The 55,498-nt window shown below is 60.2% G+C and carries 59 protein-coding genes and 1 other RNA gene (2 of these 60 cut by a window edge); 27 read left to right on the top strand and 33 right to left on the bottom strand.

Features of this window, described 5'->3' with window-relative positions; translation table 11 throughout:
- Positions 1–554, top strand: partial view of a hypothetical protein gene (locus PSCI_RS07105; RefSeq protein ID WP_144403207.1) — the 3' portion only. It extends 25 nt beyond the left edge of the window; the window shows 554 of its 579 coding nt (coding positions 26–579); the start codon falls outside the window, past its left edge; the stop codon is at positions 552–554.
- 24 nt (positions 555–578) lie between these two features.
- On the opposite strand, the gene PSCI_RS07110 is transcribed toward PSCI_RS07105, so the two are convergent.
- The 6 genes from PSCI_RS07110 to PSCI_RS07135 form a co-directional block, all read right to left on the bottom strand.
- On the bottom strand, positions 579–3,014 hold the full coding sequence (locus tag PSCI_RS07110; RefSeq protein ID WP_045484656.1) for a TonB-dependent siderophore receptor: 2,436 nt from the start codon (positions 3,012–3,014) through the stop codon (positions 579–581).
- A gap of 113 nt (positions 3,015–3,127) precedes the next feature.
- A complete protein-coding gene (locus PSCI_RS07115; RefSeq protein WP_045484659.1) occupies positions 3,128–4,117 on the bottom strand; it encodes a FecR domain-containing protein in 990 nt (329 codons plus the stop codon).
- Positions 4,118–4,123: 6 nt separating this feature from the next.
- Positions 4,124–4,633, bottom strand: a complete 510-nt coding sequence (locus PSCI_RS07120; protein WP_045484662.1) for a sigma-70 family RNA polymerase sigma factor — start codon at positions 4,631–4,633, stop codon at positions 4,124–4,126.
- Positions 4,634–4,755: 122 nt separating this feature from the next.
- Positions 4,756–7,110, bottom strand: a complete 2,355-nt coding sequence (locus PSCI_RS07125; RefSeq protein ID WP_231906383.1) for a TonB-dependent siderophore receptor — start codon at positions 7,108–7,110, stop codon at positions 4,756–4,758.
- Positions 7,111–7,320: 210 nt separating this feature from the next.
- Positions 7,321–8,289 (bottom strand): FecR domain-containing protein, encoded by a 969-nt coding sequence (locus tag PSCI_RS07130; protein WP_045484665.1) that lies wholly within the window; start codon positions 8,287–8,289, stop codon positions 7,321–7,323.
- The gene (locus tag PSCI_RS07135; RefSeq protein WP_045484668.1) at positions 8,286–8,804 is read right to left on the bottom strand and encodes a sigma-70 family RNA polymerase sigma factor; all 519 of its coding nucleotides are present in this window, start codon (positions 8,802–8,804) and stop codon (positions 8,286–8,288) included. Before PSCI_RS07135 ends, PSCI_RS07130 begins: the two co-directional genes overlap by 4 nt.
- A 184-nt stretch (positions 8,805–8,988) precedes the next feature.
- Here PSCI_RS07135 and PSCI_RS07140 point away from each other — a divergent pair, with 184 nt between their 5' ends.
- The gene (locus PSCI_RS07140; protein ID WP_045493965.1) at positions 8,989–9,489 is read left to right on the top strand and encodes a hypothetical protein; all 501 of its coding nucleotides are present in this window, start codon (positions 8,989–8,991) and stop codon (positions 9,487–9,489) included.
- 14 nt (positions 9,490–9,503) lie between these two features.
- Here the strand turns inward: PSCI_RS07140 and PSCI_RS07145 are convergent, their stop codons facing one another.
- From PSCI_RS07145 to PSCI_RS07150, 3 genes are all read right to left on the bottom strand, one after another.
- Positions 9,504–10,463, bottom strand: a complete 960-nt coding sequence (locus PSCI_RS07145; RefSeq protein WP_045484671.1) for a quinone oxidoreductase family protein — start codon at positions 10,461–10,463, stop codon at positions 9,504–9,506.
- Between the two features lie 25 nt (positions 10,464–10,488).
- Complete coding sequence (locus PSCI_RS28455; protein WP_084709882.1) at positions 10,489–10,662, bottom strand: DUF1427 family protein; 174 nt, start codon at positions 10,660–10,662, stop codon at positions 10,489–10,491.
- A gap of 217 nt (positions 10,663–10,879) precedes the next feature.
- Positions 10,880–11,650, bottom strand: coding sequence for an AraC family transcriptional regulator (locus PSCI_RS07150; protein WP_045484673.1), 771 nt, complete (start codon positions 11,648–11,650; stop codon positions 10,880–10,882).
- Between the two features lie 203 nt (positions 11,651–11,853).
- Between PSCI_RS07150 and ycaC the strand changes: the two genes are divergently transcribed.
- Positions 11,854–12,480, top strand: coding sequence for an isochorismate family cysteine hydrolase YcaC (ycaC, locus tag PSCI_RS07155; protein WP_045484675.1), 627 nt, complete (start codon positions 11,854–11,856; stop codon positions 12,478–12,480).
- 139 nt (positions 12,481–12,619) lie between these two features.
- Positions 12,620–13,201 carry a TIGR00730 family Rossman fold protein gene (locus PSCI_RS07160; RefSeq protein WP_045484677.1) on the top strand — a complete coding sequence of 194 codons (582 nt, stop codon included), beginning with the start codon at positions 12,620–12,622 and terminating at the stop codon, positions 13,199–13,201.
- Between the two features lie 7 nt (positions 13,202–13,208).
- Here PSCI_RS07160 and PSCI_RS07165 read toward each other — a convergent pair whose 3' ends face one another.
- Both PSCI_RS07165 and PSCI_RS07170 read right to left on the bottom strand, forming a co-directional pair.
- Positions 13,209–13,877 (bottom strand): haloacid dehalogenase type II, encoded by a 669-nt coding sequence (locus PSCI_RS07165; protein WP_045484680.1) that lies wholly within the window; start codon positions 13,875–13,877, stop codon positions 13,209–13,211.
- A 28-nt stretch (positions 13,878–13,905) separates the two neighbouring features.
- Positions 13,906–14,343, bottom strand: a complete 438-nt coding sequence (locus PSCI_RS07170) for a hypothetical protein (protein ID WP_045484683.1) — start codon at positions 14,341–14,343, stop codon at positions 13,906–13,908.
- 346 nt (positions 14,344–14,689) lie between these two features.
- Here PSCI_RS07170 and PSCI_RS07175 point away from each other — a divergent pair, with 346 nt between their 5' ends.
- Together PSCI_RS07175 and PSCI_RS07180 are read left to right on the top strand one after the other, a co-directional pair.
- Positions 14,690–15,004, top strand: a complete 315-nt coding sequence (locus tag PSCI_RS07175; protein WP_045484686.1) for a type II toxin-antitoxin system RelE/ParE family toxin — start codon at positions 14,690–14,692, stop codon at positions 15,002–15,004.
- 2 nt (positions 15,005–15,006) lie between these two features.
- Positions 15,007–15,294 (top strand): helix-turn-helix domain-containing protein, encoded by a 288-nt coding sequence (locus tag PSCI_RS07180; RefSeq protein ID WP_045484689.1) that lies wholly within the window; start codon positions 15,007–15,009, stop codon positions 15,292–15,294.
- A 224-nt stretch (positions 15,295–15,518) separates the two neighbouring features.
- Here the strand turns inward: PSCI_RS07180 and PSCI_RS07185 are convergent, their stop codons facing one another.
- From PSCI_RS07185 to PSCI_RS07200, 4 genes are all read right to left on the bottom strand, one after another.
- Positions 15,519–16,019, bottom strand: coding sequence for a GNAT family N-acetyltransferase (locus tag PSCI_RS07185; protein WP_045484692.1), 501 nt, complete (start codon positions 16,017–16,019; stop codon positions 15,519–15,521).
- Positions 16,020–16,269: 250 nt separating this feature from the next.
- Positions 16,270–17,814 carry a phosphoenolpyruvate carboxykinase gene (locus tag PSCI_RS07190; RefSeq protein ID WP_045484695.1) on the bottom strand — a complete coding sequence of 515 codons (1,545 nt, stop codon included), beginning with the start codon at positions 17,812–17,814 and terminating at the stop codon, positions 16,270–16,272.
- 181 nt (positions 17,815–17,995) lie between these two features.
- A complete protein-coding gene (hslO, locus tag PSCI_RS07195; RefSeq protein WP_045484698.1) occupies positions 17,996–18,901 on the bottom strand; it encodes an Hsp33 family molecular chaperone HslO in 906 nt (301 codons plus the stop codon).
- A 73-nt stretch (positions 18,902–18,974) separates the two neighbouring features.
- On the bottom strand, positions 18,975–19,379 hold the full coding sequence (locus PSCI_RS07200) for an RNA-binding S4 domain-containing protein (RefSeq protein WP_045484701.1): 405 nt from the start codon (positions 19,377–19,379) through the stop codon (positions 18,975–18,977).
- A gap of 183 nt (positions 19,380–19,562) precedes the next feature.
- On the opposite strand from PSCI_RS07200, the gene rimA reads away from it, so the two are divergent.
- The 3 genes from rimA to rimK are packed head-to-tail and all read left to right on the top strand — an operon-like array spanning position 19,563 to position 21,741.
- Positions 19,563–20,345, top strand: a complete 783-nt coding sequence (gene rimA / locus PSCI_RS07205; protein WP_045484704.1) for a S6 modification regulatory phosphodiesterase RimA — start codon at positions 19,563–19,565, stop codon at positions 20,343–20,345.
- Between the two features lie 17 nt (positions 20,346–20,362).
- Positions 20,363–20,839 carry a retropepsin-like aspartic endopeptidase RimB gene (gene rimB, locus PSCI_RS07210; protein ID WP_045484707.1) on the top strand — a complete coding sequence of 159 codons (477 nt, stop codon included), beginning with the start codon at positions 20,363–20,365 and terminating at the stop codon, positions 20,837–20,839.
- Positions 20,836–21,741 carry a 30S ribosomal protein S6--L-glutamate ligase gene (gene rimK, locus PSCI_RS07215; RefSeq protein ID WP_045484710.1) on the top strand — a complete coding sequence of 302 codons (906 nt, stop codon included), beginning with the start codon at positions 20,836–20,838 and terminating at the stop codon, positions 21,739–21,741. Before rimB ends, rimK begins: the two co-directional genes overlap by 4 nt.
- A gap of 112 nt (positions 21,742–21,853) precedes the next feature.
- Here rimK and PSCI_RS07220 read toward each other — a convergent pair whose 3' ends face one another.
- Together PSCI_RS07220 and ompR are read right to left on the bottom strand one after the other, a co-directional pair.
- Positions 21,854–23,164 (bottom strand): ATP-binding protein, encoded by a 1,311-nt coding sequence (locus PSCI_RS07220; protein WP_045484713.1) that lies wholly within the window; start codon positions 23,162–23,164, stop codon positions 21,854–21,856.
- A gap of 144 nt (positions 23,165–23,308) precedes the next feature.
- A complete protein-coding gene (ompR, locus tag PSCI_RS07225; protein WP_045484716.1) occupies positions 23,309–24,049 on the bottom strand; it encodes an osmolarity response regulator transcription factor OmpR in 741 nt (246 codons plus the stop codon).
- Between the two features lie 267 nt (positions 24,050–24,316).
- Between ompR and PSCI_RS07230 the strand changes: the two genes are divergently transcribed.
- From PSCI_RS07230 to gshA, 3 genes are all read left to right on the top strand, one after another.
- Positions 24,317–26,638, top strand: a complete 2,322-nt coding sequence (locus PSCI_RS07230) for a Tex family protein (RefSeq protein WP_045484718.1) — start codon at positions 24,317–24,319, stop codon at positions 26,636–26,638.
- Positions 26,638–27,021: a PaaI family thioesterase gene (locus tag PSCI_RS07235; protein WP_045484720.1), complete on the top strand. Its 384-nt coding sequence runs from the start codon at positions 26,638–26,640 to the stop codon at positions 27,019–27,021. Before PSCI_RS07230 ends, PSCI_RS07235 begins: the two co-directional genes overlap by 1 nt.
- Positions 27,022–27,334: 313 nt before the next feature.
- Complete coding sequence (gene gshA / locus PSCI_RS07240) at positions 27,335–28,924, top strand: glutamate--cysteine ligase (protein WP_045484722.1); 1,590 nt, start codon at positions 27,335–27,337, stop codon at positions 28,922–28,924.
- A 118-nt stretch (positions 28,925–29,042) separates the two neighbouring features.
- Here gshA and argA read toward each other — a convergent pair whose 3' ends face one another.
- Entirely contained in the window at positions 29,043–30,344 is a 1,302-nt protein-coding gene (argA, locus tag PSCI_RS07245) for an amino-acid N-acetyltransferase (RefSeq protein WP_045484725.1), read from the bottom strand.
- Positions 30,345–30,470: 126 nt separating this feature from the next.
- Positions 30,471–31,619 (bottom strand): acetylornithine deacetylase, encoded by a 1,149-nt coding sequence (gene argE, locus PSCI_RS07250; RefSeq protein WP_045484728.1) that lies wholly within the window; start codon positions 31,617–31,619, stop codon positions 30,471–30,473.
- Positions 31,620–31,764: 145 nt separating this feature from the next.
- Here argE and PSCI_RS07255 point away from each other — a divergent pair, with 145 nt between their 5' ends.
- Complete coding sequence (locus tag PSCI_RS07255) at positions 31,765–33,132, top strand: CYTH domain-containing protein (protein ID WP_045484731.1); 1,368 nt, start codon at positions 31,765–31,767, stop codon at positions 33,130–33,132.
- A 12-nt stretch (positions 33,133–33,144) separates the two neighbouring features.
- Here PSCI_RS07255 and PSCI_RS07260 read toward each other — a convergent pair whose 3' ends face one another.
- On the bottom strand, positions 33,145–33,615 hold the full coding sequence (locus PSCI_RS07260; protein ID WP_045484734.1) for an Lrp/AsnC family transcriptional regulator: 471 nt from the start codon (positions 33,613–33,615) through the stop codon (positions 33,145–33,147).
- Positions 33,616–33,741: 126 nt separating this feature from the next.
- On the opposite strand from PSCI_RS07260, the gene PSCI_RS07265 reads away from it, so the two are divergent.
- From PSCI_RS07265 to PSCI_RS07285, 5 genes are all read left to right on the top strand, one after another.
- The gene (locus PSCI_RS07265; RefSeq protein ID WP_045484737.1) at positions 33,742–34,089 is read left to right on the top strand and encodes a hypothetical protein; all 348 of its coding nucleotides are present in this window, start codon (positions 33,742–33,744) and stop codon (positions 34,087–34,089) included.
- Between the two features lie 100 nt (positions 34,090–34,189).
- On the top strand, positions 34,190–35,974 hold the full coding sequence (locus PSCI_RS07270) for a GspE/PulE family protein (RefSeq protein ID WP_045484740.1): 1,785 nt from the start codon (positions 34,190–34,192) through the stop codon (positions 35,972–35,974).
- 80 nt (positions 35,975–36,054) lie between these two features.
- Positions 36,055–36,975 (top strand): SPFH domain-containing protein, encoded by a 921-nt coding sequence (locus tag PSCI_RS07275; protein ID WP_045484743.1) that lies wholly within the window; start codon positions 36,055–36,057, stop codon positions 36,973–36,975.
- Positions 36,976–36,985: 10 nt separating this feature from the next.
- Positions 36,986–37,429: an NfeD family protein gene (locus PSCI_RS07280; protein ID WP_045484745.1), complete on the top strand. Its 444-nt coding sequence runs from the start codon at positions 36,986–36,988 to the stop codon at positions 37,427–37,429.
- 122 nt (positions 37,430–37,551) lie between these two features.
- Positions 37,552–37,872 (top strand): DUF2388 domain-containing protein, encoded by a 321-nt coding sequence (locus tag PSCI_RS07285; protein ID WP_045493968.1) that lies wholly within the window; start codon positions 37,552–37,554, stop codon positions 37,870–37,872.
- Positions 37,873–37,937: 65 nt separating this feature from the next.
- Here PSCI_RS07285 and gcvH read toward each other — a convergent pair whose 3' ends face one another.
- The 8 genes from gcvH to PSCI_RS07325 all read right to left on the bottom strand — a co-directional run bounded on the left by gcvH (position 37,938) and on the right by PSCI_RS07325 (position 46,902).
- The gene (gene gcvH, locus PSCI_RS07290) at positions 37,938–38,324 is read right to left on the bottom strand and encodes a glycine cleavage system protein GcvH (RefSeq protein ID WP_045484748.1); all 387 of its coding nucleotides are present in this window, start codon (positions 38,322–38,324) and stop codon (positions 37,938–37,940) included.
- A gap of 45 nt (positions 38,325–38,369) precedes the next feature.
- On the bottom strand, positions 38,370–39,452 hold the full coding sequence (gcvT, locus tag PSCI_RS07295; protein ID WP_045484751.1) for a glycine cleavage system aminomethyltransferase GcvT: 1,083 nt from the start codon (positions 39,450–39,452) through the stop codon (positions 38,370–38,372).
- 210 nt (positions 39,453–39,662) lie between these two features.
- Positions 39,663–41,279, bottom strand: a complete 1,617-nt coding sequence (locus PSCI_RS07300; protein ID WP_045484754.1) for an ABC transporter permease — start codon at positions 41,277–41,279, stop codon at positions 39,663–39,665.
- A gap of 95 nt (positions 41,280–41,374) precedes the next feature.
- Positions 41,375–42,376 carry an extracellular solute-binding protein gene (locus tag PSCI_RS07305; protein WP_045493971.1) on the bottom strand — a complete coding sequence of 334 codons (1,002 nt, stop codon included), beginning with the start codon at positions 42,374–42,376 and terminating at the stop codon, positions 41,375–41,377.
- A 118-nt stretch (positions 42,377–42,494) separates the two neighbouring features.
- Positions 42,495–43,715 (bottom strand): 2-octaprenyl-3-methyl-6-methoxy-1,4-benzoquinol hydroxylase, encoded by a 1,221-nt coding sequence (locus tag PSCI_RS07310; protein WP_045484757.1) that lies wholly within the window; start codon positions 43,713–43,715, stop codon positions 42,495–42,497.
- Between the two features lie 37 nt (positions 43,716–43,752).
- Complete coding sequence (ubiH, locus tag PSCI_RS07315) at positions 43,753–44,940, bottom strand: 2-octaprenyl-6-methoxyphenyl hydroxylase (RefSeq protein ID WP_045484760.1); 1,188 nt, start codon at positions 44,938–44,940, stop codon at positions 43,753–43,755.
- Positions 44,937–46,271, bottom strand: coding sequence for a Xaa-Pro aminopeptidase (gene pepP / locus PSCI_RS07320; RefSeq protein WP_045484762.1), 1,335 nt, complete (start codon positions 46,269–46,271; stop codon positions 44,937–44,939). The genes ubiH and pepP overlap by 4 nt, the downstream gene beginning before the upstream one ends.
- A gap of 70 nt (positions 46,272–46,341) precedes the next feature.
- Positions 46,342–46,902 (bottom strand): YecA/YgfB family protein, encoded by a 561-nt coding sequence (locus tag PSCI_RS07325; RefSeq protein WP_045484765.1) that lies wholly within the window; start codon positions 46,900–46,902, stop codon positions 46,342–46,344.
- Positions 46,903–47,075: 173 nt separating this feature from the next.
- On the opposite strand from PSCI_RS07325, the gene PSCI_RS07330 reads away from it, so the two are divergent.
- From PSCI_RS07330 to PSCI_RS07340, 4 genes are all read left to right on the top strand, one after another.
- On the top strand, positions 47,076–47,285 hold the full coding sequence (locus tag PSCI_RS07330) for a TIGR02449 family protein (RefSeq protein WP_045484768.1): 210 nt from the start codon (positions 47,076–47,078) through the stop codon (positions 47,283–47,285).
- On the top strand, positions 47,282–47,611 hold the full coding sequence (locus PSCI_RS07335; protein ID WP_045484771.1) for a cell division protein ZapA: 330 nt from the start codon (positions 47,282–47,284) through the stop codon (positions 47,609–47,611). The genes PSCI_RS07330 and PSCI_RS07335 overlap by 4 nt, the downstream gene beginning before the upstream one ends.
- Positions 47,612–47,641: 30 nt before the next feature.
- Positions 47,642–47,819, top strand: a non-coding RNA gene (ssrS, locus tag PSCI_RS28460) — 6S RNA.
- 76 nt (positions 47,820–47,895) lie between these two features.
- Entirely contained in the window at positions 47,896–48,498 is a 603-nt protein-coding gene (locus tag PSCI_RS07340) for a 5-formyltetrahydrofolate cyclo-ligase (protein ID WP_045484774.1), read from the top strand.
- A gap of 9 nt (positions 48,499–48,507) precedes the next feature.
- On the opposite strand, the gene PSCI_RS29515 is transcribed toward PSCI_RS07340, so the two are convergent.
- A complete protein-coding gene (locus tag PSCI_RS29515; protein ID WP_144403210.1) occupies positions 48,508–48,663 on the bottom strand; it encodes a hypothetical protein in 156 nt (51 codons plus the stop codon).
- 182 nt (positions 48,664–48,845) lie between these two features.
- Here PSCI_RS29515 and PSCI_RS07345 point away from each other — a divergent pair, with 182 nt between their 5' ends.
- The gene (locus PSCI_RS07345; protein WP_045484777.1) at positions 48,846–49,295 is read left to right on the top strand and encodes an EVE domain-containing protein; all 450 of its coding nucleotides are present in this window, start codon (positions 48,846–48,848) and stop codon (positions 49,293–49,295) included.
- Here PSCI_RS07345 and PSCI_RS07350 read toward each other — a convergent pair whose 3' ends face one another.
- Complete coding sequence (locus tag PSCI_RS07350; protein WP_045484780.1) at positions 49,296–49,706, bottom strand: flagellar basal body-associated protein FliL; 411 nt, start codon at positions 49,704–49,706, stop codon at positions 49,296–49,298. It abuts the gene before it with no gap.
- Between the two features lie 469 nt (positions 49,707–50,175).
- Between PSCI_RS07350 and PSCI_RS28465 the strand changes: the two genes are divergently transcribed.
- The 3 genes from PSCI_RS28465 (at position 50,176) to PSCI_RS07365 (ending at position 51,989) form a co-directional block, all read left to right on the top strand.
- The gene (locus PSCI_RS28465) at positions 50,176–50,907 is read left to right on the top strand and encodes an S-type pyocin domain-containing protein (protein WP_231906572.1); all 732 of its coding nucleotides are present in this window, start codon (positions 50,176–50,178) and stop codon (positions 50,905–50,907) included.
- Complete coding sequence (locus PSCI_RS07360; RefSeq protein WP_045484786.1) at positions 50,897–51,175, top strand: bacteriocin immunity protein; 279 nt, start codon at positions 50,897–50,899, stop codon at positions 51,173–51,175. The genes PSCI_RS28465 and PSCI_RS07360 overlap by 11 nt, the downstream gene beginning before the upstream one ends.
- Before the next feature lie 76 nt (positions 51,176–51,251).
- Complete coding sequence (locus PSCI_RS07365; RefSeq protein WP_045484789.1) at positions 51,252–51,989, top strand: hypothetical protein; 738 nt, start codon at positions 51,252–51,254, stop codon at positions 51,987–51,989.
- A gap of 68 nt (positions 51,990–52,057) precedes the next feature.
- Here the strand turns inward: PSCI_RS07365 and PSCI_RS07370 are convergent, their stop codons facing one another.
- A complete protein-coding gene (locus PSCI_RS07370; RefSeq protein WP_052483361.1) occupies positions 52,058–52,708 on the bottom strand; it encodes an energy transducer TonB in 651 nt (216 codons plus the stop codon).
- Entirely contained in the window at positions 52,709–53,356 is a 648-nt protein-coding gene (locus PSCI_RS07375; protein ID WP_231906385.1) for a TonB family protein, read from the bottom strand.
- A 322-nt stretch (positions 53,357–53,678) separates the two neighbouring features.
- Between PSCI_RS07375 and glpT the strand changes: the two genes are divergently transcribed.
- Entirely contained in the window at positions 53,679–55,028 is a 1,350-nt protein-coding gene (gene glpT / locus PSCI_RS07380) for a glycerol-3-phosphate transporter (protein WP_045484794.1), read from the top strand.
- Between the two features lie 11 nt (positions 55,029–55,039).
- Here glpT and PSCI_RS07385 read toward each other — a convergent pair whose 3' ends face one another.
- Positions 55,040–55,498, bottom strand: partial view of a gamma-glutamylcyclotransferase gene (locus PSCI_RS07385; protein WP_045484797.1) — the 3' portion only. It continues 207 nt past the right edge of the window; 459 of the gene's 666 nt are visible here — the last part of the coding sequence; its start codon lies off the right edge, out of view; the stop codon is at positions 55,040–55,042.

Genomic DNA, 55,498 nt, shown 5'->3' on the forward strand with positions numbered 1-55,498 from the left:
TCAAAGTCACTGCCGCCATGATGCTCACCGCCGTGCTCGGCGGCTGCTCCAGCTATCACTACAAGAATTACCAGGGTGACTGGGCGCCAGAGCAGATGACGCCTTACGACCTGTCCAATAACGCACCGGATGCCCCGGTAGTGTACTTCGCCACGGTTCGCTACCGCGACCTGGGCATCCCCTTCCACCGCCTGCTGCTGGCCACCCACGTCGACGATCAGCTGCTCGAAGGCGCCGGCCGCGCCTCGATTCTCGACGTCTCCGGCAAACAGGCACTCAAACTCACACCGGGCAAGCACTCGCTGCGCTGGTGCTGGACATCCATGAATGCCCTGGGCACCGGCGGCGCCCAGTGCAACCTGGAAGCCCGGGACGTGGAGTTCAAAGCCGGCAAACGCTACATCGTCGACTTCCAGAACAGCACCCGCATTGTCGGCGCTCCCGGACGCGAATCGATGCGCATCCATATCAAGAGCACAATCCGCGACCTGGACAGTGACGAAGTGGTTTACCCGGTGTTTGGCAGCGGGCAGGAGTTGATTCCGCGCACCTGAGGGCCAGGTGCGCGAGGCCGGGGTTTAGTAGGTGTATTTCAGGGAGGTCATGAAATTGCGGGGTTCGCCATAGACCGCACAGCAACTCGGCCCACCCGAGAAGTACTCTTTATCCAGGACGTTATTCAAATTGATGGAAGCGGTGAGGTTTTGGCTGATTTCGTAACGGGCCATCAGATTGACCAAGGCATAACTGCCTTGGGTCAGATACTGAAGGTCCGCGCCGGATTTGCTTTGCCAATTGACTCCACCGCCAACAGTCAATTTATCCAGCGGGCCGCTCAGGCGATATGTCGAGAAAGTTTTCACACTGTGGCGAGGAACCTGAGTGACGATGCGCTCACCCTCGCTGTCTTCGATAACGCTATAGGTATAGCCACTGCTGAGCTGCCAGCCGGGGGCAAGCTCACCGGAAAGCTCCATTTCCACGCCCGTGCTGGTCGTGCCCTGAGCTGCGGTGTAATTGCTGAACGTGCCATCGTTGATAAGGATCGCAAGGTTATCTTGCTCGGTCTTGAACACCGACAGACTGGCGACAAGGCGATCATCGTTGAAGCTGGCCTTGGCACCCAGCTCATAGCTGCTGCCCTCTTCAGGTGACAAGGGCAGCTTGTTGACGTCGCGGACATATACAGGTTGAGGATTGAAGATTTTCGTGTAGCTGGCGTACAACGACCAAGTGTCGTTCAGGTCTTGAACCACACCCACGTAGGGAATGTATACGCCGCTGTCGCGAGCATTTGTTTTGGTGGTCACCCCCGCCAACGAGGTGGTGTCTCTGTTACGTTTCCAGTCGGTCAACCGGTTACCAACAATTAGATGGGTCGAATCGGTCAGATTGAAGCGAGCACTCAGATAAGCGCCGTACTGATACTCATGAGTTTCAACATCAGCCGTCTTCGGAAAGTCAGGTTTGCTCAGGCTACCGTCCCAGTCGAGCAGGTTGGCAATGGCACCGTTATACCCCGTATAAGGATACATCCATGAGCCATACACTGGTGACGTTGACTGCAGGTCTGACAGGGTGGTCCCGACAATGATCTCGTGCTCCCGGTCGAACAGCTTCAACGGGCCTGTCGCGTAGAGGTCCAGACTATGTTCATGTGGGGCATCCCTGAACCGGGCCGGTGCAATGTAGGCTCCAGCACCAGTTGCCTGGTTAACAGAACCGGCCATGTACGGCACGATCGCGTTGCTGCGGTACTGGCTGTAACGATATTCAGCCTTGGCATTCCAGCCCGACTCAAACTGGTGCTCGAGCGAGCCAAAGATGCTGCTCAACTCATTGTCGTAGAACGTCCAGTCCGGGGCATTGTTGGCCGAGCGCTTGAAGTCGATGCGCTGCCCATTGCTATAACGCGTCAGATAGCCACTGCGCATTGGCGCATTTGCATCGGTCGTTTCGAAATTGAAACCCAGTGTCAGCAGGGTCTTATCACTCAAATCAAGTTCGGTGATGCCATACAACACCGACTCTTCTTTTTCGAAACGGTCCACCCAGGCATGCTGGTTCTTGTAGTCACCGACCAAACGGCCTCGAATGCTTCCTGAATCGTTCAAGGAACCGGAGATATCAAACCCGGTGCCATAGCGATCCCAGCTACCGGCCTCTGCAGTGAGACTGATCTGCGGTTCAAATGTCGGGCGCTTGCGAATCAGGTTAACCGTTGCCGAAGGCGTACCCATTCCGCTGATCAAGCCGGTAGCGCCCCGGACGACTTCGATTCGATCATAAGCAACGCTGCTCAGACGCTGGTTGGCGAGTAATGAAGAGGTGCGAACGCCATCGACAGCAAAGTTGTTAAGAATGAAACCGCGCGAGTAAATCAAGTCGTTATCAATATCGACGCCAGCGCGACTCACGGTAATACCCGGCGTTGCCTCTAGAGCATCGACCATATTTTCAATTTTCTGGTCATCGAGGCGCTGACGCGTTAGCACTGTGACCGATTGCGGTGTTTCCTTCGGTGTCAGATTGAGCCGGGTCGAGCTACTGGCTGAGTAGGTGTTGTACAACCCTGTCCCCTCAGTCGTCGACCCCGGCGCCTTGCCGGAAATGGTCACCGACGACAACTCCATGGCCCCGGCAGGTTCCATCGCCACCACCAACAGATAACTGCCATCGCTTTGCTGCGCCGCAGAATATCCGCTGCCCGCCAGAATGCGTCTGAAGCCTTCCTCGATGCTGAACTCGCCTTGCAGCCCGGCACTGGTCTTGCCGGCCGTCAGGCTGGCATTGGTCGACAAGGCAATGCCGGCCTGGCGACCGAACTGGCTCAGCGCTTGATCAAGAGGGCCGGCGGCAATCGAGAAGTGCTGGATGCTGGCCATCGTCTGCGCCTGTGCGCGGGTGGCGGTCAGGCCGTCAGTGAGCACGGCACCGCCAAGCAGTGCGAGGCTCAGGGTCGATGCGCAGGCGACCTGGCGGCGGCATTTTCGGGGCGTTGCGGGGTATTTCATGACGGTTTTCCGATCTTGGCTGGCAGGGCTCCGCGCTTGCGATGCACGGGTTCTGCTCATAGGCCAAGCGAGGCGGATAAATCTGCGATTTTTTTTGGATTTTTTCTCAGTGCTTAGCGAGCCGTGATGGTCACCCACCACGGGGTACGCTGTTCAACCCGCACCGGCAGGCTCTGCTCCAGCATCGAGAGGATTCTGGCCGGGTCGGCCAGCGGATAGGAGCCAGTCAGGCGCAGGTCGGCCACTGCCGGGTCGCAGCGCAGTACGCCCAGCCGATAGCGCGCCAGCTCTTCGACAAAGTCCCCCAGACGCATGCGCTCAGCCACGATAAAACCGTCGACCCAGGCATTCTCGGCCTGACTGGCGGGTTGCAGCGGCTGGATCCGGGCGTGATCGATGCGCGTCTGAAAACCTGCCGGCACTACCTGTGTATCGCCGCCACTGGCAAGCTGCGCCGCCACCCTGCCGTTGCTGACCGCCAGCAAGGTACCCTGAGTGTCGTTGTCGCGGCGCACCGTGAAGCGTGTGCCCAAGGGTTGCAGCCGCGCCTCGCCGGTGTAGACCAGCAACGGTCGCCCGGCCGGGTCGCTGCCGGTCAGGATATCGACCTCGCCCTGGCGCAGGATCAACTGGCGCTCCTGCGCACTGAAGCGCACATCCAGCAACGTGCGGGTGTTGAGCCAGACCTGCGTGCCGTCCGCCAGGGTGTGATGACGGCGCTCGCCAATGCCGGTGTGGTAATCGGCCAGAGTGCTTTGCAGCCAGAAGCTGTCGCTGACCTGCCAGGCCGCACCACCCAGCAATCCGGCGCCAAACAGCAGCTTGAGAAGCTGGCGGCGATCCGCCTCAACCAACCGGGTTTTGCTCAAGGTGTTGCGGGCCAGCGGATTGCTCAGCACTGTGCTGCGCTGTTGTAACTGCCGGGAAATACCGGCCAGCCGCTGCCAGGCACGCTCATGCTCGGGATCGGCCTGACGCCAGCGTTGCAGGTTCTCGGCCTGCGCGGCACTCATGTCGCCCGATTGCGCCTGGGTGAACCAGTCGATGGCCTGATCGCGCACCGCATCGGCAATCGGCGCCTGCGGGTCTTGGGCAGTCGGCACGCGCGGTTACTCGAAGCGGCTGGCATAGCAAAGCGCGAAGGCTTTGCTCATGCTGCGCTGCACCCGGTCGACGCTGATGCCCAACTGGTTGCCGATCTGTTTGTAGGTCAGCCCGTCGAGTTGCGACAACAGAAAGATCTCGCGCATCTCGGGCGTCAGCCCCTGCAGCAGCTCATCGACCTCGACCAGCGTTTCGATCAGCAGGTAGCGCTCTTGCGGGGAAATCTCCAGCGCCTGCGGCTGCTCGGCCAGCACCTCAAGATACGCCCGCTCCACCGCCTGACGCCGCCAGCGATTGATCAACAGGCTGTTGGCGATGGTCGCCAGGTACGCCAGCGGCTGTTGCAGATCATTGACCGGCCGCCGCGCGCGCATGATGCGCACGAAGGTGTCCTGTGCCAGGTCATCGGCATCCGCACGTTCGGCAAGGCGCTTGCGCAGCCAGTTTTTCAGCCAGCCAGAATGCTGCAGATAAAGGCGCTCGACGTCCTGTTCGAAGCTTGTGCGGTGATCCATGAGGGTAGGCGCCAACGTGTGATTGATAACTATTATCAAATTTAACGTGAGGCGTGCAGGTGATGCAATCGGCAGATGCCAGAGCGCACCTGAGGGTCAGGTGCGCCTGGCTGCCGTATCAATCAAAAGCTGTATTTGAACGACGTCATGAAGTTGCGTGGTGCCCCCCAGGTTCCGTTAAGTCCGTTGTCAGCAAGGACGTACTCCTTATCAAACAGGTTATTGATATTGATCGACGCTGTCAGGTTACGGCTGATGTCGTAACGGCCCATGAGGTTGAATACGGCGTAGCTGCTTTGGCTGAATACATGCAGATCAGTACCCGTTTTGCTTTCCCAGTTGAAGCCGCCGCCGACGGTGAACTTCTCCAGGTTGCCCGGCAAGCGGTAGGTCGTGAAGGTCTTGAGGCTGTGTCGCGGGGCACGCGTCAAAACCCGCTGATCTTCTGCGTCCATTGTCGTGCTGTAGACATAGCCGCTGCTGAGGTTCCAGCCCTCTGCTAACTGACCGTTGAATTCGACTTCGACACCCTGCGTATCAATACCGTTGAGCGGGGTGTAGGTTCTTGAATCAGAGTCCCATTCACCAATATTGTCCTGCTCGGTTTTAAACACCGAGAGGCTGGCATTCATGCGCCCTTCATTGAAGCTGGCCTTGATACCGGTCTCATAGCTGGTGCCCTCTTCGGGCATCAAGGGTTGCTGGTTGATATCGACGACGTAATACAACTGCGGATTGAAGATCTTTGTATAGCTCGCGTACAGCGACCAGGTTTCATCCAGCGCATGGGTGACACCCACGTAAGGAATAAACACTCCACTTTCACGCCCGGTGGTTTTGCTTTTCGAACCGTTGTCGGTATTGCTGGTATCCCGGTTACGTTTCCAGTCGGTGACGCGGCCACCCACCAACAGGCGCGTATCATCTGTAAGGCGAAAGCGAGAACTCAGGTAAGCGCTGTATTGATACTCGCTGGTTTCAACCTTGCCGTTCTTTCGAAAGCCCGGTATTGCGGTGGTCCTGGAGAAGTCCCAGAAGTTAGGGATGCTGTAAGTGGGCGTGGTCTGCAGATAGTTGGGCGTTTCGATATCGGTATCGGCCAGCGTCAGCCCGGTAATCAATTCATGCTCGCGGCCCAGCAAAGAAAACGGGCCGGTCAAATAGACATCGAGGGTGTCCTGATTGACCGTAGACGCATAGTGGTTTGACTGGATCGAAGCACCGGCTCCGGTGACCTGGTTGACCCGCCCCTGAAAGGCGGCAACCAGCCCATCATATTGATACTGGGTATGCGACAACTCGCTCTTGATACTCCACCCTGAATCAAATCGATGCTCCAGGGATGCGAAGACGTTGTTCGACTGGTGGTCATAGTAAGACCAGGCAGGTGAGTCGTTGTCTGAGGCGTTAGAGGGCACCTTATTGCCCACACTGTCCAGCAGCGGAAACATCCGGGTTTGCGAGTCGGTATGTTTCTTCAGGTGGTTAAAACCCACTGACAGCAACGTGTTTTCGCCAAGATCAATTTCCGCAATACCGTAAACTGCGGTGTTTTCCTGCTCGTAGTTGTCCGTCCAGGCGTGCTGGGTTTTGTAGTCGGCCGCCAGCCGGCCACGTACATTGCCATTGTCGGTCAACGGGCCTGAAACATCGAAGCCGGTACCGTAGCGGTCCCAGCTACCCGCCTCACCACGAATCGAAGCCTGGGCCTCATAGGTTGGGCGCTTGCGCACCATGTTGATAGTGGCCGAAGGATAACCCATGCCGCTCATCATGCCCGTCGCACCGCGCACGACCTCGATCCGGTCATAAGCAATCGTGCTTTGCAGGTAGTTATTCAGCGATGAAATGGTTGGAACACCATCGACCTGAAAGTTGTTGATACTCGAACCACGTGCCCAGATCTGCGGAGTATCTGCGCCCATGGAAAGGGTCTTGATGATCACCCCGGTGGTTGCATCCAGCACATCGACCAAGCTGTCGAGCTTCTGATCTTCCATGCGCTGCTGGGTAATGACCGTAATCGACTGCGGCGTCTCCTGCGGGGTCAGGTTCAAACGCGTCGAGCTGCTGGTCGAGCCGGTGGTGTACGACCCCGTCCCTTCGGTAATCGACCCCGGTGCCTTGCCTGAAATGGTCACCGACGACAGCTCCAGCGCCTGCTCGTTGCTGAGCGCCGGCACCAGCGTGACATTGCCGCCGCTGGTCACCAGTACATCCAGCCCGCTACCCGCCACGGCCTTTTGCAGCGCTTGGGTGGCGGTCATTTCGCCGTGAATGGCCGGCGCCTGTTTGCCGCTGACCAGGCTCGGGTCCAGCGACAGCACCAGGCCGCCCTGGCTGGCAATGCTGTTCAGGGTATCGGCCAGGTTGCCGGCCGGGATGTTGAACGGCTGGGCAGCCTGGGCCATGGCCGGGGCGCTGATGGCGGCTACAGCGAGGGCAAGCGGGAGGGCGTGGAACCAAGGGTTGTGCACAACATGCTCCTGATGATCGTGTTAAGGGTCGTTTCAGGAAATAGGTGGGACGAGATCGAAAAACCGGACACGAATGAGAAAGATTTTCAAAACTTCCCTGTTAGACTCTCCGCCATTCGCCAGCAGTGCCTCCCACCGGGCTGGCGTCGCACTCAAGTCACAGGCACGACACTGGCCACTGTGGGAGGCTGCTCTGCAGGCGACAGGTCCTCAACGCGGGCCGATCACGGTTACCCAGGGTGTGTAGTGCTCGACCTTGATCGGCAGTGTCTCTCCCAAAGCCTGCAGGGTGCGCTGCGGATCATCCAGCGGGAACACGCCTTGCACGCGCAGATCCTGTACCTCGGGCGCCACCCGCAGGATGCCGTGGGTATAGGGGCGCAAGGCATCGATCACTTCGCCCAGTGGCTCGTTGAGTACATTCAGGCGCCCTTCCAGCCAGGCGGCGCGGCGCAGTGCTTCGCGGCCCAGCGGCTCGATGCTCGAAGTACGTAACAGCGCGCCCTGACCTTGCAACACATCCTGCTCGCGGCCATCGTTCAGGCGGGCGCGCACGGCATGCTCCAGCACCACCAGGCGGGTGGCGTCCTGCTCTTGGGCAACCATGAAGCGCGTGCCCAGGGCACGGGCTTCGCCCTGTTCGGTGCGTACCCGCAAGGGCCGCTGTGGGTCGGCGGCGACCTGAATGATCAGTTCGCCACGGCGCAGGATGATCAAGCGTTGGCTGGCGTTGAAGTCCAGGTCGACCGCGCTGTCGGCATTCAGGCCCAGGCGGCTGCCGTCCGCCAGGGTCAGGCTGCGGCGCTCGGCGGTGCCGGTGCGCAGGTCAGCGAACAGTGCCAGGCCGGGGCCGCTGCGCGCCGCCAACCAGAGCCCGCCCCCCAGCAAGCCAATGGCTGCCAGGCCGCGCAACACATCGCGGCGCGTCGTGGAGGGCGTGAGCAACAGGCGCCGGGCCTCTTCGGCCTGGCCTGGTTTGTGGCGCTCCAGCGAGCGAACCACATTGAACGAGCCGCCAATGCGCTCTTGCAAACGTTGCCAGGCCTGGGCATTCGCCGGGTCGCGGCGTAGCCAGTCATCGAATTCAGCGCGCAGATTTGCCGAGTGCTGGCCGGCGCTGAGGCGCACCATCCAGTCGACGGCCTGTTCACCAACCGGGTCAATCGCAGGCCGGCTCACGAGCTGCTATCAGCCATATAGCACTGGCACAACGCCTGTTTCATGTAACGACTGACCGTGCGCTCGCTGAGATTGAGCTTGGCAGCAATATCGACATAGCTCATGCCGTCGAGCTGGCTGTAGAGGAATACGGTCTTGACCAGCATCGGCAAACCGTCGAGCACCCGGTCGATGGTCACCAGCGCTTCAATCAGCAGATGCTGGTCTTCCGGCGATGGCGCGACCTGCTCGGGCAGCAGGGCCAGGCGTTCGAGATAGGCGATTTCCAGTTGCCTGCGCCGGTGCCGGTCAAGAATCAAACGACGGGCGATGGTCGACAGATAGGCGCGCGGCTGCTCGATGCTGTCCGGGTCGACCCTGGCTGCAAGCATCTGGCAAAAGGCTTCGGCAGCGGTGTCCTCGGCGTCGGCATGGTTGCCGTTTGAGCGTCCCAGCCGCCACTGGATGTGCTGCAGCAACCAGCGATGGTGGTCGCTGAAGAAGAAACCCAGCTTGTGAATGGAGGACGTAGACACCCTGAATGATCCCGCTTTTGAAAATCGTTCTCATCTTAAGGGGCAAAGGTAAAACTCTGCAATGCTTGTAAAGCGGCTGGTCACATCAGTCGAACCGCGCCGTCAGGCAGGAGTCTACCGAGCCAATCCAGCCTTGCAGGTCAGCAGCGTGCCCAGAATCATTACCCACGAAACGCCCGAGGAGGTGGTCAAGGAACAGAACACCCGGCTGTTCGGCTCGCCCAAGGAGCGCCTGGAGTTCTACCGCCGGGAGATCCAGTACGAGACCACCAACCTCTCCAACCGCACCAACGCCTACCTCACTGCGCAGTCGTTTATGGTGATCGCCTACGCCTCGTCAATGGCTAACCTCAATCCTGACTGGGGGGTGATTTTCACTGTAGTGATTCCGCCGATGCTGGCCCTGCTCGGCCTGCTCAACACCCTCAGCGCTTGGCCAGGCATTCGTGCGGCCTGCGAGATCATCCAGCACTGGCACCACAAGCAGGCGCAATTGCTGCAAAGCGAGCCGGTCATCGGTCTGACCTATGACGACTCGCCGCTGTTCAGCGACTGGGAGTCCAGCGAAACCGGGCCGAAAAAGTCCCTGCTGTTCTCCCTGCGCGCGCCGTGGCTGTTCAGTATCTTCTGGATCTTCTTCGGCTTTTTCGCCCTGTTTCTGCAGATTCTGACGCTGGACAGTTAAGCTGGAGATGGCGCTCAGGGGATCAGGATGATCTTGTCACTGCGCCCGGCATTGACCTCGCCATAGCGCGCAAGGCCTTCGCTCAAGGGTGATTCCACCAGGTCACCTGGCAGTTCCAGCAGCCCTTCATCGAAGAAGCGACCAAACTGGTCGAGCATCGCGGCGCAGGCTTTGCAGTCGTAAAGCAGCGAGTTGATCCCGACCACCGAACCGCCTTTGCGGTACAGCGCCAGTGACGGTAGCTGAACCTGGCCGTCTACCGGCGCAGCAATAATCGCGATGCGTCCCCAGGTCGCCAACGCCGCCACCGATGGCGCCAGCCAGAAGCCGGTGGTGTCGAAGATCACGTCGGCACCGCCACTGAAAAACGCCTGCACTTGCCCGGCCAGCGCATCCGGTTCGCCCAGCACAACGCTGTCGATCCCCTTGGCGGCCAGAGCCTGCTGTTGCTCAGGACGGCGCACCGCGCCCAGCACCTGAGCGCCCAGCACCCGGCCCAGTGCCAGTGCTGCACTGCCGACCGCCCCGTTGCCGCCGATCACCAGCAGCCGGGTATTGGCGCCGACACCGCTGCGCTGCAAGGCATCCCAGGCGGTGGTGTAAGGCACGCCCAGGCTGGCGGCCTGAACAAAGCTCAGCGCCTTGGGTTTGAGCGCCACACCATTGGCCGGCAAGGTCAGCCATTGCGCATGGGAGCCGTCACGGAAGAACCCCGGTTCTTTGCCGGTGCCCCAGACTTGCTGGCCAATCAGACCTTGCGGGCCTTCAACCACTACACCGGCAAAATCCCGGCCCGGCACTCGCGGTAGTACGGTGTACGGGAAGCGGCCCAAGACGTTCTTTACGTCACTGGGATTGAGCCCGGCGGCCTTCACCTGGATCAGCACCTCGCCCTCGGCGGCAACCGGTTGCGGCAGTTCGACATACTCTAAAGCTGCCAGGTCGCCAGTGCGGGAAAATTGCAGTGCGTTCATCAGTAACTCCACTCAGATAGAAGATTCAGGACAGCCAGGCCGTGACCAATTGTTTGCCCATGGGCCAGGCTTTTTCACCGAGCTGCATGCCCAGCAGACCGACCAGTGCCACGGTGGGCGGCGCCGGCGAACGAAAATCCAGCGCGCCGTACAGCACACCGACCGCAATGCCGATGACCAGGGAAATGACAAAGCTCATGGAAGGACTCCGGACCAATCAGGGAATGGCCAGAGTCTAGGGACAGACGCAAAAGGCTACCGGCCAAGGACTTCTGAATTTCGGCCAGCTTGGTAGTCTGGTGTCTATGAGAGGCGGCGATTGAAGGCGTCTGGCATAACAATCAAGAGCCGTTACCAACCGCCCGACTTCCGGGGTAATCAGGGTCGGGACAGTTGTCCCGTAGCCATGAGGTCTGCTACGACCCCATCCCATACTGCGAAGGCGCCACCCCCAGTTCCCGACGGAACATGTCGCTGAAGCTGCTTGGTGAGTAGCCCAGGCGGTGGGCGATGCTGCTGACAGCCTGACCCTGGATCAGGCTGGCTACGGCGGTGGCCAGTTGTACCTGGCGACGCCATTCGGCAAAGCCCATACCCAGAGCAGCCCGGAACAGGCGGGCCAGGGTGCGCACGCTGGCACCGGCGCTCTCTGCGTGTTGCTCGAAAGGAATGTCCAGCGAGGGCTCGTCAATCACCGCCTGACAGAGGTTCATAAGGCGGCGGTCGGCGCCGTCCGGCATGGGGATGCGGATCAGCGAACGGCGGGCGCGGGCCAGTTCGAGCAACGCCAGATTGACCAAAGCATCGTAGTAGTCAGGTTCAGCTTCACGGTCCAGCGCGACCAGACTGATGATCAGCTCGCGCAGCAGGCTGCCCACTTCGAACACCTGCACGGTCTTTTCAAGAGTCAGGGCAATGGCCGGGCGCAGGTAGATATTGCGCATTTCCAGATCCGAGACCACACGAATGCCATGCTCGACACCCGGCGGCAACCAGACCGCGCGTTGAGGTGGGACCAGCAGCGCCTCCCGAGGCGTCTCGACCCACATCACGCCTGACGAGGCATACAGCACCTGGCCCCATACATGCTGGTGCGGCTCGATATACAGCCCGCGCGGGTAGGTGCGCGCCAGCGGCTGAACAGGAATCGCGGTGTCGGTCAGGTCAGGCGGTGCGGCAAGGGCCATGGAAGTTATCGCAGCCAGTGAACAATGACGCATGGTAACCAAAATTCTGACCGTACTCGCCATCTGACCCTTCGATTGTCTCCTTCAGGGTGACAGTAAAACGCTTTTCAGCCGATTTATCCCGTCCAGGTAAATCCTTAATCTGTGTCCAAGTTGAACGCAACGCCACTTACCTCAAACTTCTCAGATAAAGGATCTACCCCATGGCCAACTTCACCTACAACCGCCTGAACAAAGACGACGCCGCTGTACTGCTGATCGACCATCAGACCGGCCTCATTTCGCTGGTGCAGGACTTCTCGCCCAACGAGTTCAAGAACAACGTGCTGGCGCTGGGTGACCTGGCCAAATTCTTCGAGCTGCCAACCATCCTCACCACCAGCTTCGAGCAAGGCCCCAACGGCCCGCTGGTGCCGGAGCTCAAAGAGCAGTTCCCGGATGCGCCGTACATTGCCCGCCCTGGCCAGATCAACGCCTGGGACAACGAAGATTTCGTCAAGGCGATCAAGGCCACCGGCCGCAAGCAACTGATCATCGCCGGTGTCGTCACCGACGTGTGCGTGACCTTCCCGGTGCTGTCGGCCCTGGAAGAAGGTTTTGAAGTGTTCGTGGTGACCGATGCTTCCGGCACCTTCAATGAAACCGTGCAACAGGCCGCGTGGAACCGCATGAGCCAGGCTGGCGCCCAACTGATGAACTGGTTCTCGGTGGCGTGTGAGCTGCACCGCGACTGGCGCAACGATATCGAAGGCTTGGGCAACCTGCTGAGCCAGCGCATTCCCAACTACCGCAACCTGATGAACAGCTACTCGGCGCTGACCTCCCGTTAACAGCATCAATTCCTCAGCCCCTGCCGACGCCAGTCCGCAGGGGCTTTACCGTTTAACTGCATTGGGAAGGCAACCTTTATCAACCGCTATCCTTGTGACACCCTGTTCATCAGCCATGGCTACAGAAAGGAATGCCCTGATGCGTCTGTGTGTTTTTTGCGGTTCGAGTGCCGGCAGCGACCCGGTGTATATGGATCAGGCGACCCGTCTGGGTGAAGCGCTGGCCCGTGCGGGTATTGGCCTGGTGTATGGCGGGGCGTCGGTGGGCCTGATGGGCGCAGTGGCTGATGCCGCATTGGCCAATGGCGGTGAAGTGATCGGTGTGATCCCCCAGGCGCTGAAGCAGAAAGAGATCGCCCACCCTGGCCTGCAGGACTTGCGTGTGGTCAATTCCATGCACGAACGCAAAGCGCTGATGGCCGAATTGTCAGACGGCTTCATCGCCATGCCGGGCGGCGTCGGCACCCTCGAAGAGCTGTTTGAGGTGTGGACCTGGGCGCAGCTTGGCTACCACGAAAAACCTTGCGCGCTGTTCAACGTGCACGGCTTCTATGATGGCCTGTCAGCCTTCCTGACGCATGTGGTGAACCAGGCCTTTCTCAAGGATGAACACCGCCAGATGGTGATCGTCAAAGACGACGTCGCCGGGCTGCTTGAGGCCATCGAGAACTACCAGCCGCCCAAAGTGGTGAAGTGGATCAAGAAGGATGAGCAGACTTAACAGCCAGTTAAAGCCCCAGCAACCCCGGCAGCTCACTGATATCGCTGATCTGTCGGTAGCCATAGATGCTGTTGGCCGGCTGTTCGTGCCCGCGCGCGACAAATACCTTATGGGTGATGTTCATGTCGTGGGCAGGAAACAGGTCGTAGCGAAAGCTCGATGACACATGCAGCACGTCCTGCGGGCCACAGCCCAGGTTATCCAGCATGAACTCGAACGCTGCCAACCGCGGCTTGTAAGCCTGCGCCTGCTCGGCGGTGAAGACCTTGTGAAACGGCGCACCGAGTTTGCCGACGTTGGACATGATCTGACTGTCGCTGGCGTTAGAGAAGATCACCAACGGAATTTCGCTCGCGATTTTCGCCAGCCCGGCAGGCACATCAGGATGCGGCCCCCACTCGGGTATCGCATCGTAAAGTGCCTGGCCTTCACCCCGGTAGTCGATACCCCAGCGCTTGCAGGTACGGGCCAGGGCTTGCTTGATGATCTGATCATAAGGCACCCACTCACCTTTGACCTGATCGAGGCGGTAGGCCGCGAAGTCCTTGATGAAGGCGTCCATACGCTCGACAGGCACCCGGTCAGCGAACATCTGCCGGGTCATGGGGCTCATCTGAAAGTGCGTCAGCGTGCCGTAGCAGTCGAAGGTGACGAATCTTGGGCGTAGAACGCTCATGGTCAGAACTCCTTGCAAGGCCTGGCGGCTATTTCCCGGACTGCTCCAGGTAGTCAGTAAGAAAGTGCTGGGCATTGCCCTGGCTGGACAGTCCCTCGTCATAGCCCACCGAAGCGGTCTGCGCTTCGCCCGGCAGATACAGCTCGCCATAGTTGCCCTGAACGATCAGCGCGACATACTTCTTGCCATCAACTTGCGTGGAATAGCGGGTGTCCTTGCTGGTCTTCTCGACGGTCATCTGCTGGATGCGCTTGTCCCAGTCGTGATCCACACCCTCGATCTGCACCAGCGCCTGGTTGGCCGAACGCTCGGCATAGCGCAGCGTCCACACCTTCACCCCTTGCGTGCCCGAGTAAGCCACCACCCGGTCAGCAACCTGCGGCCGCGCCGTATCGTTATCAGCCATCGCACCCGTGGTGATGCACAAGCCCAGCATCAGCGCTGCCCAGTTCCTTGTTACCAACATCGTTTTCGTCCTTCTATTGCGGGAAAATATGCTTAGCCGGATGAGACAGCGTTGCTGGAGAAAAGCTCCGTATGAGGTCTTTAGACACCTGTGAGTTGCGACTCGCATCAAGCAAACTGCGGCCCGACCTTCGAGCCCCTGAAAGACTACATCTTGCTAAGTTTTTTCTTATCTAAACATAGGCATTTCCTACGTTTATAGCTGCCTCTTCATCTGTCACAGCTTTCAGCCGCCCTCTAATATCCATTTCTCTGGAAAAGAGCCTTCAGGGCTATTGAGCAGCACACACCTATTCTCCTGCGGCAGCTCGCACTTCAAAAGGTACGCCAGAGGCGTATACTCGTATATGATTTTTATCGAGACACCTGTATTTACAAAGCGCGCTAAAGAACTGCTTGAAGACGCAGAGTACGGTGATCTACTGAAGGACCTCCTAAAAAACCCCTCAAAGGGCGTGTTGATTGAGGGAACCGGGGGTATCCGAAAGATTCGCGTCGCCTCAAGAGGTCGCGGCACACGTGGCGGTGCAAGGGCTATCTACTATCACTTCGTTTCAGCGTCCAGGATCGCCATGCTTATGATCTATGCGAAGAATGAAAAACACGATCTGAGCTCGGACGAACGAAAAGCATTGAAAACCATCATCGACGGATGGAGTTAACCATGAGCAAATTTTTCGATGAATTAATGGAAAGCGTCCAGCAAATGGATGGGATCATTCGTGGAGAAAAAGCAGCGTCGCGCGAGTTCACGGTGGACGCACTGCAGGTCAAAGAGATACGCCGCTCAACCGGCCTGTCTCAAGCGAAATTCGCTGCAATGATCGATGTGCAGATAGGCACGTTGCGTAACTGGGAACAGGGCCGTCGTGAGCCCGCAGGACCTGCACGTGCACTACTGAAAGCTATTCACAACGATCCCCAGAACGTTCTCAAGGCCCTTGCTGGCTGAGCATGGGCTTCAGGATTTTCGCTCTGCACAATCAGTTCTCAAGAATTAATGCCGATCAGTTAAGCGATTTCGGACCTGGCCAGGTCCCGGTGGGAGCCGACCTTGGTCTGGGCGGCACGCCAACGAAAGGGCCAGTAAAACCGCTACATCTGTTGTGGATGTAATGCCGCTTTCACGAGCGAGCTCGTTCCCACAGAACCCGCGCTGCCCTTGGCTGATCGGCATCAGTTCTCAAGAATCAGCTTATAGAATTTGCTATCCACCGCCATCAACGGAAAGCTCGCCGGCAAGCTGTCCTTGGCCACCTCAATGAAACCGTGCTTTTCATAGAAACGGTGGGCCGCGAGGAATTTGTCGGTGGTCCCCAGCAAGACCTCTTTCACGCCTTTACTCCTGGCGCCGTCGAGCAACTCGGCCAACAGCTTCGCAGCCACGCCCAATTCACGACCGCGATAAGCTGCGGCCACGAACATCTTGCGCAAGGCGGCCTGGCCTTGGCCGATGTCTTTGAGGCCAATGGTGCCAACCACCGTACCAGCCTGCTTCGCGACCCAGAAATCACCGGTGCCGCGCTGGTAGAAATCCACAATAGCAGCAAGGTCTGGCTGATCTGCTGCAGTGATGGCGATGCCGAACTCCTGCTGCTGGATCGGCACGATGACATCGATCACGCCTTGTTGGTCCTGGGGTTGAAAACGCTGGATCTGGATGCTGGAGGTCGTCAAAGGTCTGTCCTGCTGCTCGCCGAGTGAGTGAAAAGCATTGTTTCAGAGCTTTTACTGTCGCCGCAAATGAACAAAGACACCCTTTGAAATGGGCTGAAATTCAGACCGGAAAAAAGTTTGTTTAATTACGACATGTAGTTTTCAGCGTGCGACACAGCAGGCGCTCAGAGGCGTCAGACCCTCGCTGCAGAGAAGCTTGTCTCATAAAAAAACCGCCCCGAAGGGCGGTTTCTTGTTAAGCCAGCTGAAATTACAGCTGTGGACCGGCCGCCTTGATGGCGTCGCTCACCTCGAACTTCTTGAAGTTCTCGATGAACAGGCCAGCCAGGCCTTTGGCCGCCTGGTCGTAGGCCGCTTTGTCTTCCCAGGTGTTACGTGGGTTGAGCAGAACGGTTTCGACACCTGGAACGACTTTAGGTACGTCCAGGTTGATGATGTCCAGGTGCTCGGTCTCGGCACCGATCAGCGCGCCGCTCTGAATCGCTGCAATCACGCCACGAGTGGTCGGGATGTTGAAGCGCTTGCCGACACCGTAGCCACCGCCGGTCCAGCCGGTGTTGACCAGATAGACCTTGGAGTTGAAGCCACGGATACGCTTGATCAGCAGCTCAGCGTAAACGCCAGCCGGACGCGGGAAGAACGGTGCGCCGAAGCAGGTGGAGAAGGTCGACTTGATGCCGGCGCCCGAACCCATTTCAGTCGAGCCAACCAGTGCGGTGTAGCCGGACAGGAAGTGATAGGCAGCCTGCTCTTCGCTGAGGATCGACACGGGCGGCAGTACGCCGGTCAGGTCGCAGGTCAGGAAGATCACCGCGTTGGGCTCGCCGCCCAGGTTCTTCGGTGCGCGTTTTTCGATCAGCTCGCGCGGGTAGGCCGCACGGCTGTTCTGGGTCAGGCTGTCGTCGGCGTAGTCGGCTTTCTTGGTGGTCGGGTCCAGCACCACGTTTTCCAGGACGGCGCCGTGCTGGATGGCTTTCCAGATGACGGGCTCGTTCTTCTCGGACAGGTCGATGCACTTGGCATAGCAACCGCCTTCGATGTTGAACACTACGCCCTCGCCCCAACCGTGCTCGTCGTCACCGATCAGGTAACGGCTTTCGTCCGCCGACAGGGTGGTTTTGCCAGTGCCGGACAGGCCGAAGAACAGGGTCACGTCGCCCTCTTCGCCCATGTTGGCCGCACAGTGCATTGGCAGCACGTCAGCTTCAGGCAGCAGGAAGTTCTGCACCGAGAACATGGCTTTTTTCATTTCACCGGCGTAACGCATGCCAGCGATCAGAACCTTCTTGGCCGCGAAGTTGATGATCACGGTGCCGTCGGAGTTGGTGCCGTCACGCTCTGGCTCACAGACGAACCAAGGGGCGTTGAAGATCTGCCACTCGTCCTTGGCGCCTTCGTTGTACTGCTCAGGGTTGATGAACAGGCAACGGCCGAACAGGTTGTGCCACGCGGTCTCGGTGGTCATCTTGACCGGCAGATAGTGAGCGGGGTCAGAACCGACATGGACATGAGAAACAAAACGCTCGCGCTCGCCCAGATAGGCGCCAACGCGGTCCCACAGCGCGTCGAACTTGTCGGCCGGGAACTTGCGGTTGATCGGGCCCCAGGCAATAGCATCCTGAGTACCTGGCTCTTCAACGATGAAACGGTCCACCGGAGAGCGACCAGTACGGTGGCCGGTTCTCACTACCAGTGCGCCAGTGTCGGCGAGTTCGCCTTCGCCACGGGCAAGGGCTTCCTTGACCAGGTCGTCGATGCTCAGGTCGGTGTACACAGCGTTCTTGGTTTGCGTCATGAGGGTCCCCATCGGCGGAATGCCGAGTGTTCCAAACGGTTTTTGTAGTAAAAAAACAAGCACTACTACAGCCAAAAGTGGGCCGGATTATGCCAGAAATGCCCGGAAATGATAGAACCCTCCGGTCAGAACGTTATGAACGTGCTTGATCGTGTTCTGGAGGGTTCTATCGCCAGCAAAGTCAGTGGCGAGTAGTGGACGGCGAGTCGACGCCACCACCAGCAAACAGCTGAGTGACATCCGTGGAGTCGAACAGATAGCGTTCGTTACAGAACTGGCAGTCGATCTCGATGGCTCCGCCGTGCTCCTTGACCAGCTGCTGGGCGTCTTGCTCGCCCAGGCTGATCAGGGCGCTGCCGGAGCGCTCGCGTGAGCAACTGCAGCGGAAAGTGATCGGCTGCGTGTCAAACAGTCGCACCTGCTCCTGGTGATAGAGGCGGTGCAGCAGGGTCTCGTTATCAACCCCCAGCAGCTCTTCATCGCTCAGGGTATTGGCCAGGGTGACAACATGCTCCCAACTGGCAGCGCGCTCATCGGCATCGGTGATGCGCGCAACCGGCAGTTGTTGCAGCAAAAAGCCACGGGCGTTCTGGCCGTCGGCCTTGAGCCAGAAGCGTGTGCCAAGCTGCTCGGACATCACAAAGTAGCTCGACAGGCTTGCCGACAGATCGACACCGTCCAGCGCCACGATGCCCTGGTAGCGCTTGCCGTGCCGTGGATCGATGGTCATGGCCAGCGAGCCTTCAGGCATCAGTTGCTGCAAGCCGGTGGTCGCGTCAGTAATCAGCGCTTCGTCATAGCGGGCAATGCCGCGCAGTTCACGTTCGCTGGAGCATTCGACCATCAACAGCGGCACTGCGCCGCTGGAGCGCGCCTGCAGGGTCAGCAGGCCGTCGAACTTCAAGGTGCCGACCAGCAGCGCCGCCGCAGCCATCAGTTCGCCCAACAGACGCGCGACAGGCGCCGGGTACGGATGCCGGGCCAGCACTTCAGCGTAACTGCTGTGCAGGGCGACCAGCTCGCCGCGAACATCGCTCTCGTCAAAGATGAAGCGCTGGGTGAAGTCTTTTACAGGAGATTCAGACATAAAAGGGATAGGTTCTGATAAGAGTGAATGGCCAACAGTTTACCAGCAGAACCGGCATGCAACTGAAACCGGCTCAACCGCCCGAGCTGTCATGAAAGCGATCCAGTTGCCGACGTTGCTTCTTGTTCGGCCGCCCGTCAGTCATCACGCTCAGATTGCCGGCCTTGCGCTGGGCAGCCGCCGCCTCGCGATTGGCGATGCTTTGCGCGGTTTCGCGGTACAGGGCCTGGGCCTCGGGCGCGCCGCGCCGGACCACCGACAGCGCCTCGACCACCACAGTCCGCTCGTCAAAACCGGTACGGATCTGGAATTCATCGCCTACACGCGGTTCTTTGCCGGGCTTGCAACGTTCGCCCCGGCAGTGCACCTTGCCACTCTCGATCGCTGCCTTGGCCAGGGCACGGGTCTTGTAGAAGCGTGCCGCCCATAGCCATTTGTCGAGACGAACCTTGTCGTCGTCTTCTGCCTTTTGCGCCATCTGAATTTCTCATCTGCATGGCAATCTGAAGCATAACCAGGCCTGATACCTGAGCGCTCGCCACGATTGCCGGCGTTATTGGATCTGGGTCAGCAACGAACATGAAGTAACCGAACCCGGCTTGTCAAAACCACTCATCAAGAATCTGATAGAGCCGCTCACCCTTTGCCACTGGAGGATGTCATGACAAAGTTTCCGGATTCATTGACAGCCCCAAGACGCGGTTGTCAGGGGTGCACTGGCAGTCCAGCTCTGGGCTTCGACTTTGAGTATGCCTACCAACCGATCGTCGACCTGCGTGATCACTCAGTGTTTGCCCATGAAGCGTTGATACGCGGCCCCAATGGCGAGAGCGCACAAAGCGTGCTCGCTCAGGTCAACGACCAGAATCGCTACCGCTTCGACCAGAGTTGCCGTACCGCCGCTATCGCCGGCGCCGCCAGCATTGGAATGACCGAGCGCCTGTCGATCAACTTTCTGCCCAACGCGGTCTATCGTCCGGAGCTGTGCATCCGCAGCACTCTGGAGGCGGCGCGGCAGCACAATTTTCCGCTGGACAGGCTGATCTTCGAAACAGTCGAAGTCGAACATGTGGACAACGTGAAGCATTTGCAGAATATTCTGCGCGAGTATCAGGCGTTCGGCTTCATGACCGCCATCGACGACTTTGGCGCAGGCTATGCTGGGCTCAAGCTGCTGGCGGATTTTCAACCCGACCTGATCAAGCTCGACATGGACCTGATTCGTGACATTCATCTCGACCGGCCCCGTCAGGCCATTGCCCGTGCGGTGCTCAGCATGTGCACAGAGCTCAATATCATGGTGATTGCCGAAGGCATCGAGCATGTGGAGGAAAGAGACTTTCTCGCCGATTGCGGCGTTTTTCTGATGCAGGGTTACTTGTTTGCCAAACCTGCGTTCAAAGCCATGGCCCAGATTCGTCCCGAGGCCTGGCAGAAGTCCTGAGTAGTACGGAAATCGCCTTGAAGACATTCGATCATCTGACAGTAATCGGCCTGCGCGAGTGGGTGGCGCTGCCCGATCTGGGGGTAGCCGGCCTGCGGGCAAAAATCGACACCGGGGCCAGCACTTCAAGCCTGCACGCCACCGAGATCGAGCCTTTTGAACGCGACGGCCAGAAGTGGGTGCGCTTCAACGCGCACCTGGGCACGGTGGTGCAGTTGCGTCACCGACGCTGTGAAGCACCGTTGGTGGCCATGAAGACCATCAAGAGCTCCAACGGCCATGCACAGGTCCGTTACGTGATACGGACCACCCTGGCTTTGGGTGATCGCGTCTGGCCGGTGGAATTCACCCTGGCCTGTCGCAAGTCGATGCGTTATCGGCTGCTTTTGGGTTCCAACGCTCTGATCGACGGCCAACTGGTGGTCAATCCGGGCATTACATACGTACAAGACAAGCCGGTGTTCCCGGCCTCTACTCCCTCAGGTGCTGCATGAAGATCGCTGTGCTTTCGCGTAACCCGCGTCTGTATTCCACCCGCCGCCTGGTTGAAGCCGGTATCGAGCGCGGCCATGAAATGGTGGTGATCGACACCCTGCGCGCCTACATGAATATCGCCAGCCACAAGCCGCAGATTCACTATCGCGGCAAGCCGCTGGAAGGCTTCGATGCGGTGATTCCACGCATTGGCGCCTCGGTGACGTTCTATGGTTGTGCAGTGCTGCGCCAATTCGAAATGATGGGTGTGTTCCCGCTCAACGAATCAGTGGCAATCGCCCGTTCCCGAGACAAGCTGCGCTCTTTGCAGTTGTTGTCGCGGCGCGGCATTGGCCTGCCGGTCACCGGCTTTGCCCACTCACCAGACGACATTCCCGACCTGATCCGGATGGTCAACGGTGCACCGCTGGTGATCAAGGTACTGGAAGGCACCCAGGGGATCGGCGTGGTGCTGTGTGAAACCGTGTCGGCCGCCGAGTCGGTGATCGAGGCGTTCATGGGCCTCAAGCAGGACATCATGGTCCAGGAATACATCAAGGAAGCCGGTGGCGCGGATATCCGCTGCTTCGTGGTCGGCGACAAGGTCATCGCCTCGATGATGCGCCAGGCCAAGGCCGGCGAATTCCGCTCCAACCTGCACCGGGGCGGCACCGCCAGCCTGATCAAGATCACCCCTGAAGAGCGCATGACCGCCCTGCGCGCCGCCAAGGTCATGGGCCTGTCAGTGGCCGGCGTCGATATCTTGCGTTCCAATCACGGCCCGCTGGTGATGGAGGTGAACTCCTCACCGGGCCTGGAAGGCATCGAGACCACTACCGGCAAGGACGTCGCCGGGATGATCATCGAACACCTGGAGAAAAACAGCGGCCCCAACCTGACCCGCACCAAGGGCAAGGGCTGAGACAGGACCGACACGGGGCCAGCGTAGGACCGGCGTAGGACCGGCTTCAGCCGGGAAGCTTTTATTCCCCACGGCTATGGGTGAAGGAAAAGCTTCGGGGCTGAAGCCCCTCCTACACCGCGTCTCTTGGCAGCATCAGGCCCAGCGGCAGGCGGACACGAGCTTCCAGGCCGCCGCCGGAGCGGTTGCGCAGTTCTACGTTGCCGCCGTGCATCGCCGCGATACGTTTGACGATGGCCAGCCCCAGGCCAGTGCCCTTGCCGCTGCGAGCGCGGTCGCCGCGGATGAACGGGTTGAAGATGATTTCCAGCTCCGACGGGTCAATACCCGCACCCCGGTCCAGAACGCTGAGCACGACATAAGGGGCACCGTTATCGCCCGAGACGTAGGCTGCCACTTCGATGCCGGTGCCGGCATGGTGCATGGCGTTGCCGATCAGGTTGGTCAGCAGACGCTTCATCGACAGCCGACGCAAGGCGAACGGCGGGATCGGCTCTAGACATACCCGAATATGCTCATCGTCGCTGTTGAACGGCTCGACCACTTCACGCACCAGGTGGCCAAGATCGACCTCCTCAACCTCTTCGTCGCGCCCGTCACGAATGAACGCCAGAAACTGGTCGAGAATTGCGTCCATGTCTTCGATGTCGCGGACCATGCCGTCCAGAAACTCGTTCTTTTCGCTCATTTCCAGCGCCAGGCGCAGGCGGGTCAACGGTGTCCGCAAGTCATGGGAAACGCCGGCCAGCATCAGCTCGCGCTCCTGACCGGCCTGCTCAACGTCTTCAGCCATCTGGTTGAAGGCGCGATACACCTCGGTCATTTCGCTCGGCGTATCGCTGATCGGCAGCCTTACGCTGCGCCCCTTGCCAAGCTGGCGGGCGGCAAACACCAGACGTTTGAGCGGCTGGTTGAGCTGGCTGACGAAGATCCAGGCCGAGGCGGTGGAGAGCAAGCCGATGGCCAGGAACCAGCCCAGCACGCTCCAGATTTTCTGGCCGCGCAGCGGGTGTGGATAAAGCGGCACCTTGAGCCAGCCATCCCCCAGGCTCGGCGCGCGCACCCACAGCGCCGGCGGCGCGTGGACACGCAGGCGCACCTCGGTGTCTTCGCCCAGTTCAGCCTGCATCTGGCGCTGATAGATTTCGCTGTAGGGCCAGTGTTGCTCACCCTCGGGCACCCCGCCGCCGACCACCCGGATCAAACCGGCCGCCTCGGCAATGGCCTCCCGATCGTCTTCGTTGGCTGCCCAATAGGCGCGCAGGGTCAGCGCCACGCCGTGGCTGTACTGACGGTCGACCAGCACATCCTCGTTCATCAGCAGGTAGACCAGGGTCAGCGCCTTGGAAAACAGCACGACGATCAGCACCAGCCAAAGGGTGCGCGAGAAGAAGCTTTGCGGAAACCACAGCGGAGTCTTCATAGGTGCAGCGTTCACACTTTGCAGGGCGAGACAGGCTCGCGGTTTCTGTCAATCGAAACGACCGTTGCGCAAAGCCAAAAACGCCGATAACCCTTTACAGGGCTATCGACGCATCAACGGTATCGCGAAACGGGCAGTGAGCTATCAGCGAGCGCCGCTGCCGTCCGGTACAAATACATACCCCACACCCCAGACAGTCTGGATGTAGCGAGGCTTGGACGGGTCCGGCTCGATCAGGCGGCGCAGACGGGAAATCTGCACGTCGATGGAACGCTCAAGGGCATCCCACTCGCGGCCACGGGCCAGGTTCATCAGCTTGTCACGGGTCAGCGGCTCGCGGGCATGCATGACCAGCGCCTTGAGTACCGCAAACTCACCGGTGGTGAGCATGTGCACTTCATCGCCGCGCTTGAGCTCGCGGGTTGCCAGCGACAGTTCGTAGTCACCGAAGGTGACCGACTCTTCTTCACTGCCAGGCGCACCAGGAACGGCAGGCGCCTGGCGACGCAGGACAGCCTTGACCCGTGCCATCAGTTCGTCAGGGTTGAACGGTTTGGCCAGGTAGTCGTCGGCACCCAGCTCCAGGCCCTTGATGCGGCTCAGCTCATCACCCTTGGCGGTCAGCATGATGATCGGCACCTGATTATTCGCCGCGCGCAGCCGGCGGCAGGCGGAAAGGCCGTCTTCACCAGGCAGCATCAGGTCGAGCACCACAAGGTTGAACACCTCACGGGACAACAGGCGGTCCATTTGCTCGACATTGGCTACGGCGCGGGCGCGATAGCCCTTGCTGGTGAAAAAACGCTCCAGCAGGCTGCTCAACCCTGGGTCATCATCGACGATCAGGATTTTTTCGCCTTCGGCATTAAGTGCAGTGCTGCTCATCGGATGCTCCTATATTCACGGGGCGCATTATGGCGTAGCCGGGATGATGCGCATCGTGCGCATTGTTAGCAGATTTTACCGGATGCAGGATAAATGCTGGTGCCTGAACGCCAACAGATGATGCTGTGCATCGTCCAAATCCCCTAACGGGGCCTGGCTGGTTATAATGCGCCGCCCTTTTTCGGGCACTCTTTTAGTCAGGCAATGTCAGACAACGTTCGTTCGCAAACGATGGCAGTTCGCTAGTTATTTTGCTCAGGTGGTCTTATGGACAGCATCAACAGCCGCATCGCCGAGGAACTCGGTGTCCGCCCACTACAGGTCGAAGCGGCCGTAGCACTACTGGATGAAGGCTCGACTGTGCCGTTCATCGCCCGCTACCGCAAGGAAGTGACCGGTAGCCTCGATGACACGCAACTGCGTCATCTGGAAGAGCGTCTGCGCTATTTGCGCGAGCTCGACGAGCGCCGGGTCAGCATCCTTGCCAGCATTGAAGAACAAGGCAAGCTGACCCCGGAGCTGGCCCGCGAAATCAAGCTGGCCGACACCAAGACCCGTCTTGAAGACTTGTACCTGCCGTACAAACAGAAACGCCGCACCAAGGGCCAGATCGCCCTGGAAGCCGGCCTGGGCGAACTGGCCGACGGCCTGTTCAACGACCCCGGTCTGAATCCGGAAAGCGAAGCGGCGCGTTTCGTCGACGCCGAGAAAGGCGTGGCCGATGTCAAAGCGGCGCTCGAGGGCGCCAAATACATCCTCATGGAGCGTTTTGCCGAAGACGCCACCTTGCTCGACAAGCTGCGCGGGTTCCTCAAGCAAGAGGCGGTGTTCAGCGCCCGCGTGGTGCCCGGCAAGGAAGAAGAGGGCGCGAAATTTCGCGACTACTTCGAACACGACGAGCCGCTCAAAAACATGCCTTCGCACCGTGCCCTGGCGATTTTCCGTGGCCGCAATGAAGGCATCCTCAGCGGCACCCTGAAGGTCGGCGAAGAGTTACCCGGCAGCCTGCACCCCTGCGAGCTGATGATCGGCGAGCGCTTCGGCCTGAGCAATCAGAACCGGCCAGCCGATAAATGGCTGGGCGAGGTCGTGCGCTGGACCTGGAAGGTCAAGCTGTACAACCACCTGGAAACCGACCTGCTGGGCGAGTTGCGTGACAGCGCCGAAACCGAGGCGATCAACGTATTTGCCCACAACCTGCATGACTTGCTGCTCGCCGCGCCGGCCGGCCCGCGTGCCACGCTGGGCCTCGACCCGGGCCTGCGTACCGGTTGCAAGGTCGCCGTGGTCGACGCCACCGGCAAGCTGCTCGACCACGCCACGGTCTACCCCCATGTACCGAAGAACCAATGGGATCAGACCCTCGCCGTACTGGGTGCGTTGTGCACCAAGCACTCGGTGGACCTGATCGCTATCGGCAACGGCACCGCCAGCCGCGAGACCGACAAGCTGGCCATTGAGCTGATCAAAAAGTATCCAGCCCTGAAAATGACCAAAATCATGGTCTCCGAGGCCGGCGCTTCGGTGTACTCGGCGTCCGAACTGGCAGCGCGCGAGTTCCCGGACCTCGACGTGTCGATCCGTGGTGCCGTATCGATTGCCCGCCGCTTGCAGGATCCGCTGGCCGAACTGGTGAAGATCGATCCGAAATCCATCGGCGTTGGCCAGTACCAGCACGACGTCTCGCAGCTCAAGCTGGCTCGCGGCCTGGACGCGGTGGTCGAAGACTGCGTGAACGCCGTGGGCGTGGATGTGAACACCGCTTCGGTGGCACTGCTGTCGCGCATTTCCGGCCTGAACGCCACCCTGGCGCAGAACATCGTCAGCCACCGTGATGCCAATGGCGCGTTCAAGACCCGCAATGAACTCAAGAAAGTCAGCCGCCTCGGTGAGAAGACCTTCGAACAGGCCGCAGGCTTCTTGCGTGTGATGAACGGCGACAACCCGCTGGATGCTTCAGCGGTGCACCCCGAGGCTTACCCGTTGGTACAGCGCATTGCCGCGCAGACCGACCGCGACATCCGCTCGCTGATCGGCGACACCGCCTTCCTCAAGCGCCTGGACCCGAAGAAATTCACCGACGAAACCTTCGGCCTGCCGACCGTCACCGACATTCTCAGTGAGCTGGACAAACCCGGTCGTGACCCGCGTCCCGAGTTCAAGACCGCCGAGTTCCAGGAAGGCGTCGAAGACCTCAAGGACCTCAAGCTGGGCATGATCCTCGAAGGCGTCGTGACCAATGTCACCAACTTCGGTGCTTTTGTCGACATCGGCGTGCATCAGGACGGCCTGGTGCACATTTCTGCCTTGTCGGAGAAGTTCATCAAGGACCCGCGTGAAGCCGTCAAGGCCGGCGACGTGGTCAAGGTCAAGGTCATGGAAGTCGACATCCCGCGCAAGCGCGTCGGCCTGTCGATGCGCATGAGTGATACACCGGGCGAGAAAATCGACGGCGCTCGTGGCTCACGTCCGGGCGCTGCACCGCGCCAGACCAGCGCGGCGCCACGCAAGGAAAGCAGCACTGCGGCCCCGGCCAACAACGCCATGGCTTCGCTGTTCGCCAATGCCAAGCAGTTGAAGAAGCGTTGATGGAGATCCCCGAGGCGCTGACCCACAGCCCTTACCTGCGCATGCTCGGTTGCGAAATTCGCAGCCTGGGCGGCGGCGTTGCCGAAGTCGCACTGCCTCTGGAAGCGCACCTGCGCAACCGGGGCAACATGATGCATGGCGGGGCCATTTTCAGCCTGGTCGACATCGCCATGGGCCTGGCCTGCTCCAGCGCCCACGGCTTCGAGCAGCGCAGCGTGACCATCGAGTGCAAGATCAACTATGTGCGCGGGGTCAGCGAGGGCGAGGTGCTGTGCGTTGCCAGAGTCCTGCACGCTGGGCGCAGGACCCTGGTGGTAGAAGCCGAGGTGCTGCAGGCCGACAAACTGATCGCCAAGGCGCAGGGCACCTTCGCGATTGTCTGAGCGCCTGCCTGGCTCTTGGCAGACCTGACCGGTACGCAAGATCTGCGTCAGGGTAACCGCCACGCCCGACTCGGGCGTGGCGTTTTTTAGCTGGTAAAGATCGTAGGCAATCTAGCTGTACCCCCTCTGTTTAGGGTAATTTGCCGCTAATCCTGTCAAAAAAGTCGACAAATCGACTGCATGGCAAGCAACCGTGAATCTTGAGCCGGCGTTAAAGACCCAACCAGGCGACAACGCCAGTTCCTTTCTTCACCCTTGTAGACCGTCGGCTCTACCCCCATATGTGGGCGACCGATGTGTGAAGGAATCCACCTTGAGCGAATTTCTCAACCGCCGCCTGGCCGTGCTTGGCGAACGCACCAACCTCCCATTGCTGGGACAGTGCCTGCACGGAATCGAACGTGAATGCCTGCGCGTCACCGACCAGGCCGAACTGGCCCAGACCCCGCACCCGCAGGCGCTAGGCTCGTCGCTCACCAATGAGCAGATCACCACCGATTATTCCGAATCGCTCCTGGAGTTCATCACACCGGCGCTGAAAAACCCGGCAGATACCCTGGACAGCCTGGAAAAGATTCATCGCTTCGTTTACAGCAAGCTCGGTGACGAGTTGCTGTGGAGCCCGTCGATGCCATCGCCGCTGCCCGCCGAAGAAGCTATTCCGCTGGCGTATTACGGCACCTCGAACATCGGCAAACTCAAGTACGTGTACCGCAAGGGTCTGGCGCTGCGCTATGGCCGCACCATGCAGTGCATCGCCGGCATCCACTACAATTTCTCGCTGCCTGAAGCCGCCTGGAGCGTGCTCAAGCAGACCGAGAACTTTGCCGGTGATGACCGCGATTACCAGTCGCACTCCTATATTGCCCTGATCCGCAACTTCCGCCGCTACAGCTGGCTGCTGATGTACCTGTTCGGCGCTTCGCCGGCCCTGGACAAAGGCTTCCTGCGCGGTCGCAGCCATCAGTTACAGGCATTCGACGAGAACACCCTGTACCTGCCGTGGGCCACCAGCCTGCGCATGAGCGACCTGGGTTATCAGAGCGAGGCCCAGGCCGGCCTGACGCCGTGCTACAACGACCTGCAGAGCTACACCGACAGCCTGCGCCGCGCGGTCGCCACGCCTTATGCGCCCTATGTCGCAACCGGTACCCACGATGCCAACGGCGAGTGGGTGCAGCTCAACACCAACGTGCTGCAGATCGAGAACGAGTACTACTCCAACATCCGCCCCAAGCGGGTGACCTACACCGGCGAACGGCCGATCCAGGCGTTGATCGCTCGTGGCGTGCAATACGTCGAGGTGCGCTGCCTGGACATCAACCCGTTTCTGCCGACCGGTATCAATCTGGAGCAGGCGCGCTTCATCGACGCCTTTATCCTGTTCTGCGCGCTGCAAGAGAGTCCGCAGCTGTCCAGCGGCGAATGCGGCAATGCGGGCAACAACTTCCTCAGCGTGGTCAAGGAAGGTCGTCGGCCGGGCCTGCAGCTGCAACGCGGCGGCTCGCCAGTTGAACTCAAGCACTGGGCCACTGAACTGCTGGAAAAGATCGCGCCTATCGCGCAGTTGCTCGACCAGGCCAGCGGCAGCGACGAACACTGTCGTTCACTGATCGCGCAGCAGGCCAAGATAGACGATCCTGAACTGACCCCGTCGGCCCGGATTCTTGCCAGCATGCGCGAGCACAACGATGGCTTCGCGGCCTTCTCGTTGCGCCAGAGCAAGCTCCATGCCCAATACTTCCGCGCTCACCCTCTGAGCACAGAAGATCAGGCGCACTTCGAAAAGCTGGCACAGACCTCGCTGAATGAACAGGCCGAGCTTGAAGCCAGCGAAGAAGTGGTGGATTTCGACACCTTTGTCGGTGCCTATCAGGCGAGCATTCTGTCGATCAGTAATTGATCGATTTTCGCGGCTGTTTTTGTCTTCGCGGCTAAAGCCGCTCCTACAGACGGTTGATATCCGTAGGAGCGGCCGGACGGCGATCCGCTTCAGCCGCGAAATCCTGTTACCGGAAACCCTAAATCGCTTTCTCGAAGATCTTCGAATTACGCTGGTAGTTGTACAGCGATGCCCTGGCGCTGGGCAGGCGGTCGACACTGCTGGGCTCGAAGCCGCGCTCGCGGAACCAGTGGGCGGTACGGGTGGTAAGAACGAACAGCGTGGTAATGCCCAGGGCACGGGCACGGTCTTCGATGCGTTCGAGCAACTCGTCACCGCGACCGCCATGGCGGTACTCGGGATTGACCGCAAGGCACGCCAGCTCGCCCGCCTGGGAGTCGGCAATCGGGTAGAGCGCCGCACAGGCAATGATCATCCCTTCACGTTCGACCACGCTGAACTGCTCGATCTCGCGCTCCAGCACTTCACGCGAGCGGCGGACCAGAATGCCCTGCTCTTCCAACGGCGTGATCAGCTCGATCAGGCCACCGACGTCTTCGATACCGGCTTCACGTACACGCTCGAATTGCTCCTGAGCGACCAGGGTGCCGCCACCGTCGCGGGTGAACAGTTCGGTCAACAGCGAGCCGTTCTCGACGTAGCTGACGATATGGCTACGGCCCACCCCGCCACGGCACGCTTCGGCCGCCGCGTCGAGCAGTTCGGCCTGGTAGCTGCTGCTGCCCAGCCGTTGCAGATGCGCCGGGACCTGCTGCGGACGCAGTTCACGAACCAGCCTGCCGCTGTCGTCCAGCAAGCCTTGTTCGGCGCCGAACAGCAGCAGTTTGTCGGCCCCCAGATCAATCGCCACCCGAGTTGCGACATCTTCACAGGCCAGGTTGAACACCTCACCGGTGGGCGAATAGCCCAGCGGCGACATCAACACGATATGGCGCTCGTCAAGCAGACGGTTGATACCTTTACGGTCGACCCGGCGTACTTCGCCGGTGTGCAGATAATCAACACCGTCGAGCACACCGATTGGCCGGGCAGTGACCAGGTTGCCACTGGTCACCCGCAGGCGCGAGCCCTGCATCGGCGAGTTGGCGATGTCCATCGACAGCTTGGCTTCGATGGCGATGCGCAGGCCACCCACTGCGTCGATCACGCACTCCAACGTCTCGGCATCGGTAATGCGCAGGTCGCGGTGGTAGCGTGGCTGCAGGCCGCGCTGGGCCAGGCGGTTTTCAATCTGTGGGCGGGTGCCATGCACCAGCACCAGACGCACGCCCATACTGTGCAGCAGCACCAGGTCGTGGACGATATTGCCGAAGTTCGGGTGTTCGATCCCGTCGCCGGGCAGCAACACCACAAAGGTGCAGTCCCGGTGGGCATTGATATAAGGAGACGCGTGACGCAGCCAGTTGACGTATTCGGGCATAACCGTAAAAGCCTGTAAAAAGTTGGACGAAAGACAGAAACACGCACAACGCAGTGGTGGTTATCGTCGGAACAGGCCTGGCAACACGCGCAGTCTCCTTATGTTTGTGAATTTGGACCGGAGCGCTTATTGGGGCGTCAGGCAGTAATGTTCAATCAGTTGTCTCAACAGACGCACTGTAGGCTGCAAACGTGACATTTCCAGATACTCGCCCGGCTGGTGCGCACAGGCGATGTCGCCAGGGCCGAGTACCAGCGTCTCGCAGCCAAGCTGCTGAAGATAAGGCGCTTCGGTGCCAAATGCCACCGCTGCGGCCGTATGACCTGTCAGACGCTCGGCCAGCCGGACCAGTTCCGCATCGGCCGGCTGCTCGAACGGCGAGCACTCGGGGAACAGCGGCTGGTAGTCGATGCTGACCTGATGACGCTCGGCCAGCGGTTGTAGTTTCTGACGAATCAGCGAGCGCAAAATTTCGGGGTCCATGCCCGGCAGTGGCCGCAGGTCGAACTCCAGCGAGCACTGGCCACAGATGCGGTTGGGGTTGTCACCGCCATGAATGCAGCCCAGGTTGAGGGTCGGCTGCGGCACGCTGAATTGCGGATTGTGGTACTCGGCCTGCCATTGCGCGCGTAAACCCTTGAGGTCGCTGATCACATCGTGCATCGCTTCCAGCGCACTATGGCCCAGACGCGGATCGGAGGAATGGCCGCTGCGCCCGAGGATATCGATACGCTCCATCATCACGCCTTTGTGCAGACGAATCGGTCGCAGCCCGGTCGGCTCGCCGATCACCGCCCCACGTCCCAGAGGCCGCCCCGCCTCGGCCAGGGCACGGGCCCCGGCCATCGAGCATTCTTCGTCACAGGTGGCCAGAATCAACAGCGGCTGCTTGAACGGCTGGTCCAGCAGAGGCAGTACCGCCTCGATGATCAGCGCGAAGAAGCCTTTCATGTCGCAGCTGCCCAAGCCGACCCAGCGACCGTCAACTTCTGTGAGCTTCAGCGGATCGGTCTGCCACAGGGCCTCGTCATAGGGCACGGTGTCGCTGTGCCCGGCCAGCACCAGACCGCCAGGGCCACTGCCGTAGGTGGCGAGCAGGTTGAACTTGCCGGGCGAAATGGTCTGGATTTCACAGGCGAAGCCCAGTTCATCGAGCCAGCCGGCCAGCAGGTCGATGACCGGCCGGTTGGACTGATCCAGCGCCGGCTGGGTGCAACTCACCGAGGGGGTGGCGATCAGCGCAGCGAACTGCTCTTTCATGGATGGCAAAGGCATGGATGACGGTTCCTTGAGGCTTGCGGACCATCATAGGGGTATAACGCGTCAGGAATAAACCGCCTGCGTCCTGTAAACTACAGCGCTTCGCCGCCATGCCCATGGCTGCCCGTTCACCAGCACCCGCGTTTGGATCGCCCCGGCCATGCAGAAAGAAACCGAAATCAAACTCCGCGTCAGCCGCGAGACCCTCGCCGCCCTGCGCGATCACCCCCTGCTGAAAAAACGCAACAAGAGTGGCTGGGAGCGCCTGGAACTGACCAACCAGTATTTCGACACCCCGGAGCGCGATCTGGCCCGGGCCAAGGTCGCGCTGCGCATCCGTCGCGATGGCGAGCAACTCATCCAGACCCTCAAGACCCGTGGCCAGAGCGTCGCCGGGCTGTCCGAGCGCAATGAATTCAACTGGGATATCGCCAAACCCAAGCTGGACCTGAAAAAGCTCGACGGCCAATGCTGGCCCGAGCAACTGGCCGAACTGGACAAGAAAACCATCAAACCGCTGTTCACCACCGACTTCGTGCGTGAAAAAGCCGAAATCGCCTGGGGCCGTGGCAAGGCCAAGGTGGTGATTGAAGCCGCCCTGGATCTGGGTCAGGTGGTGGCCGGCAAGCAGAAAGAAGAAATCTGCGAGCTGGAGCTGGAACTGCGCGAAGGCGAGCCTGACGCATTGCTGGAACTTGCCGCCGAGCTGGCCGCCAGCCTGCCATTGATGCCATGCGATATCAGCAAGGCCGAGCGCGGCTATCGCCTGTTCGACGCCGGCAGTTATTCGCTGAGCCTCAAGGCTCCGCAACTGACGGCCGAAACCAGCCTGGACGACGCCTACACTGCCCTGGCCTGGCACCTGCTGGGCAGCAGCCAGCGGCTGGCCGAGCAGTACCGTTTCAACGGCCACTGGCGCCTGCTGCAAGAGTGGGTCGGGCTGCTGGCTGAGCTGCGCGCCCTGACCGGCAGCCTGGGCCAGTGCGCCCCGCGCAGCACCACCAACAGCCTGCGAACTGCACTGGATGCGCTGCTCGAAGACTGGCGCCCGCTGGTCCAGGCCGGCCAGGAAGATGCTGACGTGCGTAGCGCCGCCCACGAGCAGTTCCTTGAAGAGCTGCAAGACACGCGCTGGGGCGAATTCTCGCTGAGCACCTCACGCTGGCTGCTGGCTCGCGGCTGGACCGTCGAGCGCAACAAGCGCGGCGCACGCCTGGGCGTCGTGCCGCTGGGCAACTGGCTGCCGACCCTGCTGGCCGCCGAGGCCAGCGCACTGCAACTGGACCGCTACCAGCAGCAACCTGAAGACCTGGCCGAGCAATTGCCGCGCATCGAGCGCATCCAGGTCTGGCTGCACTGGGCCCGTGGCGTGCTGGAACTGCCCGAGCTGGATCGCCTGTACGGCGAGTTGAACAAGCTGGAGCAACTGGCCAACCAGGACATCAGCGACGAAGTGCTTGCCGAACGTGTCAGCCAGGCGCTGATCGTCACCCAGACCAAGGCCTGGAGGCAGTTGTTGCGCGGCTGAGGGTCCTGCCGCTCAACGTCCTAACGGTAAACTGGTGGTGGATTTGATCTCCGACAGGGCCACGATCGAATTCACTTCCTGGATCCCAGGGACCATCGACAGCTTGTCGAAGAAAAACTTCTCATAGGCTTCGATATCAGCGGTGACGATGCGCAACAGAAAGTCCACCGCCCCCATCAGCACGTAACACTCCAGCACCTCAGGAAACTCACGGATCGCGTCGGTGAATTCGGCAAAATTCGAACGGCCATGGGCATTGAGTTTCACTTCGGCAAAGATCTGCGTGTCCAGACCAATCTTCTTGCGGTCCAGCAGGGTCACCTGACGGCGGATCACCCCTTCATCCTTGAGCCGCTGAATGCGTCGCCAGCACGGTGATTGTGACAGCCCTACCTGCTCGGCAACCTGCGCACTGGACAGCGAAGCGTCCTCTTGCAGCAGCTTGAGGATCTTGCGGTCATAGGCATCCAGCTCAGTGTGCATAAACAATTCTCTTTGATAGCTAATCTTGCTTTATCAATCCAAAATAAAGCCTGCAACCGCGATCATAGACCAGTATTTTCCCGATACGCATGCAAGAATTTCCTCACTTGCCCAGGAGACTCACGCATGTCCAGCCTCGAAGCCTTTCCCGCTCCCGCCCACCGTCCAGATAGCTGGGCCGCCGGTAATGTTCATTGCTGTGTCCGCTACCGGGTGCTGGCCGATGCCCAACCGGCGCTGTTGTGTCAGGTCCTGAACCTGCTCGCCATGCAGTATCTGGTGCCTCTTGAGGTCAATGTGCTGCGCCAGGACGACTGCCTGCGAATCGACGTGGCCGTCGACGGCCTGAGCGGGCATCGCGCGCAGGTCATCGGCGAAAAAATGCGTAACCTGATCGACGTCGAATCGGTCCAGTTACACAGGCTCGAACAGCCGCCGCAGCTGGCTCATGCAGCGGCATTGATCAGCGCGTGAGGGGGTAACACAAGACATTCCTGTTCACACAAGGGGGATAACACTGGCACCCTTGGGGTCTACGCTTGGATCAATTCCCGGACTCGCCCAAGGAACCTGCATGGCTGTTCACGCCCATACCCCAACAGACCGCTGGCTCGACCTGAACGATCTGTTGCGCGAGCTGGTCGCACAGAATCATCTGAGCCAGACCGATGCCGAGGCGGCTGTCACCCAACGCCGCAGTGCCGCGAATATTCAGTTGCATCCGCTGGAATTTCTGGCCACCCAGCAATTCGACGACCTGGCGCGGCCGGGGCGCAAACTCGATCTGGAAACACTCACCGCCTGGCTCGCCGAGCAATGCGGCCAGCCATACATGCGCATCGACCCGCTGAAGATCAACGTGGCAGCCGTCACACCATTGATGTCCTATGCCTTTGCCCAGCGCCACCGGATTCTGGCCGTGGCCGTGGATCGCGAGGCGGTGACCATCGCCAGCGCCCAGCCCTATGTCAGCTCCTGGGAAGCCGACCTGTCACACGTACTCAAGCTGCCAATCAAGCGGGTAGTCGCCAACCCGGTCGATATCCAGCGCATGACCGTCGAGTTTTTCCGTCTGACCCGCTCGGTCAGCGGTGCCACGGCCACTGATCAGAAAATCAGCAATCTGGGCAACTTCGAACAATTGCTCAAACTCGGCTCCAGCGATCAGGAGCCCGATGCCAACGATGCGCATATCGTCACCATCGTCGACTGGCTGTTTCAATACGCATTCCAGCAACGCGCCAGCGATATCCATATCGAACCACGCCGGGAAAGCGGCACCGTGCGTTTTCGCATCGACGGCGTGCTGCATAACGTCTATCAATTCCCGCCGCAGGTCACCATGGCGGTGGTCAGCCGCCTGAAAAGCCTGGGCCGGATGAACGTCGCAGAAAAGCGCAAACCCCAGGATGGCCGGGTCAAGACCAGCACCCCGGATGGCAATGAGGTCGAACTGCGCCTGTCGACCCTGCCCACCGCGTTCGGTGAAAAACTGGTGATGCGGATCTTCGACCCCGAAGTGCTGCTCAAGGACTTCGACCAACTGGGTTTTTCCAGCGACGACCTGCGCCGCTGGCAGGGCATGACCCGCCAGCCCAACGGGATTATTCTGGTCACCGGGCCGACCGGGTCCGGCAAAACCACCACCCTGTACACCACGCTCAAGCAACTGGCGACCACGGAAGTCAACCTGTGCACCATCGAAGACCCCATCGAGATGGTCGAGCCGGCCTTCAACCAGATGCAGGTCCAGCACAATATCGACCTGACCTTTGCCAGCGGCATCCGGGCACTGATGCGCCAGGACCCGGACATCATCATGATCGGCGAGATTCGCGACCTGGAAACCGCTGAAATGGCCATTCAGGCCGCGCTGACCGGGCACCTGGTGCTCTCGACCCTGCACACCAACGATGCCCCCAGCGCCATCAGCCGCATGCTCGAACTGGGTGTGCCACACTACCTGCTCAAAGCCACGATTCTCGGGGTCATGGCCCAGCGCCTGGTGCGCACCCTGTGCCCGCACTGCAAAGCGCCGGTAGAGCTTGATGAGGCCGACTGGCAGGTGCTGACCCGCCCCTGGCAGGCACCGGTGCCCAGCGGTGCCTGCCGGGCCGTAGGCTGCGTCGAATGCCGGGACACCGGTTACCGGGGTCGCGCCGGGGTGTACGAAATCATGCTGATGTCCGACGCAGTCAAGGGGCTGATTTCTTCTGACCTGGACCTCACCGGGCTGCGCCGTCAGGCGTTCAAGGAGGGCATGCGTAGCCTGCGCCTGTCGGGCGCGCAAAAAATTGCAAATGGTTTGACAACAATTGAAGAAGTCCTGCGGGTGACGCCGCAAAGCGAGCAACGCTAGTATCCGCGGCTTGGTGTCGATGCTCCATCCCACCGGCACCGGCCTGACAAGGATGGAACCTGCAAAAGGATAAGGACGTTATGCCAACCGAAAGCATCGTCATTCTGCTATTTGTCGCGCTGGCAATTGCCATTGTATTGATGGGTTTCAAAGTGGTGCCTCAGGGTTATCAGTGGACCGTGGAGCGCTTCGGCCGCTACACCACTACCCTCAAGCCTGGCCTGAGCATCATCATCCCGGTGATGGACCGCATCGGGCACAAGATCAATGTGATGGAAAGCGTGCTCGATGTCCCGCCCCAGGAAGTCATTACCTCTGATAACGCCACGGTTGAAATCGACGCGGTGTGCTTCTACCAGGTAGTCAATGCCGCGCAAGCCGCCTACGAGGTCAACAACCTTCAACATGCCATCCGCAACCTGCTGCAGACCAACATCCGTACCGTACTCGGCTCCATGGAGCTGGACGCGATGCTCAGCCAGCGTGACAACATCAACGAACGCCTGCTGAGCATCGTCGATGAAGCCACTGCGCCATGGGGCACCAAGATCACCCGGATCGAGATCAAGGACATCAGCCCGCCGCAAGACCTGATGGCCGCGATGTCCGGGCAGATGAAAGCCGAACGGATCAAGCGCGCGCAGATTCTTGAGGCTGAAGGCCTGCGGGCCTCGGCGATCCTGACCGCCGAGGGCAAGAAGCAGGCGCAGATTCTCGAAGCCGAAGGCAGCCGTCAGGCGGCCTTTCTTGAAGCTGAAGCCCGTGAGCGTCAGGCCGAAGCAGAAGCCCAGGCTACCCGAGTGGTGTCCGAAGCGATTGCCACCGGCAACGTGCAGGCCATCAACTACTTCGTCGCCCAAAAGTACGTCGAAGCGCTTGGCCAGCTGGCATCAGCCGACAACAGCAAAGTCGTGCTGATGCCGCTGGAGGCGACTCAGGTGATCGGTGCCGTGGGCGGTATTGGCGAGATCGTCAAAGCCACGTTCGATCGCAAGGCCTGAGGCACACGTCATGAACTGGCTGTATGAGCTGTCGTACTGGGACTGGCTGGCGCTGGGCACGGCGCTGCTGATCCTGGAAATATTCGGTGCAGGTGGCTATCTGCTGTGGATCGGCATCGCCGCAGCGGCGGTCGGCATCCTGACGTTCATCATGCCAGAGCTGGGCTGGAGCTTGCAGTTGCTGTTGTTCGCTGTATTTGCGGTGCTGACAGCGGTGTACTGGTGGTACCGGCAGCGCAGTGCCGTCCGCCCGTCAGATCAGCCAGGGTTGAACATGCGTGGTCAGGAGCTGATCGGTCATGCGTTTGTCGTGCAACAGGCGATTGTCGACGGGCGTGGCAAGATCAAGGTCGGTGACAGCGTATGGATCGTGGTAGGCCCGGATGCTCCGGCCGGCAGCCGGGTCAAAGTGGTGAGCCAGGACGGCGCGGTGCTGCGCGTTGAGCTGGCCTAGGTAGCCGTTTGACTGCAAACACCGCTGGCCTGGCGCAGGGGCGAAAGCAGGCTTATGGAACTTGACGAGTGTTTCGGATCTCCAAGTTACTCGAAATTCCATTTTCACTGGAGTACCTCACCATGCGTCTGAAGCTTGCTGTCGCCACTTGTGCTCTGCTCTCCCTGCCCGTCGGTTCGGCCATGGCCGATGCCGGTTTCTGGCGGGATGTCATTTCTTCCGGGGCCACCACCGGCTCCACTTATCTGACGTTCAAAGACCATAAGCTGGTTGCCGCTGCCCAGGACGATGCCGGCAGCTTCGTCGCCAGCGAAGGCGGTATCCGTGGCCCCTATCTGGAAGCGGCCATTGCCCAGGTTCGCCAGGATAATCCAGGCCTGCAGGCCAACGACATGGAACTGGCCAACGCCATCCTTGCGCGTAATGCCGTGGCCCAGGAATAACCACGGCCAGGCCGCAATAAAAAATGCCGCTCACAAGAGCGGCATTTTTATTCCAACGAGCAGGCTTATTCGCCCGTCAGTGCCTTGTAGGCATCAGCATCAAGCAACTTGGCCAGGTCGGCCTCAGCGTTCGATGGCTTGAGTTTGAAGATCCATGCCTGGTAAGGCTCTTCGTTGAGCGACTCGGGACTGTCGGCCAGTTCTTCGTTGACTGCAATCACTTCGCCAGCCACCGGCGCGTAGATGTCCGATGCGGCCTTGACCGACTCCACCACGCCTGCGGCATCACCGGCGGCGAATACTTTGCCCACTTCCGCCAGTTCGACGAATACCACGTCGCCCAGAGCCTGCTGCGCGTGATCGGAGATGCCCACGGTTACCGTGCCGTCAGCTTCCAGACGGGCCCACTCATGGCTTTCGGCGTAACGCAGATCGGCGGGAAAATTGCTCATTTGCTTATCCTCAAAATCATCAGGTCGGCGGTAGTCCGCATAAAATTAGATCAACACTTTGCCATGACGCACGAAGTTTGGCTGCACTACGCGCACCGGATACCACTTGCCACGGATTTCCACTTCGGCCCGGTCGGCCGTGCCGATGGGCACCCGCGCCAGAGCGATGGACTTGCTTAGCGTAGGAGAAAAACTGCCACTGGTGATCTCGCCATCGCCGATTTCGGCTACGCGCACGACCTGATGGGCACGCAGCACGCCGCGCTCTTCCAGCACCAGCCCCACCAGCCTGGAGTTGACGCCACGGGCGCGCTCGGCCTCCAAGGCGCTGCGGCCAATGAAATCACGATCAGCGGGCTGCCAGGCAACGCTCCACGCCATGTTCGCCACCAAAGGCGACACACTCTCGTCGATATCCTGGCCATACAGGTTCATGCCGGCTTCCAGCCGCAGGGTGTCGCGCGCGCCCAGGCCGATGGGAGAAATGCCCGCGCCGACCAGATCGTTGAAAAAGGCCGGCGCCTGCTCGGCGGGCAAGATGATCTCCAGGCCATCCTCACCGGTGTAACCGGTGCGGGCGATGAACCAGTCGTGCTCATCATGGCCTTCGAACGGCTTGAGGCTGCGGATCAGTTCGGCGCGTGCGCTGGACACCAGTTCAGCGATACGCTTGCGGGCCTGCGGCCCCTGAATGGCGAGCATCGACAGCTCCGGGCGCTCTACCAGCTCGACATCGAAACCGGTTAGCCGCGAACGCATCCAGGCCAGGTCTTTGGCGCCGGTGGCAGCGTTGACCACCAGACGGTAACCGCGCGGAGTGAGGTAGACGACCATGTCGTCGATGATTCCGCCGTTGTCATCGAGCATCGCACTGTACAGCGCGCGCCCCGGCTCTTGTAAACGACCAACATCGTTGGCCAGCAGATAACGCAGCCAGGCCTTGGCCTGACTGCCGATGACATCGATCACGCGCATGTGCGAAACGTCGAAAACGCCGCATTCGCGGCGCACCTGATGGTGCTCCTCGACCTGTGATCCGTAATGCAATGGCATGTCCCAACCACCAAAATCGACCATCTTCGCGCCAAGTGCGAGGTGCAGGTCAAACAGGGGGGTACGCTGTCCCATGGGTGTCTCCTTCCGGGCGTGGCGAAGATACAGGCCAGGCTTGGGCCGACGGGTCCCCCAATGACTCGGGGTTTACCGCAAATGAAAACCCGTGATGCCAACCCGGCCTGCATCGATTGCGGCGCATTGTAGCCGTATGAGCGGTGGCCCGCACCCGATGTGCAGTACCGGAAACATCGAGTGTCATTTCATCTGGCCACCAGCTCAAGCCTAGCCGATCTGCCGTGCCGAGCGCCGAATCAGGCCAATCACCGGCAACAGACCGACCAGCACGAGCGTCAGTGCGGGCAATGCAGCACGAGCCCATTCGCCTTCGCTGGTCATTTCGAAGATGCGCACCGCCAGGGTGTCCCAGCCGAATGGGCGCATCAGCAAAGTGGCCGGCATTTCCTTGAGCACATCGACGAACACCAGCAGCGCCGCACTCAAGGCCCCCGGCACCAGCAATGGCAGATACACCTTGAAAAACAGCCGTGGCCCACTGGCGCCCAGGCTGCGCGCCGCTTCAGGCAACGACGGACGGATCCGCGCCAGGCTGTTTTCCAGCGGTCCGTAAGCCACGGCAATGAAGCGCACCAGATAAGCCAGTAACAGGGCCGACAGGCTGCCCAGCAACAGTGGCTTACCGGCTCCGCCCAACCAGCCGGACAGCGGAATGACCAGGGCTTTGTCCAGATAGCTGAAGGCCAGCATGATCGACACCGCCAGTACCGAACCTGGCAAGGCATAACCGAGGTTGGCCAACCCCACCCCGGCATTGATCGCCGGGGTCGGTGCCTGACGCCGGGCAAAGGCCAGGATCAACGCAGCACTGACGGTAATCAACGCCGCCATGCTGCCCAGGTACAGGGTATGCAGCACCAGGCCGGTGTAGCGCTCATCCAGATCGAAACGGCCACGCTGCCAGACCCACACCACCAGTTGCAGCATCGGTACGGCGAACGCGCAGATGAACACCAGCAGGCACCAGCTGGTCGCGGCCAACGCCTTGCCACCACGCAGGTGATACAAGGCTTTGCCCCGTGGACGCTCGTTGGCGGCGCGATTGGCGCCGCGCAGGCGCCGTTCGCCGTACAGCACGACCATCACCGCCAGCAATAACAGGCTGGCCAGTTGAGCGGCACTGGAAAGGCTGAAGAAGCCGTACCAGGTCTTATAGATGGCGGTGGTGAAGGTGTCGAAGTTGAATACCGACACCGCACCAAAGTCAGCCAGGGTTTCCATCAGCGCCAAGGCAATACCGGCACCAATCGCCGGCCGCGCCATCGGCAAACCCACGCGCCAGAACGCCTGTAACGGCGACAGGCCCAACACCCGCGCCGCCTCCATCAGGCCTTTGCCCTGAGCCAGAAACGCCGTGCGCGCCAGCAAGTAAACGTAGGGGTAGAACACCAGCACCAGCACCAGGATCACACCGCCGGTGGAACGCACCCTGGGCAGGCGCACACCACTGCCGAACCATTCGCGCAGCAAGGTCTGCAAAGGCCCGGCAAAATCCAGCAGGCCGACAAACACGAAGGCCAGCACGTAAGCCGGAATCGCAAAGGGCAGCATCAAGGCCCAGTCGAGCCAGCGCCGCCCCGGAAACTCACAGAGGCTGGTCAGCCAGGCCAGGCTGACACCCAGCAAAGTCACGCCGACGCCGACCCCCAACACCAGGGTCAGGGTGTTGCCCAGCAGGCGGCTCATTTGGGTCTCAAGCAAGTGCGACCAGATCTCCCGGTCGATGCTCTCCCAAGACAGTAGCAATACGCTGAGGGGTAACAGCACCAGCGCGGCGATGACAAAAACCAGGGGATACCAGCGGCGTTGGGCAGGATGGGCCAAGGGGGAGTCTCGAAGCGGGAAGGAGGCTCATTCGCGGCTAAAGCCGCTCCTGGGTTGCAGGAGCGGCTTTAGCCGTGAACAGGGCAGGTATTAAATCAATTCCAGCCCACACGATCCATCATGCGAATGGCTTCGGCCTGGCGCTTGCCAGCCACTTCCACCGGGATGGTGTCGGCCTTGAACGAACCCCAACTGGCGACTTCTGCGCTTGGCGGCACGTTCGGGTTGGCCGGGAACTCCTGGTTGACCCCGGCGAAGATCGCCTGGGCTTCGGGGCCGGTCATCCATTCGACCAACGCTTTGGCGGCCTCTGGATGCGGCGCGTGTTTGGTCAGGCCGATGCCCGACAGGTTGACGTGCACGCCACGGTCGGCCTGGTTGGGCCAGAACAGCTTGACCGCCAGTTGCGGGTTCTGCGCGTGCAGACGACCGTAGTAGTAGGTGTTGACGATACCGGCATCGCATTGCCCGGCATTGATCGCTTCCAGCACCGCGATATCGTCAGAGAACACGTCAGTGGACAGGTTGTTGACCCAGCCCTTGAGCACTTTCTCGGCCGCTTCGGCACCGTGGGTCTCGATCAGCGTGGCGGTCAGCGACTGGTTATAGACCTTCTTGCCGGTGCGCAGGCACAGGCGGCCTTCCCAGTTCTTGTCAGCCAGTGCTTCGTAGGTGCTCAGCTCTTCGGGCTTGACCCGGTCGGTGGAGTAGGCAATGGTCCGCGCGCGCAGGCTCAAGCCGGTCCAGGCATGGGCCGAGGAGCGATACTGCGCAGGAATATTGGCGTCAATCACCGGCGTGCTGAAGGGTTGCAGAATGCCCATCTGCTCGGCTTGCCAGAGGTTGCCGGCGTCCACGGTCAGCAACAGGTCGGCCACGCCGTTCTCGCCTTCGGCCTTGATGCGCTGCATCAACGGCGCTTCCTTGTCGGTGATGAACTTGACATTGACGCCGGTCTTGGCGGTGTAGGCGTCGAAAACAGGCTTGATCAACTCATCGATCCGCGATGAATACACCACCACCTCGTCGGCCGCCTGGGCGGCACCGCCGAGCAGGGTCAGTGTCAGGGCAGCCATAAAACGCTTGCTTGCCTGCATGAAAAAAGCCTCTGGTTTCGAATACGAGGGCGAAATGGTAGTGAATCCCATTAAGCACCTCAATCGAACACCCTCCTGAGGAGTAACAGAATGTTACAGGGGTAGGTAATTGGCTGACTCAGATTTTCGCCAGTTCTGGCATTTCGCCTGACAGCCCTAAAGCCTCACGGACGAACAACGCCTTGACCTCAGGCAAATCGTTGACCACCTTCAAGCCGGTATTGCGCAGCCAGCGCAGCGGCAAAGGGTCGGCCTGGAACAACCGCTGGAAGCCTTCCATCGCTGCCATCAGGCTCAGATTGTGGGGCATGCGGCGCCGCTCGTAGCGGGCCAGCACACGCTCATCAGCGAGGTTCTCGCCACGCTCGACGGCATGCAACAGCACCTCGGCCAGCACCGCTGCATCCAGCAACCCCAGGTTCACACCCTGCCCGGCCAACGGGTGAATGGTATGCGCGGCATCGCCGATCAACGCCAGGCCACGGGATACATAACGCTTGGCATGACGCTGACGCAGCGGCACACACAGCCGCGGGTCGGTGCCCAGCACACTGCCCAGACGACCTTCAAAGGCCCGCTCCAGCTCGGCACAGAAGGTCGCGCTGTCCAGCGCCATCAGGCGCTCGGCCTCCAGCGGGGTCACCGACCAGACAATCGAACACCAGTGTTCGCCCTCACGCTGCAACGGCAGGAATGCCAGCGGGCCGTCATCGGTAAAGCGCTGCCAGGCCGTGCGGTGGTGAGACTCGGCGGTGCGCACGCTGGTGACAATGGCGTGGTGCAGGTAATCCCACTCACGGGTCGGCGTACCACTCAGGCGGCGGATGGCCGAATGTGCACCGTCAGCGCCCACGACCAGCGGCGCGCGCAACTGGCGGCCATCAGCCAGGGTCAGCAGCCAGTCATCGCCAGAGTGACGCAGCTGTTCCAGACGGGCTTCGCCCAACAGGCCGATGTCGCTGTCGTGCAGCCGCTCCAGCAAGGCATCCTGCACCACCCGGTTTTCGACGATATGCCCCAGTACGTCAGCGTGCACGCTGGAGGCACTGAAGTGAATCTGCCCGGTGCCGCTGCCATCCCAGACATGCATCTGCCCATAGGGGCTCAGGCGCCGGGCAACGATACCGTCCCAGGCGCCCAGGCGTTGCAGGATGCGCTGGCTGGCCGCTGAAAGCGCGCTGACCCGGGGTTCGAACGAGGCTTGCGGGTCGAAGGGTTTGACACTCAGCGAGCCACCATCGACCACCAGCACGTCCAGGCCGCTGCCTTGCAGCGCCAGGGCCAGGGCACTGCCGACCATGCCGGCTCCGACGATCAGCACATCCGCGCGGGTTTCCATGGTTCAGATCACTCTCGCTTGAATCTTGGGGTAAAGGTTACGCATCGGAGCGGGTTCCCAGGCCCATGGCCTGGCGGGCAAACCAGCGCTTGGCCGGCGGCAGCAGATCCAGACCCAACAGGCCCAGATTGCGCCCGGTAGTGACCACCGCACGGGTGCTGCCAAACAGCCGGGTGACCTTGTCGGAGAAACCGACGGTCAGTTGCTGATCCAGTTGCTGGTGCTCGCGGTAGCGTTGCAGCGTCGCCAGGTCACCGGGCGCCTGAGCGCTTTGCAGCAGGGTCTGGGCCAGGGCGTCGGCATCGCGCAATGACAGGTTGAAACCTTGCCCGGCAATCGGATGCAGGCTGTGCGCGGCGTTGCCCAGCACCACCAGATGCGAACGCACCTGCTCGTCGGCTTCGACCAGTGTCAGCGGGTACACATGCCGCGCGCCGACCTGACACAGCTTGCCCAGGCGATAGCCGAAGGCTTGCTGCAACTCGGCCAGAAAGCTGCGATCGTCGAGCGCGGCCAGGCGCCGGGCATCGTCACCGGTGCGGGTCCAGACCAGCGCACAGCGGTTTTCCGGCAGCGGCAGCAAGGCCATGGGGCCTTGCTCGGTGAACCGCTCGAACGCCTGCCCGCAATGTGCTTCGCCGGGGGTGATGTTGGCGATCAGCGCCGTCTGCCCGTACGGCCGCTGACGGACGCTGATGCCCAGTTGCTCGCGCAGGCTGGAACGCCCGCCATCGGCCAGCACGGCCAGGTCGCATTCGAGTTCGGATTCGTCACTCAGGGCCAACCGAAAGCCCTGGTCGATCGCCTGCATCTTCTGCACTTCAGCAGGTACGCGCCAGCTGACCACCTCACGGTCCAGCGCCTGCCACAGGCACTGGCCCAGCCAGGCGTTTTCGGCCACGTAACCGAGTGCCGGAACACCCTCTTCGAGGGCCGACAACCGCGTAGCGCCGAAACGCCCACGGTCGGAGACCTGGATCTGCAGGATCGGCTCGGCACGTCGGGCAATCTCTTGCCACACGCCCAGCCGCTCATAGATGCGCCGGGCGCCAAACGATAAGGCTGACGAGCGTGCATCATAGCTTGGCTGAAAGGTGTCACCCGGCGCGAACGGCTCGATCAGGACGATCTTCCAGCCGCGCTCGCGGGCGCCTGCCTGCAGGGCCAGGGCCAGGCTCGCACCGACCAGCCCGCCGCCGACGATGGCCAGATTGAAACGGCTCATGCCGCCACCGCTCTGGCAGCGGCCATCAGTGCCTCGATCTCGGCCACGGTTCTGGGCACATCACCGGTAAGGATTTCACAGCCCTGCCGGGTCACCACCACATCGTCTTCGATTCGCACGCCGATCCCTCGCCATTTCTTCGCCACGTTCTTGTTGTCCGCTGCGATATAGATTCCCGGTTCAACGGTCAGTGCCATGCCCACTTCGAGTACCCGCCATTCGCCGCCGACCTTGTAGTCGCCGACATCATGCACATCCATGCCCAGCCAGTGACCGGCGCGGTGCATGTAGAACGCCTTGTAGGCGCCATCCTCGATCAGTTGCCCGACATCGCCCTGCAGCAAGCCCAGCTCCACCAGCCCGGCGGTGATGACCTGCACCGTAGCCTCATGGGCCTGGTTCCAGTGTTTGCCCGGACCAATGGCATCGAAAGCCGCCTGCTGGGCCTTGAGCACCAATTCATAAATCGCTTTCTGCTCTGCGCTGAACACACCGCTGACCGGAAAGGTCCGGGTGATGTCACTGGCATAGCAGTCGATCTCGCAACCGGCATCGATCAGCACCAGATCGCCGTTTTTCAGCGGCGCGCTGTTTTCCTGGTAGTGCAGGATGCAGGCGTTGCGTCCAGACGCGACAATCGAACCATAGGCCGGCATCCGCGCACCGCCCTTGCGAAACTCGTACTCAAGCTCCGCTTCCAGGCTGAACTCGTACAATCCGGCCTGCGCAGCCTGCATCGCTCGGACATGGGCACGGGCCGAGACCTGCGCCGCGTAGCGCATGACTTTGACCTCGGCTGCCGATTTATACAGGCGCATGTCATGCAGCAGGTGATCCAGGGCAACGAATTCGTTGGGCGGCTGGGCGCCGAGATGCGCCTTGGAACGGATGCTGTTGATCCACTCCATCAGGTGACGGTCGAACTCGGCATTGCTGCCCATCGCCGAATACACCCGGTCGCGGCCTTCGATCAGCCCCGGCAGGATGTCGTCGATGTCATTGATCGGAAAAGCGTCATCCGCGCCGTAATCACGAATCGCCCCTTCCTGCCCGGCACGCAGCCCGTCCCACAGCTCTCGTTCGGGGTTGCGCTCGCGGCAGAACAGCACGTACTCACCGTACTCACGGCCTGGTATCAGCACCACCACCGCTTCGGGCTCAGGAAAGCCGCTCAGGTACTGAAAGTCGCTGTCCTGGCGATACACATGCTCAACATCGCGATTGCGGATCACCACGGCTGCGGCGGGCAGGATGGCGATGCTGTTGGGCTCCATCTGCTCCATCAGAGCCTTGCGGCGCCGGGCATATTCGGATTTCGGGATGTGGATCATCGGCAAGGGGCATCTCCCGGTGAGGCGTGCCGGCCGCAGCATTGGCGGCGGCGGCAGCGCAGAGTGGGAATCAGTGCAGGGACGGCTTGGGCTGCGACTGGGCAGCGTCTGTTTTGACGCACTCGGAGAACAGCAGCAGCGGCGCCACACGCAGGTATTCCATGACTTCCATGTAGTCGCTTTCGCCGTCTTCGGACTCTTCCAGCGCGTCCTGGACCTGAGCGATGGCCGCCAGGTCCTGCAGCACCTCAGTGGCCTCGATGCTCAGAACCCGCTCGCCAGCTGCCAGGCCAAAGCCCGACAGGAAACCCTGGCACCACTGACCCAGAGCGCCGGCACGTTCGGCCAGCGGTTCATCGTCGCCCGGCAGCAACAGCACAACGGTCATGTCTTCGCCGCTCAGTTCGCCCTTGACCATTTCCTGCAGGCCAATCAGCGCCTGGCGCACGTTGTCTTGCGGCTCGGTCTCCAGCAGTATCGAAGCATCGGCAAACCAGCCTTCGCTGTCAAAACCGGCGCCGGCGCAACTGCGGCCCAATAACAGGCCATGCAGCTCGGCAGGAGAAACCGGATGACCGGCGCTGCTCAACAAGGTGGCGAAAGCTTTGTACGGAGAATTTGTCGTGGGCATGGGTAGCTGGTCGCCAAACGGCGCAATGTCTAGAATGAAGGCCTTGTATCGTAGGGGCTGTTAGCGTTTGAGCACAAGCTGAAAGCCCCAAAGTATCCAAGTGACAGGTTTGTCGACCCGGCGCTCCCGCCCCTGAGCCGCGCCGCTCATCAGAAAGTAATCAGTAGGGACCCATGACAGACGCCGACCTGCAAGCACTGATGAACCGGCTGGAGCTGTTGCTCGAACGTGTCGAGCAACTAAAAGGCCAAAATGCGTTCCTATTAGCTCAGGAGAAGACCTGGCGCGAGGAACGCGCCCACCTCATCGAAAAGAACGAAATCGCCCGGCAGAAGGTCGAGTCACTGATTTCGCGCCTCAAGGCCCTGGAGCAAGACTCATGAGCAACGGCAACAGCGTCACTGTCCAAATCCTCGATAAGGAATATTCGATCATCTGCCCTCAGGAAGAGCGCACCAACCTGATCGGCGCCGCCCGCTACCTGGACGGCAAAATGCGCGAAATCCGCAGCAGCGGCAAGGTGATCGGCGCTGACCGCATCGCAGTGATGGCGGCCCTCAATATCACCCATGACCTGCTGCACAAGCAGAATTTGCCCGACCTGCAGGTCAATGGCTCGACCCGTGAACAGGTCCGTGACCTGCTCGAGCGCGTTGACCTGGCCCTCGCCAACGACGCACCGGCCACAGCCGATTCGTCACGGAGCTGAATATTTCGTAACGTTTCTGTATACTTGCGCCGCTCCCTGAAGTGTTTGCCAGTCGGTCATGTCCCTGAGCCGATACGCACAACCACGGGGGTTGCACGTGGGGTTGGTGTGCATGTCCGCTCGACGGAAAGCCTTAAAACCCCCTGTAATCTCCACCTTGAACTTTCGGGTTCAAGGGCTACACCGACAGCGGCTCGTTGGGGAGTCCCATTTTCTGCCATGGCTACCAAAGCGATGGTTTGCCTTCCTCGTGCCTGGGGATCTGCCTGCATGACGTCCCGTTCATGACCAGCGCCACAGCGCTGACCCGCCCGCAGTTACGCCGCCAGTTGCGCAAAGCGCGCCGCGCCCTGAGCCGCAGCCAGCAACGCGAAGCGGCGCGCAATCTGTATCGGCAACTGGCCCAGCATCCGCTGTTTCGCCGCGCCCGACACATCTCGCTGTATCTGGCCAATGACGGAGAAATCGACCCTCGCTACCTGCTGCAGGCCGCCCAGCGCCGTGGCAAGGCCACTTACCTGCCGGTACTCGATGCCTGGCCGCGAACCAAAATGGTCTTCCAGCGCGTGCGTCGCGGCGAGGCGTTCAAGCCCAACCGTTTCCGCATTCCCGAGCCGCGCATCAATCGCGCGAAACAACGCCGGATCTGGGCGCTTGACCTGATCCTGATGCCGCTGGTGGGGTTCGATGAACACGGTGGACGGCTGGGCATGGGCGGCGGCTTCTATGACCGCAGCCTGGCCTACCGCAGCCGCCGCCAGACCTGGCGCAAGCCGACGCTGCTGGGCCTGGCCCATGAATGTCAGAAAGTCGAGCGGCTGGCACTGGCCAGTTGGGACATCCCGCTGCTGGGGACGGTGTCGGACAAGCGCTGGTATCTGGCGTGAGCGGAAGGGTCAGTTGTTGCGACCCGGCACCTTCTGCTTCTGCTGGGTAATTTCTACAGGCGCATCAGGCTTGCTGGCCCAGAGACTTTGCGCGTAGCCGGTGGTGACAATACCCAAGCCGAAGACGATGACGAGAATCCAGAGAAGATCCGGCTTGCGTTTCATTGATTGCCCTCCTGCAGCGAATCAATACGTTGTCAGCAACGGGTACAGAACGGCCGTGCAACAGCGGTGACGAAAAAAGGTGCGGCATTTTGCGATAACGTGAACGAGTACGCAAATCCTGACGTCAACCGGCTGTCGGTTTTGTGATCACCTTGTTTTTCTTTGTAACAGGAGTATGCAACGTGGCCTATTGGCTGATGAAGTCCGAGCCCGACGAGTTCTCGATCAGCGACCTGCAGCGCCTGGGCACGGCGCGCTGGGACGGGGTACGCAACTACCAGGCACGCAACTTCCTGCGCGCCATGGCCGAGGGCGACTCATTCTTTTTCTACCATTCCAGTTGCCCGCAACCGGGCATTGCCGGGATCGGCACCATCACCCGCACAGCCTACCCGGACCCAACGGCGCTGGACCCGGACAGCCACTACTTCGATGCCAAGGCCAATGCGGACAAGAATCCGTGGAGCGCTATCGAAGTGAGCTTCGAAGCGATCTTCCCGAACGTGTTGGGGCTGGACTTTCTCAAACAGCAAAGCGCGCTGGAACAGCTGCCTCTGGTACAGAAAGGCAGCCGCCTGTCGGTGATGCCAGTGACCGCCGAGCAGTGGGCGGCGATCCTGGCCTTGCGCTGATTACTGGGCGATCAGGTTGTTGAACAGCAGGTCTTCCACGATCGGCTTGCCCTCTTCGGTGGTCAGCACCTGCTGGACCTGCTTGAGGGCTTCCTGGCGCAGCGCCTCCTTGGCCTCGGCCGAACTCATGCTCTCGACCGTCTGCTGCGAGAACAGCGCCACCAGCTGGTTGCGGATCAAGGCGTCATTGCGCTTGACCGCAGTCTGCGCATCGGCGCCGGTAACCCGCACGGCAATATCGGCCTTGTAAACGCGCAGCTTCGGACCGCCATCGAGCGCGTAATTGCCCACAAAGGGCGGCGCCAGGCTCACATAAGCCGGCTTGGGCGCGGCATCTTCTTCCTTCTTCTCTTCAGCCTGCGCCAAGGCGGGCAGCGACAGAGCCAGCAACATCAAGATCCACGCTTTCACAATCCACTCCTTCAATTCGTGTGCACCGGGATTGTCCGGCAACTTTCCTGTGGAGGAAAGCGGCGACGGCCTCCGGCTGACAGCCTCTCACCGACAGGCCAGTGACCTGAACAGCGCTTGTGCAGAGCATATCGGCCGCTGAGAGAAAAGGAATAGCCCCCAGAGCCTGGTGGTGTCGGCGAAGGCGTCATGCCCGCCGCCAACATAGCAACGGCCTGAACCTGTTCAGCGGCTGAATAGGAGTCCTGGCGGCAGGGTCAATTCGTCCTTTGGAAGGTAAGGGGCAACTTTTGATTATCGAGGCACGTGTCGTAGAACCGTCGTTAAAGTGCAGAAAAGGGCAACTTAAGCAAGAGCAATCAATAACCCAGGCACAGATAAAACAATCATTTACCACCCACACAATTAAGCCAAACAAAAAAGAAAAACAACAAACAATATAGACATATACCACCTCAACAACCTGAAAATAACCAACGATGGCGTAGCTGTCGGCACTAAAGTTCGTGTACGACATTTCACCTACAATGCCCAGAACAAGACCTACGAGTTCATTCGTGACGGCGACACCACACCGGCACTGGTGTGGACTCCAATAGAACAACCTGCAGACAGCTCCACAAGCTTTCCAGGCCAGAAACCATTACTGCCAGCCGACCCGGGCACTGATGTATCGCCACAGGAAGGCTGGCTCGAAGACCTGCCAGACTTCGCCAATAACGATCCTGATGACTACATCCTCGTCTTTCCGCCAGGCTCCGGGCTGCCTGACACATATATTCTTTTCAAGGATCCACGAGATATTCCAGGAACGGCAACAGGCTATGGCAAGCCTGTGACAGGAGTCTGGTTGGGCGAAACTACACGCGGACGCGGAGTACCCATTCCGGAGCATATCGCTGACCAACTGAGAGGAAGAAATTTTTCAAGCTTCCGCAAATTCAGAGAGGCGTTATGGGCGGCAATAGCCAACGATCCCGATCTACAAAAACAATTCACAGGACAAAACAAGCTGGAAATGAGCCAGGGACGCGCCCCTTACGCCAGAGCGGAAGACCAAGCAGGAGACAATAAAAAATTTGAAGTACATCACCCGCATGAAATTGCTCATGGCGGCGCGGTATATGACATAGACAACATGCTTATCATGACGCCAAGACGACACATAGAGCACCATCAAAGGAAAGCAAATGAAAACTAAATTTGAAGACTATACAGAAAACGAATTTCTTGATTTTCTTAAAGACTTTTGCTCCATTCCAGAAAACATTACGAATGAAGAGTTCGAGCGCCGCAGAGCAAAAATGCTCAAGCATTTTGAGGAAGTAACCGAGCACCCTGCCAGATCCGACGTAATTTTCTATCCAGAAGCGGATCAGGAAGACAGCCCAGAGGGCATGCTCAAAACCGTCAAGGAATGGCGTGAGAAGAACGGAAAGCCGGGCTTCAAGTCAGCTGATAACAATTAACTTTTAAAGAAACCTAGGCGACTGAATGTAATTCTTCCGCCGCCTTTACCCATAACAATGTAAACAAGGATGCATCATGGACGAACAAGCCAACCTCCACGCCCTCCCCGATTTTCTCAGGGCAGAGCTTTCAGGGCACGTGGGGAACATCGCAAGCCTTACACCGCTTCAGAGGGTAGCCCGATACCGCGCAAGTGCTGAGCAGCTTATTGCAAACAAAAGAGCAGGTTTACAGCAGGAACATGTGAATCATGCTCAGTCGGTACATTTTTTAAGTACGGTTCGATACACAAAAGAAGATCTGGAGTTGAGCAACCGTCTACGCAGCATGCCTGGCATTCGACCAACTGATCTTGACTCGATGGCTATCGATGCAATTTTCTTCCTGGAATCGAATCGGCACCTGATGGAATTCATCGCCGGGCTGGGCCAGCTTGAAGCTCATTTGGCCGAACAGGAGCGGTTGCGAGCCCAGCAGCAAGCGCAAGAAGCTGCCCGCTTGCATACTCAGCGGCTCGCTGAGGAAACTGCACGCCGTTTACAGGCAGAAGAAGCCGCCCGCAAGCTTGCCCAGCAAAAGGCTGAGCAAGAGGCACTGCGAGCAACAACGGTGGCGATCCTCCCGGCCTCATCAATCGAACTGACTTTCGGCCCACAGGCCACTGCCGATGTCACGACCGCAATTGCGACGCTGAAGAGCAGTATTGATCAAGCGATCACTGTCTTTTCCGAAACACTCCGTCCTCATGCCGCCCATTTGCAAGACCCGAACGTCCAGAACTTGCTGGAGTTGAGCGGTGCTGAACGAAACTAACCGTAAACCAGCCGCCCCGCTTTGGCAGTTGGGCGGTTCTGCCGCCCACATCCTTATTCTAGAATCTCTTATATCGCCTCCCGGACCTTCTCCGGTAACTGGTCGACGTAGCGACTCGCCGGGTTGGATTTACACCGGGCAATGATATCTGCACGCGCCTCCAGTAACGCCACGACCAAGTCCTGACGCTGTGCGTCAGAGAGGTAAGTACGGATCATCGGATCGTGAGACAGGTAGCGCTCAGTCTGTTCAAAAACGCTGGGGTCACTCGAACGGCGAGGCAGCCACCAGGCGTTTCTTTTACGCACTTGTTCGTTGAGCTGATGACAAAGCACCTTCTTGAGCTTGACGTTGTGAGCAAGCGACTGCCGCTGACCTTCCGTCTCCCCATAATTCACAGTGACTCTTATCACCTCGCCCTCTGGCGATGAGGCAGGCGGGGTCCAGGACTGGAAGCGCCACTGTTCGACGGCCTTGCGGGCAATCGCGATGAACTCCGGATCAGTGCCTTCGACCACTTCGACAAACTGCACCGAGCCATCGCGCCGCACCAGGATGCGAACGGAGATCTGCGCTGGCCAGGGCGCGTCCCGTAGCGATTGGGGACGCTCGAAATCCGGCATATGCAACGGTACGGGCCATGAATTGGCGGCCATGACCTGATTCGCCAACAGGCCGGCAACCATCACAAAAATGCAGACAATCATCTTGCCGGGCATTTACAACCCCTCCTGCGGCTCAGCCGCCGTGACCAGCATCCTTGTGATCGGTAGGGGCAAGTAATCGCCATAACGACGCTCAGGATTACGCCGGCAGCTTCTGATGATCCGGGGAATGGCCGCTTCCAGCTTTTTGAGCATGTCGTGGCGTTCGGCTTCGCTGTGTTGCGAGGCCGCATAGCTGCTGTGCAAGAATTGACCGGTGTACCAGAACAGGTCTATCTGGGTCAGTGACGCATTGGGAAACTGCCGTATCTGGGCCTGGACCTCATAGTTGAGGTAGGCGCAGCGAACATTGCCAAGGCCGATGTTGATCTCGGTATTGAAGCTGGCCAGACCGTGAGAGCCGAAGATCACCGGCAAGGTAAAGGCGACCCGCGCCGGGGCGCCGACGGTACCGAGCCAGGGCCTGAACTGCCAGCGGCTCAACGCCTGCTGTGCAGCCTGCGCCAGCGCCGGGTGGCTGCTTTCGATCACCTGGACCTCGACCACCGTACCCTGGGCGTTGACCACCATCAGCGCGCGCACCTTGCCAGCGTGCCGCGCCTGGACCATCGGCTGCGGAAAGTCCGGCGCCGGGGTCCGTACCGGCACCAGCAGCCCTGGCGCACCCTCGGCCGTACACGCGAATAAACATACAACCATCATCAGCCATTTCATTTGGGTGCCCGCCAGTCAAGCGCTTGAGCGCAATGCAGGCGATGCTAGGCGCAGCTGGCAGGGGCTAGAAGTTCATGGCTTCCGAGGGCTGTGTAGGAACGCTCTGAAATAACTGGTATGCCAGTGAACAATTCTGCAATAGCCCACCCTAGTGAACCCTTGGGTTTGGCTCAGGCCTGGCCGGCAATGTTCACAAATGAACGGAAAACATTAGTTTTTTGCGATTTCTTTGTATCAGGATGCTGCTTTTTTCTGTAACGAAAATGTAAGATTCATTTTCGCAAAAGAACAAGAACCGGAGCATCCCCCAATGTTTGCGTTTTTCCGTCCTGCCCCCCACAAGGCCCCGCTGCCTGAAGAACAGATCGACAGCACCTATCGGCGTCTGCGCTGGCAGGTCTTCGCCGGCATTTTCATCGGTTATGCCGGTTACTACCTGCTGCGCAAGAACTTCTCGCTGGCCATGCCCTACCTGATCGAGGAAGGCTACACCCGTGGCCAACTGGGCGTGGCGATGTCGGCCATTGCCATTGCCTATGGCCTTTCCAAGTTCCTCATGGGGCTGGTGTCCGACCGCTCCAACCCACGCTACTTCCTGCCGTTCGGCCTGCTGGTCTCGGCGGGTGTCATGTTCGTGTTCGGTTTCGCACCTTGGGCGACGTCCAGCGTGACGATCATGTTTATCCTGCTGTTCATCAACGGCTGGGCCCAGGGCATGGGCTGGCCGCCCAGCGGGCGGACCATGGTGCACTGGTGGTCGCAGAAAGAACGCGGCGGCGTCGTGTCGTTGTGGAACGTGGCGCACAACGTCGGGGGCGGCCTGATCGGTCCGCTGTTCCTGCTCGGCCTGGGCTGGACCAACGACTGGCATGCGGCGTTCTATGTGCCGGCGGCGGTGGCTCTGCTGGTGGCAGTGTTCGCGTTCGCAACCATGCGCGACACCCCGCAATCGGTAGGTCTGCCGCCGATCGAGCAATACAAGAACGACTACCCGCAAGGCTACGACGCCAGCCACGAACAGGAATTCAGCACCAAGGAAATCTTCGTCAAGTATGTGCTGCGCAACAAACTGCTGTGGTACATCGCCTTGGCCAACGTGTTCGTCTATCTGCTGCGCTATGGCGTACTGGACTGGGCACCGACCTACCTGAAAGAAGCCAAGCACTTCACCGTCGACAAGACCTCGTGGGCCTATTTCCTGTACGAATGGGCAGGTATTCCGGGCACCCTGCTGTGTGGCTGGATGTCAGACAAGATCTTCAAGGGCAATCGCGGCCTGACCGGCATGGTGTTCATGGCGCTGGTGACCGTCGCCACCCTGGTCTATTGGCTGAACCCGCCGGGTAACCCGACCGTAGACATGATCGCCCTGGTCTCGATCGGCTTCCTGATCTACGGCCCGGTCATGCTGATCGGTCTGCAAGCCCTTGAACTGGCGCCAAAGAAAGCTGCCGGTACTGCGGCAGGTTTTACCGGGCTGTTCGGCTATCTGGGCGGTTCGGTCGCAGCCAGTGCCGCGATTGGTTACACCGTGGACCACTACGGCTGGGACGGCGGCTTCGTGCTGTTGATCGGTGCCTGCATCCTGGCCATGGCGTTCCTGGCGCCAACCCTTAAGCACAAACAGGTCGCCAGCACCTCACGCGAAAGCAAGGCCTGAATCAGCCTGATTCAGGCGCGTGCAGCACAGCGCTTGAGCCGCGCCTCCAGATTAAGATCTGGCATGGCGTGGCTGCGCAGCGCCTGAACGGTCTGCTGCACATAATCGTGAGTCGTTCCTGAGCGCCCACAGGCGCTGGCCAGCACCTGGCTCAGGACGCTGTCGGGCAGATTGCCTGCGTAGCTGGGCAAATGCCGCTCCAGCACAAACCCTAACGCCTTGATCTTGCGACCATCCTCCAGTCGGCAACTGAGCCAGTGCGGACGATAGGAGGGGTAAGGCATCTCGCGCTTCCACAGCGCCAGCAACGACTCTTCCAGGCAGTGCTCAGGTAAACGATAGGCAACGCCAGTACACGAGCCACCACGATCCAGGCCAAATACCAGCCCGGGAGCTGCCGGCGTGCCACGATGCTCGTGGGACCACAGGTACAGCCCGCGGTGATAACCGTGCACCCGCGCGCGCTGACG

Source organism: Pseudomonas sp. StFLB209, from assembly GCF_000829415.1.
Lineage (GTDB): Bacteria > Pseudomonadota > Gammaproteobacteria > Pseudomonadales > Pseudomonadaceae > Aquipseudomonas.

Bases quoted from the DNA above. Each gene is read 5' to 3' on its own strand.
- ompR (WP_045484716.1), bottom strand. From the start codon at position 24,049: ATGAGCAGCACTGCACTTAATGCCGAAGGCGAAAAAATCCTGATCGTC.
- PSCI_RS07365 (WP_045484789.1), top strand. From the start codon at position 51,252: ATGGACGAACAAGCCAACCTCCACGCCCTCCCCGATTTTCTCAGGGCA.
- pepP (WP_045484762.1), bottom strand. From the start codon at position 46,271: ATGATCCACATCCCGAAATCCGAATATGCCCGGCGCCGCAAGGCTCTG.
- PSCI_RS07160 (WP_045484677.1), top strand. From the start codon at position 12,620: ATGCGTCTGTGTGTTTTTTGCGGTTCGAGTGCCGGCAGCGACCCGGTG.
- gcvT (WP_045484751.1), bottom strand. From the start codon at position 39,452: ATGGGACAGCGTACCCCCCTGTTTGACCTGCACCTCGCACTTGGCGCG.
- argA (WP_045484725.1), bottom strand. From the start codon at position 30,344: ATGCCCGAATACGTCAACTGGCTGCGTCACGCGTCTCCTTATATCAAT.
- rimK (WP_045484710.1), top strand. From the start codon at position 20,836: ATGAAGATCGCTGTGCTTTCGCGTAACCCGCGTCTGTATTCCACCCGC.
- gcvH (WP_045484748.1), bottom strand. From the start codon at position 38,324: ATGAGCAATTTTCCCGCCGATCTGCGTTACGCCGAAAGCCATGAGTGG.
- PSCI_RS07285 (WP_045493968.1), top strand. From the start codon at position 37,552: ATGCGTCTGAAGCTTGCTGTCGCCACTTGTGCTCTGCTCTCCCTGCCC.
- PSCI_RS07230 (WP_045484718.1), top strand. From the start codon at position 24,317: ATGGACAGCATCAACAGCCGCATCGCCGAGGAACTCGGTGTCCGCCCA.
- PSCI_RS07235 (WP_045484720.1), top strand. From the start codon at position 26,638: ATGGAGATCCCCGAGGCGCTGACCCACAGCCCTTACCTGCGCATGCTC.
- PSCI_RS07375 (WP_231906385.1), bottom strand. From the start codon at position 53,356: ATGATGGTTGTATGTTTATTCGCGTGTACGGCCGAGGGTGCGCCAGGG.
- PSCI_RS07170 (WP_045484683.1), bottom strand. From the start codon at position 14,343: ATGTTGGTAACAAGGAACTGGGCAGCGCTGATGCTGGGCTTGTGCATC.
- PSCI_RS07275 (WP_045484743.1), top strand. From the start codon at position 36,055: ATGCCAACCGAAAGCATCGTCATTCTGCTATTTGTCGCGCTGGCAATT.
- PSCI_RS07180 (WP_045484689.1), top strand. From the start codon at position 15,007: ATGAGCAAATTTTTCGATGAATTAATGGAAAGCGTCCAGCAAATGGAT.
- PSCI_RS07260 (WP_045484734.1), bottom strand. From the start codon at position 33,615: ATGCACACTGAGCTGGATGCCTATGACCGCAAGATCCTCAAGCTGCTG.
- PSCI_RS07120 (WP_045484662.1), bottom strand. From the start codon at position 4,633: ATGGATCACCGCACAAGCTTCGAACAGGACGTCGAGCGCCTTTATCTG.
- PSCI_RS28455 (WP_084709882.1), bottom strand. From the start codon at position 10,662: ATGAGCTTTGTCATTTCCCTGGTCATCGGCATTGCGGTCGGTGTGCTG.
- PSCI_RS07310 (WP_045484757.1), bottom strand. From the start codon at position 43,715: ATGGAAACCCGCGCGGATGTGCTGATCGTCGGAGCCGGCATGGTCGGC.
- hslO (WP_045484698.1), bottom strand. From the start codon at position 18,901: ATGTCTGAATCTCCTGTAAAAGACTTCACCCAGCGCTTCATCTTTGAC.
- ubiH (WP_045484760.1), bottom strand. From the start codon at position 44,940: ATGAGCCGTTTCAATCTGGCCATCGTCGGCGGCGGGCTGGTCGGTGCG.
- PSCI_RS07190 (WP_045484695.1), bottom strand. From the start codon at position 17,814: ATGACGCAAACCAAGAACGCTGTGTACACCGACCTGAGCATCGACGAC.
- PSCI_RS07335 (WP_045484771.1), top strand. From the start codon at position 47,282: ATGAGCAACGGCAACAGCGTCACTGTCCAAATCCTCGATAAGGAATAT.
- PSCI_RS07145 (WP_045484671.1), bottom strand. From the start codon at position 10,463: ATGAACGCACTGCAATTTTCCCGCACTGGCGACCTGGCAGCTTTAGAG.
- PSCI_RS07150 (WP_045484673.1), bottom strand. From the start codon at position 11,650: ATGGCCCTTGCCGCACCGCCTGACCTGACCGACACCGCGATTCCTGTT.
- glpT (WP_045484794.1), top strand. From the start codon at position 53,679: ATGTTTGCGTTTTTCCGTCCTGCCCCCCACAAGGCCCCGCTGCCTGAA.
- PSCI_RS07255 (WP_045484731.1), top strand. From the start codon at position 31,765: ATGCAGAAAGAAACCGAAATCAAACTCCGCGTCAGCCGCGAGACCCTC.
- PSCI_RS07200 (WP_045484701.1), bottom strand. From the start codon at position 19,379: ATGGCGCAAAAGGCAGAAGACGACGACAAGGTTCGTCTCGACAAATGG.
- PSCI_RS29515 (WP_144403210.1), bottom strand. From the start codon at position 48,663: ATGAAACGCAAGCCGGATCTTCTCTGGATTCTCGTCATCGTCTTCGGC.
- PSCI_RS07360 (WP_045484786.1), top strand. From the start codon at position 50,897: ATGAAAACTAAATTTGAAGACTATACAGAAAACGAATTTCTTGATTTT.
- PSCI_RS07305 (WP_045493971.1), bottom strand. From the start codon at position 42,376: ATGCAGGCAAGCAAGCGTTTTATGGCTGCCCTGACACTGACCCTGCTC.
- PSCI_RS07265 (WP_045484737.1), top strand. From the start codon at position 33,742: ATGTCCAGCCTCGAAGCCTTTCCCGCTCCCGCCCACCGTCCAGATAGC.
- argE (WP_045484728.1), bottom strand. From the start codon at position 31,619: ATGCCTTTGCCATCCATGAAAGAGCAGTTCGCTGCGCTGATCGCCACC.
- PSCI_RS07340 (WP_045484774.1), top strand. From the start codon at position 47,896: ATGACCAGCGCCACAGCGCTGACCCGCCCGCAGTTACGCCGCCAGTTG.
- PSCI_RS07330 (WP_045484768.1), top strand. From the start codon at position 47,076: ATGACAGACGCCGACCTGCAAGCACTGATGAACCGGCTGGAGCTGTTG.
- PSCI_RS07280 (WP_045484745.1), top strand. From the start codon at position 36,986: ATGAACTGGCTGTATGAGCTGTCGTACTGGGACTGGCTGGCGCTGGGC.
- PSCI_RS07175 (WP_045484686.1), top strand. From the start codon at position 14,690: ATGATTTTTATCGAGACACCTGTATTTACAAAGCGCGCTAAAGAACTG.
- ycaC (WP_045484675.1), top strand. From the start codon at position 11,854: ATGGCCAACTTCACCTACAACCGCCTGAACAAAGACGACGCCGCTGTA.
- PSCI_RS07325 (WP_045484765.1), bottom strand. From the start codon at position 46,902: ATGCCCACGACAAATTCTCCGTACAAAGCTTTCGCCACCTTGTTGAGC.
- PSCI_RS07270 (WP_045484740.1), top strand. From the start codon at position 34,190: ATGGCTGTTCACGCCCATACCCCAACAGACCGCTGGCTCGACCTGAAC.
- PSCI_RS07110 (WP_045484656.1), bottom strand. From the start codon at position 3,014: ATGAAATACCCCGCAACGCCCCGAAAATGCCGCCGCCAGGTCGCCTGC.
- PSCI_RS07165 (WP_045484680.1), bottom strand. From the start codon at position 13,877: ATGAGCGTTCTACGCCCAAGATTCGTCACCTTCGACTGCTACGGCACG.
- rimA (WP_045484704.1), top strand. From the start codon at position 19,563: ATGACAAAGTTTCCGGATTCATTGACAGCCCCAAGACGCGGTTGTCAG.
- PSCI_RS07370 (WP_052483361.1), bottom strand. From the start codon at position 52,708: ATGCCCGGCAAGATGATTGTCTGCATTTTTGTGATGGTTGCCGGCCTG.
- PSCI_RS07220 (WP_045484713.1), bottom strand. From the start codon at position 23,164: ATGAAGACTCCGCTGTGGTTTCCGCAAAGCTTCTTCTCGCGCACCCTT.